The following is a 54,536-nucleotide window of genomic DNA, read 5'->3' as shown; positions in this document are numbered from 1 at the left end:
GGTGGAACCGAACCGTGTAACCAGCGTTAAGTCAGTTGAAGCTGACGGCTACGCTGCAGTGCAGGTGACTACCGGTGCTAAGAAGGCTAACCGCCTGTCTAAGCCGGAAGCTGGTCACTTTGCCAAGGCTGGCGTCGAAGCCGGTCGCGGTTTGTGGGAGTTCCGCGTGAATGGTGATGAGGGAATCAACGTCGGCGACGCGCTGACAGTTGAGCGCTTCGAAGCAGGTCAGAAAGTTGACGTAACAGGTCAGTCTAAAGGTAAAGGCTTCCAGGGCGGCGTTAAGCGCTGGAACTTCCGTACCCAGGATATGACTCACGGTAACTCTCTTTCTCACCGTGCTCCGGGTTCCATTGGTCAGTGCCAGACCCCGGGTCGTGTCTTCAAAGGTAAGAAGATGGCAGGTCACATGGGCGCCGAGCGCTGCACAGTCCAGACTCTGGAAATCGTGCGCGTTGACGCTGAGCGTAATCTGCTGATCGTCAAGGGTGCTGTTCCTGGCGCTCCGGGCGGTGACGTCATCGTTAAACCTGCTGTTAAAGCACGCGGCTGAGGGAGGTTTCCATGAATCTGAATCTGACTGGAGCCAACGGTTCGGTTGAAGTATCCGAACTGGCTTTTGGTAAAGAGTTCAATGAGGCACTGGTACACCAGGTCGTTACTGCTTACATGGCAGCTGGCCGTCAGGGTACCAAAGCCCAGAAAAACCGCGCTGCCGTTTCCGGCGGTGGTGCAAAGCCCTTCCGTCAGAAGGGTACCGGTCGTGCTCGTCAGGGTACTACCCGTTCGCCGATCTGGCGCACCGGTGGTGTCACTTTCGCTGCGCAGCCGCGTGACTTCGCTCAGAAGGTTAACAAGAAGATGTACCGCGCTGCGATGCGCTGCATCCTGTCTGAGCTGGTGCGTCAGGAGCGTCTCGTTGTTGTAGAAGAGTTCGCTGTCGAAGCACCGAAGACCAAGCCGTTTATCGCCAAGCTGAAAGAGCTTGAGCTGGACAACGCGCTGCTGATCACTGAAGACGTAGAACAGAACCTGTACCTGGCTGCACGTAACGTACCGCACGTTGACGTACGCGATGCTGCTGGTATCGACCCGGTTAGCCTGGTTGGTTTTGAAAAGGTTCTGATCACCGTGCCGGCACTCAAGAAGATCGAGGAGGTGTACGCATGAACCCGGAACGCATCTATAAAGTGCTGCTCGGTCCGCACATCTCTGAGAAGGCCACTATCGTCGCTGAGGGTACCCAGCAGGTAGTGTTCCGCGTTTCTTCAGACGCGACCAAGCCGGAAATCAAGAAAGCGGTTGAAGAACTGTTCAACGTAAAAGTTGAAGGCGTCAACGTACTGAACATCAAGGGCAAAACCAAGCGCACTCAGCGTGGCATGGGTAAGCGCTCTGATGTTCGTAAAGCGTACGTTCGACTGGCCGACGGTTCTGAGATCGATTTCCTGGCTGGCGAATAAGAGGGGTTTGAATAATGGCAATCGTTAAAGCAAAGCCGACCTCTGCCGGACGTCGTCACGTCGTTAAGGTAAGCGGTGCTGACCTGTACAAGGGTAAGCCGCACGCAGCTCTGGTCGAGAAAAACGCTAAGACTGGCGGTCGTAACAACAATGGACGGATCACTACCCGTCACATTGGCGGTGGTCACAAGCATCACTACCGCGTCATCGACTTCCGTCGCAACAAGGATGGTATCCCCGCTGTAATCGAGCGTGTTGAATACGATCCTAACCGTTCTGCGCACATCGCGCTGCTGAAATACGCCGATGGCGAGCGTCGCTACATTATCGCTCCTAAAGGTCTGACAGCTGGTGCTGCAGTGCAGTCTGGTGAAATCGCCGACATCAAGCCGGGTAACGCTATGCCGCTGCGCAACGTGCCGCTGGGTAGCACCGTGCATTGTGTCGAACTCAAGCCTGGTAAAGGTGCACAGCTGGCTCGCTCTGCGGGTGCTTCTGCTCAGCTGGTCGCTCGCGATGGTGCTTACGCTACTCTGCGTCTGCGCTCTGGCGAAATGCGCAAGGTTCTGGCCGAGTGCCGCGCGACCCTGGGTGAAGTGAGCAACTCTGAACACAGCCTGCGTCAGCTGGGTAAAGCCGGTGCTAAGCGCTGGCGTGGTGTTCGCCCGACCGTTCGCGGTGTGGCGATGAACCCGGTTGATCACCCGCACGGTGGTGGTGAGGGTCGTACCTCTGGTGGTCGTCACCCGGTTACTCCGTGGGGCGTTCCGACCAAGGGTCACAAAACCCGTAAGAACAAGCGTACCGATAAACTGATCGTACGCCGTCGTCAGGCTAAATAAGAGGAATCAGCTGTGCCACGTTCACTGAAGAAAGGTCCGTTTATCGACCTTCACCTGCTGAAAAAGGTAGAAGCTGCAATCGAAGCTAACGAGCGTCGTCCGATCAAGACCTGGTCACGTCGTTCTACTGTCTTCCCGAACTTTGTCGGGCTGACGATTGCAGTACATAACGGCCGTCAGCATGTCCCGGTGTTCATCACCGAAGACATGGTCGGTCATAAACTAGGTGAGTTCGCTGCTACTCGTACATACCGCGGTCATGCAGCCGACAAGAAGGCCAAGAAGAAGTAAGGGGTAGATGATGGAAGTTATCGCCAAGCATAAAGGCGCCCGCATCTCCGCCCAGAAGGCCCGTCTGGTCGCAGATCAGATCCGTGGTAAGTCTGTGGGCGAAGCTCTGAATATCCTGGCGTTCAGCAACAAGAAAGGTGCTGATCTCGTCAAGAAGGTGCTGGAGTCTGCAATTGCAAACGCAGAGCATAACGAAGGCGCTGATGTCGACGAACTGCGCGTGTCTGCAATCTTCGTTGATGAAGGTATGACTATGAAGCGCATCATGCCGCGTGCCAAAGGCCGCGCTGATCGCATTCTGAAGCGTACCTCACACATCACCGTCAAGGTCGCTGACTAAGCGCTGAAAGCCAGGAGAGTTTGATATGGGTCAGAAAGTAAACCCGACCGGTATTCGGCTTGGTGTCATTAAGGATCACACTTCTGTGTGGTACGCCGACAAAGCCGACTATGCCAACAAACTGCTGAACGATCTTCAGGTACGTAGCTACCTGGAAGGACAGCTGAAGAACGCGTCTGTAAGCCGTATCGAGATCGAGCGTCCGGCTCAGAACGCACGTATCACTATCCATACAGCCCGCCCGGGTATCGTTATCGGTAAGAAGGGTGAGGATGTCGAGAAGCTGCGTAACGCTGTTTCTGAGATGATGGGTGTGCCTGTTCACATCAACATCGAAGAAGTACGCAAGCCGGATCTGGATGCCAAGCTGGTCGCCCAGGGCGTAGCCAGCCAGCTCGAGCGCCGCGTAATGTTCCGTCGTGCCATGAAGCGCGCGGTTCAGAACGCTATGCGTATCGGCGCTAAAGGTATCAAGATTCAGCTGGGTGGCCGTCTCGGTGGCGCTGAAATCGCACGTACCGAATGGTACCGCGAAGGTCGTGTGCCCCTGCACACCCTGCGTGCTGATATCGACTACGCCACCTATGAAGCGCACACCACTTACGGTGTGATCGGCGTGAAAGTATGGATCTTCAAAGGCGAGATCCTCGGCGGCCTGGAACAGGTTCGTGCCGAGAAGAAAGCGCCTGCGAAGAAAGGTAAGTGAGGTAGACGTCAATGCTGCAACCGAAACGTCTCAAATTCCGCAAAATGCACAAAGGCCGCAACCGTGGTCTGGCGCAGCGCGGTAGCAAGGTCAGCTTTGGTGAATTCGCTCTGAAAGCGACTGATCGCGGTCGTATTACAGCGCGTCAGATCGAAGCTGCCCGTCGTACCATGACTCGTCACGTAAAGCGTGGTGGTAAGATCTGGATCCGTATTTTCCCGGACAAGCCGATCACTACCAAGCCGCTTGAAGTTCGTATGGGTAAAGGTAAGGGTAACGTGGAGTACTGGGTCGCTCAGATTCAGCCGGGTAAAGTACTGTTCGAAATGAGCGGTGTTCCGGAAGATCTGGCTCAGGAAGCCTTCGCCCTGGCGGCCGCCAAGCTGCCGGTTCAGACAACCTTTGTTAAGCGGACGGTGATGTGATGAAAGCACAAGAACTGCGTGACAAGTCCGTAGAAGAGCTGCAGCAGTCTCTGCTGGATCTTCTGAAGGACCAGTTCAACCTGCGTATGCAGAAGGCAACTGGCCAGCTGGCACAGACGCACCTGCTGGGTCAGGTTCGTCGCGACATCGCTCGCGTTAAGACAGTACTCACAGAAAAGCAGGTGGCTAAATGAGCGCTGAAAAACGTACTCGTACTGTGACCGGCAAGGTCGTAAGTGACAAGATGGATAAGACCATCACAGTTCTGGTCGAGCGTCGTGAGAAGCACCCGCTTTACGGCAAGTACATCAAACGCTCTACCAAACTGCACGCTCACGATGAGAAGAATGAGTGTCAGATGGGTGACCTGGTGACCATCGCCGAAACTCGCCCGCTGTCCAAGACCAAAACTTGGTCTCTGGTTCGCATTGAAGAGCGCGCAGCTAAGGTGTAATATATTGCGCCTTGCTGCTCCAAGTTGCCGGTTCGCCTGCTGTGAGGCAGGCGACTGGAAATAAGTTTGTGGAGTAGACCATGATTCAGACTGAAACGATGCTTGATGTGGCTGACAACAGCGGCGCCAAGCGTGTGCAGTGTATTAAGGTCCTGGGTGGTTCTCACCGTCGTTACGCTTCTGTTGGTGACATTATCAAAGTCACCGTTAAAGAAGCGATTCCGCGCGGTAAGGTCAAAAAAGGCCAGGTCCTTAAGGCTGTCGTAGTGCGTACCCGTAAAGGTGTTCGTCGTCCTGACGGTTCACTGATCCGCTTTGATACTAACTCTGCGGTTCTGTTGAACAACAACGATGCACCTATCGGTACTCGTATCTTCGGCCCAGTAACGCGTGAACTTCGCTCTGAGAAGTTCATGAAGATCATTTCCCTGGCGCCTGAAGTGCTCTAAGACCCTGATTTAATTCAGGGCTCTTGCGAAAACGCCAATCCCGAGAGGGCTTGGCGTTTTTGAGCATGAGGAAGGTAGTAGGAAACGAAGGTAAATCTAAATGCGTAAGATTCGTCGCGACGATGAAGTCATCGTGATCGCAGGAAAAGACAAGGGCAAGCGTGGCAAAGTCATGCGCGTCCTGGAAAACGATCGTCTGATCGTGTCTGGCATCAACATGATTAAGAAACACCAGAAGCCGAACCCGATGCTGCAGCAGCAGGGTGGCATTGTTGAGAAGGAAGCGGCTATCGCTACCTCCAACGTTGCTATCTTCAACGCTCAGACCGGCAAGGGTGATCGTGTAGGCTTCAAGCTGCTTGAAGACGGCACCAAGGTACGTTTCTTCAAGTCCACCGGCGAGCTCGTCGCCGGAGATAAGTAAGAGAGGTTGGTGCAAATGTCCAGACTGAAAGCGCTTTACGAAAATGAAGTTAAGGGCCAGCTGAAAGAAGAGCTGAGCTCCCCGAACGTGATGGCAGTTCCCCGCATCACCAAAATCACCCTGAACATGGGTGTTGGTGAAGCTCTGGGTGACAAGAAGCAGCTTGAAAACGCTGTTGCTGATATGACCGCCATCGCTGGTCAGAAGCCGATCGTTACCAAAGCACGCAAATCTATCGCGGGCTTCAAGGTACGTGAAGGCTGGCCGATTGGCTGCAAGGTTACTCTGCGTGGCGAGCGCATGTGGGAATTCCTCGACCGTCTGGTCGATATCTCCATCCCGCGTATCCGCGACTTCCGTGGTCTCAGCTCCAAGTCATTCGACGGCCGCGGTAACTACAGCATGGGTGTGAAAGAGCAGATCATCTTCCCGGAAATCGACTACGACAAAGTCGATAAGCTGCGTGGTCTCGATATCACTATTACCACTACGGCGAAGAACAACGACGAAGGTCGTGCTCTTCTGGCTGCGCTGCAGTTCCCGTTCAAGAAATAAGACAGGGATTGAACCATGGCTAAAGTTTCTATGATCAATCGTGAGCTCAAGCGTGAAAAGCTGGTGAACAAATACGCCGCTAAACGCGCTCAGCTCAAAGCAATTGTTGCTAGCCCGAACAGCTCAGAAGATGAGGTTTGGGAAGCACAGATCGCGCTGCAGAAGCTGCCGCGTGATGCTAGCCCGGTACGCAAACAGCGTCGTTGCCAGGTGACCGGTCGTCCGCACGGTGTATACCGTAAGTTCGGACTGTGCCGTAACAAACTGCGCGAAGCTGCGATGCGTGGCGATGTCCCGGGCCTGAAGAAGGCGAGCTGGTAAGTCCACTCGCTTAACGGTAAGCACGGCGGTCTGGGCGAAACCCGTGAGGGCTTCGCTACCGCGCCGCGCTGCACTAAGAGGATGTTAAAAGCATGAGTATGCAAGACACACTCGCGGATATGTTCACCCGTATCCGTAACGGACACATGGCTGAGAAACAGGCTGTGTCCCTGCCGTCCTCCAAGCAGAAGCTGGCTGTTGCCCAGGTTCTGAAAGAGGAAGGTTACATTGCTGACTACGCAGTAGAAGGTGATGTTAAGCCGGTACTGACCATCGAACTGAAATACTTCGAAGGTAAGCCGGTTATCGAAAGCATTAAGCGTGTTAGCCGCCCCAGTCTGCGTGTGTACAAAAACGTAGGTGAGCTGCCGAAAGTCGCTGATGGTCTCGGTGTCGCAATTATCTCAACCAGCAAAGGCGTCATGACCGATCGCGCCGCTCGTGAAGCGGGAATCGGTGGTGAAGTTGTCTGCACGGTCTTCTAAGAGGTATTCCGATGTCACGAATTGCGAAGAAACCCGTAGCAGTACCGTCAGGCGTTGAAATCAAGATCGATGGCCAGGCTGTTACCGCCAAGGGTAAAAATGGCCAGCTCGTTCTGGACGTACATCCGGTTGTCTCCGTTGAGCAGGCTGAAGGCGAACTGACCTTCGCGCCGCGCGACGGCTCCAAGACCTCTATGGCTCTGACCGGCACCGTACGCTCACTGGTTAACAACATGGTGGTCGGCGTAAGCGAAGGCTTTACTAAAACCCTGACGCTGCAGGGCGTGGGTTACCGTGCTGCAGCCAAAGGCAAGGTTCTGAACCTGACCCTGGGCTTCTCTCACCCGATCGATTACGAACTGCCTGAAGGCGTTTCTGCGGAAACTCCTAATCCGACCACAGTGATTATCAGCGGCGCTGATAAGCAGTCTGTTGGTCAGGTGGCTGCAGAAGTTCGCGGTTTCCGTCCGCCTGAGCCTTACAAAGGCAAGGGTGTTCGTTATGCCGACGAATTTGTACGCCGCAAAGAGGCTAAGAAGAAGTAAGGCAGGGTCATGAACGTAAAGAAAGAAGCTCGTATCCGTCGTGCTCGCCGCGCTCGCGCTAACATGCGTGAACAGGGCGCCGTACGTCTGTGCGTCAACCGCACCCCGCGTCACATCTACGCTCAGGTCATCGCTGCCGACGGCAGCCAGGTGCTCGCTAGCGCCTCTACTGTTGAGAAAGATCTGCGCGAAGGTTTTACCGGTAACATCGAAGCGGCCAAGAAGGTCGGCGCTCTGATCGCATCCCGTGCGAAAGAAGCTGGTGTTACTCAGGTTGCGTTTGACCGCTCAGGTTTCAAATACCACGGTCGTGTAGCAGCGCTTGCTGATGCTGCTCGCGAAGGCGGCCTGGAATTCTAAAGGTTTCGAATATGGCAAATCACGAACAGAAAGACGGTGAACTGCAGGAGAAGCTTGTTCAGGTAAACCGTGTCGCCAAAGTGGTCAAAGGCGGTCGTATTTTCGGTTTTACCGCGCTGACTGTAGTTGGTGATGGCAATGGTCGTGTCGGTTTCGGACGTGGCAAGGCGCGTGAAGTGCCTGTCGCTATCCAGAAAGCGATGGAACAGGCTCGTCGCAACATGGTAAGCGTTAACCTGAACGGTCACACGCTGCAGTACCCGGTCAAAGCCAACCACGGCTCTGCCAAGGTTTACATGCAGCCGGCCTCTGAAGGTACCGGTATCATCGCTGGTGGCGCTATGCGTTCAGTTCTCGAACTGGCAGGCGTTCACAACGTACTGGCTAAGTGCTACGGCTCTACCAACCCGGTAAACGTTGTCCGTGCGACCGTTAAAGGCCTGGCTTCCATGAAGTCACCGGAAGATGTTGCTGCTAAGCGTGGCAAATCTGTCGACGAGATCCTGGGGAGCTAAAACATGGCTGACAAGATCAAGGTAACACTGGTACGCAGCCCGATCGGCACCCTGCCCAAGCATAAAGCTTGCGTGAAGGGCCTGGGCCTGCGCCGCATCGGTCACGTTGTGGAAGTGGAAGACACTCCGGCAGTACGTGGCATGATCAACAAAGTTAACTACATGGTTCAGGTAGTTAGCGAGTAAGAGGAGTGACCCAATGCGTTTGAACTCTCTGCGCCCGGGCGCCGGCTCCAAACACGCTCCCAAGCGTGTCGGTCGTGGTATCGGTTCCGGTCTGGGTAAGACTGGTGGCCGCGGCCACAAGGGTTTGAAATCCCGCTCTGGCGGTAGTGTAAACCCGGGTTTTGAAGGCGGTCAGATGCCGATCCAGCGTCGTCTGCCGAAATTTGGCTTCAACTCCCGTAAAGCGCGTTACGTCGCTGAGATCCGCCTCAACGAGCTGGTTGCAGCTGGCGTTGAAGTGGTTGATCTGGACGCGCTGAAACAGGCAGACATCATCAAGCAGGAAATCAAAACTGCGCGCGTGATCCTGTCTGGTGAGATCAATAAGGCAGTCACCGTTAAAGGTCTTAAAGTGACCAAAGGTGCTCAGGCTGCGATCGAAGCTGCTGGCGGTAAAGTCGAGGCGTAAATGGCTAAGAAAGGACAAATACCAGCGGGAAATCAGAGTGGGCTTGGCGAGCTTTGGGCACGCCTCCGCTTCGTTCTGATTGCGGTTATCGTTTACCGGATCGGGGCTCATATCCCGGTTCCCGGTATCAACCCGGACCGTCTCGCTGCGCTGTTTGATCAGAATCAGGGGACGATCCTGAGCCTGTTCAATATGTTCTCCGGTGGTGCGTTGGAGCGTATGTCGATCCTCGCACTGGGCATCATGCCGTACATCTCTGCATCTATTATCATGCAGTTGATGACGATTGTGAGTCCGACGCTGGAACAGTTGAAGAAAGAGGGCGAGGCGGGTCGTCGCAAGATCAACCAGTATACCCGTTATGCAACGGTGGTCTTGGCCACTGTGCAGTCGCTGGGTATGGCGGTCGGTCTGGCGAACCAGGGTGTGGCGTTTAGCGCCAGTATCAGCTTCTACTTCGTAGCGGTTGTGACTTTGGTAGCCGGTGCGGTCTTCCTGATGTGGCTTGGTGAACAGGTCACTGAGAAGGGGATCGGTAACGGTATCTCCATTTTGATCTTCGCAGGTATTGTGGCCGGCTTGCCCAGTGCAATCGGTCAGTCCTTTGAGGCGGCGCGTCAGGGTGATATGAACATCCTCGCGCTGCTGGCTATCGCTGTGATGGCGGTGGCGACTGTTGGGTTTGTCGTATTTATGGAACGCGGCCAGCGCCGTATCACCATTAACTACGCTAAACGTCAGCAGGGTCGCCGCGTATATGCCGCTCAGTCCAGCCACCTGCCGCTGAAAGTGAACATGGCCGGCGTTATCCCGCCGATCTTCGCTTCCAGTATTCTGCTGTTCCCGGCGTCAGTCGGTCAGTGGTTTGGTCAGGGTGAAGGCATGGGCTGGCTGCAGGATGTGGCTCTGGCTCTTGGGCCGGGACAGCCGTTGTACATTCTGCTGTTTGCAATTGCGATCGTGTTCTTCTGCTACTTCTACACTGCGATTGTTTTCAATCCGCGTGACGTGGCAGACAACCTGAAAAAATCAGGTGCCTTTATTCCTGGGATCCGTCCTGGTGAGCAGTCCGCACGCTATATCGACACGGTGTTGAGCCGCCTGACTCTGTTCGGCGCGCTGTATATCACCGCCGTGTCACTGATGCCGCAGTTCCTGGTCGTTGCATGGAACGTACCCTTCTACTTCGGTGGTACGTCTCTGCTGATCGTGGTTGTTGTGGTGATGGACTTTATGGCTCAGGTGCAATCACACCTGATGTCTCATCAGTACGAATCACTGATGAAAAAATCGAATCTTAAAGGCGGCGCAGGTCTCCTGCGCTAAGCCTAATGAGGTGGATCATGAAAGTACGCGCGTCTGTTAAAAAGATTTGCCGTAACTGCAAGATCGTACGTCGCAACGGTTCCGTGCGCGTGATCTGCAAAGTGGAACCCCGACACAAGCAGCGCCAGGGTTAATCCACGAATGGCTGGTTGTTGGGAGGCTGTGCTGCTCGACTTGATTTAAAAATGATCAAGGTGTAGTATTGCGCGCCTTCCACGAACTATTTGATTAAAACGGTTCCCGCAATTAGTCAGTCGGGGACAGAAATATGGAGTACATTGAATGGCCCGTATAGCTGGCGTCAATATTCCTGACAATAAGCATGCGGTAATTTCTCTGACTTACATTTACGGTATTGGCCGCACGACTGCTAAGCAGATCCTTGATGCTACCGGCATCGCCCCGACCACTAAGGTTGGTGATCTGTCTGAAGAGCAGCTCGATAATGTTCGTGGTGAAATTGCCAAGTTGACAGTTGAAGGCGACCTGCGTCGCGAAGTCAACATGAACATTAAGCGTCTTATGGACCTGGGTTGCTTCCGTGGCCTGCGTCACCGTCGCAACCTGCCGGTTCGCGGTCAGCGCAGCAAAACGAATGCTCGCACCCGTAAGGGACCGCGCAAGCCGATCCGTAAGTAAGCGATAGGAATTTCCGAATATGGCAAAGCCAGGTAATCGCACACGTAAAAAGGTTAAAAAGCAGGTAGCGGATGGCCTCGCGCACATCCACGCCTCTTTTAACAACACAATTATCACCATCACCGATCGCCAGGGTAACGCACTGTCTTGGGCGACCTCCGGTGGTTCAGGTTTCCGTGGTTCTCGTAAGAGCACTCCGTTCGCTGCGCAGGTTGCTGCTGAGCGTGCCGGTAATGCTGCACTGGAATACGGTCTGAAAAACCTGGACGTGTTTGTGAAAGGCCCGGGTCCGGGTCGTGAGTCTGCAGTTCGCGCTCTGAACGGCTGCGGCTACAAGATCACAAACATCACCGATGTGACCCCGATTCCGCACAACGGCTGTCGCCCGCCGAAGAAGCGTCGCGTTTAATCTGGAGACAGTAATATGGCTCGTTATCTTGGACCTAAGTGCAAGCTGTCCCGCCGCGAAGGCACCGATCTCTTCCTGAAGAGCGGTGTTCGCGCACTCGACAGCAAGTGCAAAGCAGAAACAGTACCGGGAATGCACGGCGCCCGTCGCGGCCGCCTGTCTGACTACGGTCTGCAGCTGCGTGAAAAACAGAAAGTACGTCGTACCTACGGTGTTCTGGAACGCCAGTTCCGTAGCTACTACAAAGAAGCGGCTCGTCAGAAAGGCTCAACAGGTGAAGTCCTGCTGCAGCTTCTGGAAAGCCGTCTGGACAACGTCGTCTACCGCATGGGTTACGGTTCAACTCGCGCGGAAGCTCGTCAGATCGTCTCTCACCGTCAGATCACCGTTAACGGTCAGTCTGTGAATGTACCCTCTTACCAGGTACAGGAAGGTGACGTGATCGCGGTACGTGAGAAGTCTAAAAACCAGCTGCGCATCAAAGCTGCACTGGAACTGGCTGCTCAGCGTGCACCGGTTGAGTGGGTTGAGGTAGATACTGCGAAAATGGAAGGTGTCTTCAAGGCACGTCCTGAACGTAGCGATCTGTCTGCCGATATCAACGAGCACCTGATCGTTGAGCTCTACTCGAAGTAATTCTTGAACTCTTGACTGGTGGAACTAATGCAGCGTTCAGTAAACGAGTTTCTTAGCCCACGTCACATCGACGTGCAGGAGATCAGTAAGACACGTGCCAAAGTGACTCTCGAGCCGCTTGAGCGTGGATTCGGTCATACTCTGGGCAATGCGCTGCGCCGTATTCTGCTCTCTTCCATGCCTGGCTGTGCCATCACGGAAGCAGAGATTGATGGTGTGCTGCACGAATACAGCAGCATCGAAGGGGTGCAGGAGGATGTCATTGAGATCCTTCTGAATCTCAAGGGTGTTGCCATTCTGCTGCACAATGCAGATGAAGCGGTGCTGACTCTTAGCAAGTCCGAGCCCGGTCCTGTGACAGCTGGTGATATCCAGCTGACTCAGGATGTTGAAGTTGCCAATCCGGATCACGTGATTGCTCATCTCAACAGTGGCGCAAACCTGAATATGCACCTGACGGTTAGTCGCGGTCGCGGCTACGTGCCAGCAGATGCCCGTATCAGCGAGGACGATGAAACTCGTGCTATTGGTCGTCTGCAGCTCGACGCGACGTACAGCCCGGTACTGCGTGTTTCTTACGCAGTAGAGAGCGCGCGTGTCGAGCAGCGTACCGACCTGGATAAACTCGTTATTGATATCGAGTCCAACGGTACTATCGACCCGGAAGAATGCATCCGTCGTGCGGCGACCATTCTGCAGCAGCAGCTCGCAGTGTTCGTTGACCTCGAAGATGCAAGCGAACAGACCAAGTCTGAGCCGGCTGAGCCGGAAATCGACCCGGTTCTGCTGCGCCCGGTTGATGACCTTGAGCTGACCGTTCGTTCCGCTAACTGTCTGAAAGCAGAGCAGATCTATTACATCGGTGATCTGATCCAGCGCACCGAAGTAGAGCTGCTGAAGACTCCTAACTTGGGCAAGAAGTCCCTGACCGAGATCAAGGACGTGCTGGCGTCCAAAGGTCTGTCTCTGGGAATGCGTCTTGAGAACTGGCCGCCAGCCAGCCTCAAGGGCGACGACAAGGCGGCCTCTTAAGGTCTGGCTTCTAACCCTAAGTTGCAAAGGATTTAGAAAATGCGTCATCGTAAATCTGGTCGACACTTTAATCGTACAAGTGCGCACCGCAAGGCGATGTTCAAAAACATGGCAGTGTCTCTGTTCGAACACGAACTGATCAAGACCACTCTGCCTAAAGCTAAAGAACTGCGCCGCTTTGCTGAGCCGCTGATCACTCTGTCAAAGACTGATTCCGTAGCGAATCGTCGTCTGGCATTCTCGCGCACTCGCAGCCCTGAGGCTGTGGGCAAGCTGTTCAACGAACTGGGCCCGCGTTACGCGAACCGCCCGGGTGGTTACATCCGCATTCTGAAATGCGGTTACCGCGCCGGCGACAACGCGCCGATGGCTTACGTTGAGCTGGTTGACCGCGCGGCTGGTGCAGCTGTTGTGGAAGAGTCTGAAGACTAATCCTCACGGCCTGGCCACCAATAAAAAACCCGATCCTTACGGATCGGGTTTTTTTGTGTCTCAAATTCAGCGGTGCCAGATTCTGGGTTTTCACATACAGCATTGCCACTGTCGCTGAAGCTGGCCAGAAAGGCAGGGGGTGCCTCTGGCCAGCGGTTCTTTACAGTGTCGGTTTAGAGCATTGGCTTGAGGAAGCGCCCGGTATGAGAAATAGGGTTCTGCGCTACCTCTTCGGGTGTGCCGGTGGCGATAATCTCGCCGCCGCCGCTGCCACCTTCCGGGCCGAGGTCGATCAACCAGTCGGCGGTTTTGATCACATCCAGGTTGTGTTCAATTACAACGATAGTGTTGCCGTGGTCGCGCAGGCGATCGAGAACGCTGAGCAGCTGGGCGATATCGTAGAAATGCAGACCGGTAGTGGGCTCGTCGAGGATATAAAGCGTCTTGCCGGTATCGCGCTTGGATAGCTCCCGCGCCAGTTTGACGCGCTGCGCCTCACCACCGGATAGGGTAGTGGCTGCCTGGCCCAGGCGGATGTAGCTCAGGCCCACATCGATCAGGGTCTGTAGTCTGCGAGCCAGCGCGGGTATTGCGTCGAAGAACTCGCGTGCGTCCTCCACGGTCAATTCAAGGACTTCATTGATGTTCTTGCCCTTGTATTTAACATCCAGGGTTTCACGGTTGTAGCGCTTGCCCTTACAGACGTCACAGGGAACGTAAATATCTGGCAGGAAGTGCATCTCCACCTTGATCACGCCATCGCCCTGACAGGCCTCACAGCGGCCGCCCTTGACGTTGAAGCTGAATCGTCCCGGTTTGTAGCCGCGGGAGCGTGCTTCCTGGGTGCCGGCAAAGAGCTCGCGCACCTGGGTGAAAATGCCAGTGTAGGTCGCCGGGTTAGAGCGCGGTGTACGACCGATCGGGCTTTGGTCGATATCGATCACCTTGTCGAAATGATCAAGTCCCTCAATCTTTTTGTACGGCGCATGCTCCAGGGTCGTGGCTTTGTTGAGTTCGGTGGCGGCGACCGGGAACAGCGTATTGTTGATCAGCGTGGACTTACCGGACCCGGAAACGCCGGTGATGCAGGTGAACAGTCCGACGGGAAGCTCCAGGGTCACATCCTTCAGGTTGTTGCCACTGGCACCTTCAAGACGCAGTACGCGCTTCGGATCGCGGGGGTTACGCTGCTTGGGTATCTCGATACGGCGTGTACCTGAAAGATACTGGCCAGTCATGGAATCTTCACAGGCCATCACCTCGGCGGGGATGCCATCGGCAATCACTTGGCCGCCATGCACGCCGGCGCCTGGGCCGATATCGATCACCCAGTCGGCCATACGGATCGCGTCCTCATCATGCTCGACAACGATAACGGTATTGCCCAGATCACGCAGGTGCTCAAGGGTCTTCAGTAGACGTTCGTTATCGCGCTGATGCAGACCGATGGAAGGCTCATCAAGAATGTACATGACGCCAACAAGGCCCGCGCCAATCTGGCTTGCTAGCCGGATACGCTGAGCCTCGCCGCCGGACAGGGTCTCTGCACTGCGCTCTAAGGATAGGTAGTCGAGACCTACATTGACGAGGAACGAGAGCCGTTCACGGATCTCTTTCAGAATCTTCTCGGCGATCTCGCCCTGTTTGCCGCTGAGTTTCAGACCTTCGAAATAGTCTGAGGCTGAGCCTATGGGCAGGTGCACCAGCTCGGGCAGGGTACGTTCGTCTATGTATACGTGGCGAGCATCACGGCGCAGACGGGTGCCGTGGCAGCTCGGGCAGGGCTGCATGTTAAGGAACTTGGCCAGATCCTCGCGCACCATTTCAGACTCGGTCTCGCGGTAGCGACGCTCCAAGTTGTTCAGCACGCCTTCGAACACATGAGACTTGGTGACGACCGTACCGCGATCGTTGACGTATTCGAAGGGAACCTCAACCTTGCCGCTGCCTTCGAGAATGATCTTGCGGTGTTTGCTGTCCAGTTCGGCGAAGGGAGTGTCCATATCGAAGCTGAAGTGCTTGGCCACGGCCTTCAACTGCTGATAGTAGTAAAGCGAACGGCGGTCCCAGCCGCGTATGGCCCCCTCGGAAAGAGTCAGGCTGGAGTCCTGCACGACTTTTGCGGGATCGAAGTACTGACGTACACCCAGGCCGTCACAGCTGGGACAGGCACCGTGCGGGTTGTTGAACGAGAACATCCTAGGTTCGAGTTCATGAATGGCGTGGCCGCACTTGGGGCAGGCGAAGCGGGACGAAAAGACCAGTTCCTCGTTATCGTCATCCATCCAGGCGACGGTTGCCATACCATCGGTTAGATTCAACGCGGTCTCGAAGGACTCCGCAAGGCGGGTCTGCAGGTCGTCTCGGACCTTGAAGCGGTCAACGACCACTTCGATGTTGTGCTTTTTGTTCTTATCCAGGCTAGGTGCTTCATCGAGATCAACGACGATGCCGTTAATGCGGGCGCGGACAAAGCCCTGGGCACGCAGGTCTGCCAGTGTATGCAGGTGTTCGCCCTTGCGGCCCTGGACCACCGGAGCCAGTAGCATCAGTTTGCTCCCTTCCGGCAGGCCCAGCACCTGGTCGACCATCTGGCTGATCGTCTGTGCCGACAGCGGCAGATCATGGTCTGGGCAGCGTGGTTCGCCGGCACGGGCGAACAGCAGGCGCAGGTAATCATAGATCTCGGTAATGGTGCCAACGGTGGAGCGCGGGTTGTGCGAGGTGGATTTCTGCTCAATGGAGATCGCGGGTGATAGCCCCTCAATGTGGTCCACATCAGGCTTTTCCATCATCGACAGGAACTGCCGCGCATAGGTGGAAAGTGATTCCACATAGCGTCGCTGGCCCTCGGCGTAAAGCGTGTCGAAGGCAAGCGATGATTTGCCTGATCCGGACAAACCGGTGATGACGATCAGTTTGTCTCGGGGGATATCCAGATCGATGTTCTTCAGGTTGTGGGTACGAGCCCCGCGTACCAGAATCTTGTCCATGAGCGCTCCGGCCAGATTGAGCAAAACCGCTAGTATAAGCGTTCAGAGAGGGCGGCTTAAACCGGCTGGCTGTGTTATTCTGCGCATAGCGCGTTCCGTTCGGGAAACGGAGTTTCCGGCGAACATGAGTTATGAACAAATACCGCAAAATTGGAGATAGAGATGGCGCGTGGCATCAACAAAGTAATTCTGGTCGGTAATCTGGGGGGCGACCCTGAAGTACGCTACATGCCCTCAGGTAACGCGGTGACTAACGTAACCCTGGCGACCAGCGAGTCCTGGAAGGACCGTCAGTCCGGTCAGCAGCAGGAGCGCACCGAGTGGCACCGGGTCGTATTCTTCAACCGCCTGGCCGAGATTGCCGGTGAGTACCTGCGCAAAGGTTCCAAGGTCTACGTGGAAGGTTCACTGCGTACCCGTAAGTGGCAGGGCCAGGACGGTCAGGATCGCTACACCACCGAGATTGTCGCTAGCGAAATGCAGATGCTAGACGGCCGCGGCGGTGACAGCGGTGGTTATTCGCAGCCGGATCCGATGGGTTACGGTCAGCCCCAGGGACAGCCGCAAGGTGGTCAGCCGCGTCAGCAGCAGCGCCCGGCGCCTGCGCCTCAGCAGCAGCCCCAGCAGCCGCCGGCACCGGATATGGACTCCTTCGACGACGATATCCCGTTCTAATCCTTCGGAATTGGCTGCAGGGCTCCGAACTCGGGGCAGCAGCAGTTCCTGTCGAGGAAGAAAGGATAGCGGTAAAAAGCCGGGCTCTGATGCCCGGTTTTTTGTGCCTGAATAACGTGTTGACCAGCTAACGCAGCCTGAATCCGACCCCCGGGTTATGAATCCCGCTAATAGGGGATATGTGTTACCGAGGGCTACAAGCAGAATGTAGTGGCTGTTACATTATTTGTTTAATTCAATATTGAGCAAGTGATGTCCAAGAACAATAGTGTCGAAGTCACGCCGGCAATGACCGGATCCCAGGCCCTGTTGTTTGCCGTGGCTTCAGGGGCGGCCGTTGGCAATCTGTACTGGGCGCAGCCGCTGCTTGATTACATCGCCGACGCTTTTGAGGTGTCGACGGGGTCTGCCGGTTTGCTGGTGACGGCGACCCAGATCGGCTACGCGCTTGGCATTTTTTTCCTCGTACCCCTGGGTGATGTGGTCGACAGGCGTCGGTTTATACCGGCTGTCATGCTTTGCTCCGCCGCTGCGCTTATCTTGAGTGCATTCGCTCCAAGTTTCCCTCTGCTGCTGGCAGCGTTAATGCTGGTGGGCTTCAGCACGGTTTCGGGTCAGCTGCTTATTCCTCTGGCCAGTGATCTGGCAGGCGATAGAGAACGCAGTCGACTTATCGGGATGATTGTTTCGGGCATTCTGATCGGAATCCTGGCGTCGCGAACCATCAGTGGACTGATGGCTGATCTGTTGGGATGGCGGGCTATCTATATTGCAGCGGCGGTGGTTACAGTGCTGTTGGCACTCGTTATGAGAAGAACACTGCCGCAGATAGAGCGCCGGCAAACGCTAGGGTATCTCGGCTTGTTGAAATCCGTGTTTACCATCGTGGCAAAGTATCCCAGTGTGCAGGTGACATTGTTGCTGGGCGCGATGATGTTCGCCGTATTTACGCTGTTCTGGACCGGGCTTACCTTTCTGCTCAGTAGCGCGCCATACGGCTACAGCGCAGGTCAGATAGGGCTGGTAGGCCTGGCCGGCCTTACTGGCGCGGTAGCCGCAAGACGCTGCGGCGGACTGCATGACCGGGGCCTTTCGGTGCCTGCCACCGGTATTTTTCTGCTGCTGTTGCTGGTGTCGCTAATACTGGCTGATTTAGGCGCAGAATCGATACTGCTGATTTTGATCGCGGTTATTCTGCTGGATGTGGCTATCCAGGGGATGAATGTGCTTAACCAGTCGCGTCTGATGACGGTGGACAGTGCTTCTCGAAGCCGGTTGAACACTGCGTTCATCGTCTGTAATTTCGCAGGTGGTGCGATAGGGTCTGCGTTGGCCGGATTGCTCTGGTCGGTGGGTGGCTGGCATGCGATCTCAATGGGTGAGATTCTGCTCACGCTTTGTGCCCTCGTGCTGTGGTTTTTCTGCCGTAATGGGGCGCTAAATCAGCAACAGCAGTAACTGCATAGTCTCTGCTATTGTTCAGTAGCAGAGCGCCGATAACTGCGTCTAATCCGGCGGTAAATTCAATGATCGCCCCAAGGCTTTCTAGTAGTATGAAAGCCGGTGCTGGCAGGTGTCGCTGATCCCGTACCGTCTTTCAGGTTGCAAGGTTTTCAGGAGAGAGCGAACGTTTTGCAGAGCGTGTCTCAATTTTATATGGAACCGACCCGGATCCTTATTACAGGAGCCGAGGGACAGATCGGCCAGGCGTTGGTGCGCCTGACCCGTAACGATGCCCATTTCAGTGTCACTGCGCTCTCCAGACGGCAGATGGATATTACCCGGCGAGAGAAAGTCAGCGAGGTGTTGGCCGCCGAACTGCCCGACTACGTGGTCAATTGCGCCGGATTTAACCGTGTCGATCCTGCGGAGCGTAACCCTCAATGGGCGTATGAAGCCAATCAGCATGGGCCTGCACTGCTGGCGGAGATCTGCGGTGATATGTCGATCCCCCTGTTGCACCTGTCCTCTGATTACGTGTTCGATGGTCACTACGCCAGCGGTTATACCGAAGCGGATGAAGCGGCGCCGTTGGGGATCTACGGTGACAGTAAATGGCAGGGCGAGGAACATATCAGGCAGCGATTGCCGCGCCATATCATTCTGCGGGTCAGCTGGCTGTTCAGCGAAAGCGGCAGTAATTTCCTGCTGAAAACACTGCAGCAGGCGCGCAGCGAAGTGCGGATGGTGGCGGCCGATGATCGTCGCGGCTGTCCCACCTCTGCGGATGATGTAGGGCGGGTGCTAATGGCCATATTGCAGCAGCTGGTGAATGGAGCCGAAGCCTGGGGTACTTACCACTACTGTGGCGCCGAGATAACAACGCGTTACGGTTTCAGCGAAGCGATCCTGGCGGCTGCCCGGCAGTATGAACAGCTGAAGGTCAGCGAGCTGGTGCCGGTCACATCGAAGGATCTGCCAGACGAGGCCGCGGAACGTCCCGCCTCGTCTGTACTCAAATGTTCTAAGCTTTTAAATACCTTCGGTATACGTCAGCGCCCCTGGCGCAGCGAATTGCAGCGCCTGGTGCGTGAACTCTACGAGTCAGGCCGGTTAGAACAGGCCCAGAGTCGCGGAGTGGGTGCGGGCGACGCTGACCAGGTAGCCGAGGCTTAACAGGGCGCCGAGCAGGGCGACATAGCGGATTTTACGCGTACGTCCACGCTTGAGCGCCACCGTACCAAACAGAATATAGAGCAGCAGGCCCACTACTTTTGCGGTCAGCCAGCCGTTGACCAACGGGTACTGCTGGATCAGGAACATCAGCCCGATGCCGCTTAACAGCAGCAGGGTATCGATGACATGAGGGACCACACGCACCCAGCGCCAGTTAAGGCCCTTGGAATACCAGAGCATCAGCGCCGAACGGAACAGGAACAGCAGGATGGTCAGGGCGACCGTCGTGAGATGGAAATGTTTCAGTGCGATGTAGAGAGTGGCCATTGCTGGGATATCTTGCGTAGTTAATTCGTCCAGAACCTTGCTTGAAAGGGTATGGCGAGTCAATTGGAAAACCGGAAGTAATAGGTGTTTCTATGAGTGTTAAAGGTCCTGCTCCGTTAATTGATCGTTTCGGGCGCCAGGTTACCTATCTGCGGATGTCGGTCACAGACCGCTGTGATTTCCGCTGTGTTTACTGCATGTCGGAAGACATGAAGTTTCTGCCCCGTTCGGAAGTGCTCTCCCTGGAGGAGCTTTACGATATCGGCGCGGCCTTCGTGCGTCTTGGCGTCAACAAGATCCGTCTTACCGGTGGCGAGCCGCTGGTGCGGCGTGATGTCCTGAGCCTGATTGAGCGCCTCGGACAGCTGCCGATCGAGCTGGTGATGACCACCAACGGCTCCCAGTTGCCGGGTATGGCCCAGGATCTGGTCAACGCGGGGATGCGGCGCATCAATATCAGCCTCGACTCGCTGCGTGCCGCCCGCTTCTCGGAGCTGACCCGCACCGGCAAGCTGGATAAGGTGCTGAGCGGCATCGAAGCCGCCAAAAGCGCAGGTTTCAAGCGTATCAAGCTCAACGCCGTGGTGCTCAAGGGGCGTAACGACGATGAGGTGCTCGACCTGGTCGATTTCGCCCGTCGTGGCGGCCTGGATATCACCTTTATCGAAGAGATGCCGCTGGGGCAGATCAGTGAGCATGGCCGTGCGGAGTCTTACTGCTCCAGCGATGAGCTGCGAGAACTGATCGGCAGCCGCTATTCGCTGCTCGATAGCACAGAGAATACCGGCGGTCCGTCACGTTACTTCCGCATGGCCGATTCCGCTTCCCGCATCGGCTTTATCTCGCCGCACAGCCATAACTTCTGTGGCGACTGTAACCGTGTCCGTCTCACTGTCGAGGGGATGCTGCTGCTGTGCCTCGGTAACGAGCACTCCCTGGATCTGCGCGAAATTGTTCGCAGCTATCCCGGCGATGCGGATCAGCTCGAAGCGGCTTTGCGTCGCGCGATGGATATCAAGCCGGAGAAGCACGAATTCAATCTTGATGAAGAGCCGCAGATACTGCGGTTCATGAATATGACCGGTGGCTGACAGCTGACTGATTCAGCCAAAAGCGACAAACAGGAGAGTCCATGTCACACGGCGCCGAAAAAGCGTTTATCCCCCTCGATATTGCGGTGCTTACCGTATCCGATACGCGCACAGCTGAAAACGATACCTCCGGCGATCTGCTGGCTGAACGGGTCACCGAGGCCGGGCATCGTCTGGCCGACCGCGCCCTGATTGCTGATGATGTCTATCGTCTGAGGGCGAAAGTCTCCCAGTGGATCGCAGACCCTGAGGTCCAGGTGGTGGTGTTGACCGGCGGTACCGGTTTTTCCCACCGCGACTCGACGCCGGAAGCGATCGCGCCGCTGCTGGATAAAGAGGTCGAAGGCTTTGGTGAGCTGTTCCGCCATATCTCCTGGGAAGAGATCGGCAGCTCCACTGTGCAGTCCCGTGCATTGGCGGGCCTGGCTAATGGCACATTGATCTTCTGTCTGCCGGGTTCCACCGGAGCCTGCCGCACCGGTTGGGACAAGGTGATCAGCGAGCAGCTCGACAGCCGTCATCGCCCCTGTAACTTTGTCGATACCCTGATCCGTGCCCGTGATCAGCGCAGGGCGCTTGCATGACGGATGCTATGAAGCCGGGGCTGATGCCGCTGGAGCAGGCGATCGAGGAGCTGTTGGAACGCACCCGCTGCATCGTCGATGTGGAAACCTGTGCACTGGCCGAGGCGGTAGGGCGAGTGTTGGCTGAGCCGGTAACGGCACAGGTGAATGTTCCGCCTGCGGATAACAGCGCCATGGACGGTTATGCCGTCCGTGCAGCGGACCTGGAACAGACCGATACGCTGAGGGTCAGTCAGCGTATCGCAGCAGGCAAGGCGCCGGATGCGCTGCAGCCGGGTACTGCTGCGCGGATTTTTACCGGCGCGGAGATTCCCGCCGGTGCCGATGCCGTGGTGATGCAGGAACAGATCGAGGCGGAAGGCGACCAGGTACGTTTCACGCGCGAGGTTCAGCCCGGCCAGAATATCCGCCTGGCGGGTCAGGATATCAAACGTGGCAGCGAAGTATTGCCGGCGGGAGCCGCGTTAAGCCCGGTGGCGCTGGGAGTGTTGGCATCGGTGGGATTGGCCGAGGTGTCTGTTTATCGCCGTCTGCGGGTGGCGATTTTATCCACAGGCAGCGAGCTGGTGCAGCCTGGGCAGCCGCTGGCGCCGGGGCAGATCTATAACTCCAACCTCTATCTGCTGAAAGGCCTGATCGCCGAACTGGGCATGGAGTGTGTGGATCTGGGTGCGGTAGCCGATACCCGTTCGGCCACCGAAGCGGCGTTGACCCGTGCGGCTGATGAAGCGGACTTTATCATCACCACCGGCGGTGTCTCGGTGGGTGAAGAGGATCACGTCAAGGCCGCGATAGAGAGCCTGGGGCAGCTGGAGCTGTGGAAGGTGAATATCAAGCCGGGTAAGCCCTTTGCCGCAGGTCGCATCGGCAATACGCCACTTTGCGCCCTGCCGGGAAACCCGGGCTCGGCACTGATCACCTTTGCGCTGCTGGCGCTGCCTTGTTTGCGCAAGTCGCGAGGTGAGCAGCCTCGAGTACCGCTGGCGCTGCCGGTGAAGGCCGGGTTCAGTCGCATCCGCACGCAGAGCCGTGATGAGTACCTGAGGGTAGAGTGTGATCCACAGGGAATTGTTACGCCTTACGCAAACCAGAGTTCCGGAATGCTGTCATCACTTCTCTATACCAACGGCCTGGCGCTGATACCCGCTGGGGAGACGGTGGAGCAGGGGCAGCCACTGAGCTACTACCCGTTTTCATCCTTATTGCGCTGAATTGTCGCCAGCACATGAAAACCGGGCAATTGTTGGCTAAAATGTGCGCCCTTTTGACGCGAAGTTCGAGGTTACCGCTGGCGCATGAGTGAAACAGATCTGGTGAACGATCCCTATCAGGAGATTCGTCCCTACCGTGACGATGAGGTCGGCGAGGTGCTGACCAGCCTGATTTATAACGATGAGTTCGTTCGCGCCATCACGCACTACCAATTTCCCCGCCTGTCCGAGTGGATGGGCTGGGTGTTGCGCCCTATTGTCCGCATAGCTCTGGCAGCACGTATCGGCGATGTGGCCGATGTACACGACTTCCAGAAGCTGGTGGCCGATTACATGGCCAAGATGATCTCGCGTACCACCACACGGATGACCTGTTCCGGTATCGAACAGTTTGATGAAGAGGAGGCTTATCTCTTCGTTTCCAACCATCGTGATATCGCTATGGACCCGGCTTTTGTGAACTGGGTGCGCTACCAGTACGGCATGAGCACGGTGAGGATCGCCATCGGCGACAACCTGCTGCGCAAGCCCTACATCTCCGACCTGATGCGCCTGAACAAGAGCTTTATCGTTAACCGTTCCGCCCGTGGGCGTGAAATGATGACGGCGCTGACCCAGCTCTCCAGCTATATCGACCACAGCATCCAGAACGGCCACTCGATCTGGATCGCCCAGCGCGAAGGGCGCGCCAAGGACGGTAACGACCGCACCGACCCAGCCCTGCTGAAGATGTTCTACATGTCCCAGCGCAAGCAGCGCAGTTTCTCCGAGGCGGTGGAGCGGCTCAATATCGTGCCGGTATCGATCTCCTATGAGTTCGACCCCTGCGATGCCAGCAAGGCCCGTGAGCTGGCCGCAAAGGCGACCTCCGGCGCGTATGAAAAGCAGGAGTTCGAGGATATCGACAGCATCGTCAAGGGGATTACCGGTAACAAGGGCCATGTGCATGTGGCCTTTGGTGAGCCGATCCGTGGTCAGTTCGACACCCCGGAAGCGCTGGCGCTGGAGATCGATCGCCAGATCTACACCAACTACCACTTGCATCCGTCCAACCTGGCGGCTGCCGGTGAAAAGGTCGAGCCGGCTGAGCAGGCCAAGTTCGATGCCCATCTGGCCCAGGTGGCTGATGGTCCGGAGCGGGAAATCATGAAGCAGATGTATGCCAATCCGGTGTTCAATCGTCGTCGTGCGGAGGGCAAGGTGTGAGCAAACTGACCCATCTCGATGCCGACGGCCGGGCCTCCATGGTCGATGTGACCGACAAGGATACGACCTTCCGTGAGGCAGTGGTTCGCGGCCGGGTTCGGATGCAGCCGGAAACCCTGAAGCTGATTATCGAAGGCGGCCATAAAAAGGGTGACGTGCTGACCGTGGCGCGTATCGCAGGGATTCAGGCCGCCAAGCGCACTCATGAGCTGATTCCGCTCTGTCACCCGCTGATGCTCACCGGCATCAAGGTTGAACTGACGCCTAACGAGGCGGACTCCTGTGTCGATATCGAGGCGCGCTGTAAGGTCAGCGGCCAGACCGGTGTAGAGATGGAAGCGCTGACCGCCGCATCGGTAGCGGGGCTGACCATCTATGACATGTGCAAGGCGGTTGATCGCGGCATGACAATCGATGCGATCCACCTGGTGGAAAAGAAAGGCGGTAAAAGCGGCCACTGGCAGTTGGGAGAGGATTGATGAAACTGGTCTATTTCGCCAGCGTACGTGAACAGCTCGGCACCGATGAGGAGCAGCTGGAGCTCCCCGCAGGAGTGGATACCCTGGCTGATCTGATCGCCTGGCTCAGAAGTGAGCGCGGTGAGCCCTGGGAAAGCGTACTGGGTAATCCCCGTCTGCTGTGTGCCGTGAACCAGGAGATGAGCACCCAGGATGCGGCGATTACTCAGAGCGACGAAGTCGCGTTCTTCCCACCGGTGACAGGGGGCTGATCCTGCATGGCTAACCGCTCCACGTTCGTACCTGCAATCCGCTCCGGGCTTTACTATCTGCTGATGTACCCGGTCACTATTCTCTACTCCATCTTCTGCCTGATCGTTGGCCCTCTGCTGCCGTTCCGGGCTCGTTTCTCGGTGCTGAGCAGCATCAACTATTTTTACATCGCCTGGCTGCGTATCAGCTGTGGTGTGAAGGTTGAGGTGCAGGGCCGCGAAAACCTGCCCAAGGGTCAGGCCTTTGTCGTCATTGCCAACCACCAGAGTGAGTGGGAAACCCTCTTTCTGCAGCTGCTGGTGCGGCCACAGGTGGTGGTGCTCAAACGTGAGCTGCTGAAAATCCCGTTTTTTGGCTGGGCGCTGGCGCTGCTGAAGCCGATCGCACTGGATCGTTCCCAGCGCCGCGGCGCGCTCAAGCAACTGTTGGAGCAGGGCGTGGAGCGCCTTAATGAAGGGATCCCGGTCCTTATCTTCCCCCAGGGCACACGTCTGCCTGTGGGTGAGCTTGGCCGCATGAACAAGGGTGGCTCCATGCTAGCCTGTAAGGCAGGCGTGCCGGTTGTTCCCCTGGTTCACAATGCCGGCATTTACTGGCCGGGTAAGTCGTTTATCAAATACCCGGGCACGGTGCAGGTGCGGGTTGGTAAGCCGGTCGATGTTGAAGGTCGCAGTGTCGATGAGGTGCAGAAGGATGCTACCGAATGGATGCATCAGCAGATGCATGAGATCGGCGCACTCTAAGCCGGGCACTCGATATTTGACCAGGCTGATGGAGCTTCGCTAGATCAATTTTAGCGTATATTAACAGTTGTTTATATCATAAAAATATATACGCAGTGCATTTTAAATAAAAGCCAAGTAATTCATCAGTTTGGTGGGCAACCGAGACTTTTTCTTAAACTATCTTTGCTCCACATCAATTTGTTGCGATGCAAAAAATAGCTGTGTAGTATCGCTACACAATGTCGGTGTTTGTTGTACAGGAAGTATACCGCCGACAGTCAGGACGCAAGGATTTTAGCGCCTGATTTCGCATCCCTTTTGCTTTGAATTCCAGCCTCGCTCGGGGCTCTGGTTATGGCTTTCTGGGGTGTATCAAAACTAGATACCAGGGAAGGTTTCTCGATGAAAATCAGTATATTCGGCTTGGGCTATGTCGGTGCCGTGTGCGCCGGTTGTATGTCTCATCGCGGTCATACCGTGATCGGCGTCGATCCATCTGCAGTCAAGATTGAGCTCATTAACAAGGGCAAGTCTCCTATCGTGGAGCCGGGTCTGGAAGAGCTGCTGGCAGCCGGTGTGAACTCGGGTCGCTTGATCGGCAGTGCCGATGTGGCGGAGGCTGTACGCAATACTGAGGTTTCTTTTGTCTGTGTAGGTACGCCGAGTAAGAGCAACGGTGGCCTGGACCTGTCCTATGTCGAACTGGTTTGCAAACAGATCGGTGAGGTAATCCGCGATAAGGCCGAGCGTCATACCGTGGTGATCCGCAGTACCGTACTTCCGGGAACGGTGCACGAGCTGGTCGTTCCGACGCTGGAAGCCGCCTCAGGTAAGCGTGCCGGCGAGGATTTCGGTGTCGCGGTCAATCCTGAGTTTCTGCGTGAAAGCACTGCGATCAAGGATTATGACTTCCCGGCGATGACCGTCATCGGTGAGTATGATAAAGCCTCGGGTGATCTGCTCGAATCACTTTATACAGACCTGGATGCGCCGATCTTCCGTAAAACTGTGGCCGTTGCGGAGATGATTAAATATACCTGCAACGTCTGGCATGCGGCGAAAATTACTTTTGCCAACGAAATCGGCAATATCGCTAAAGGCTGTGGTGTCGATGGTCGTGAGGTTATGGATATTGTCTGCCAGGATCACAAACTGAATATTTCCAGCTATTACATGCGCCCGGGATTTGCCTTCGGTGGCTCCTGCCTTCCCAAGGATGTGCGTGCGCTGACTTATAAAGCTGGTCAGCTCGATATACAGCACCCGATGCTGGCCAGCATCATGAACAGTAACCGTCTGCAGGTTAAGAGGGCGTTCGACATGATCGCCCAGAACAACAGTCGTAATGTTGGCTTGCTGGGGCTCAGCTTCAAGGCGGGTACCGACGATCTGCGTGAAAGTCCCCAGGTTGAACTGGCTGAAACCTTGATCGGCAAGGGCTTTAATCTGCGGATATATGACGAGAACGTGGAATATGCCCGCGTTTTCGGTAGCAACAAGGAATATATCGAAGCCAAGATACCGCATGTCTCCTCCCTGCTTCATTCCAATCTGGATGAGGTGATTGAAAGCTGCGATGTGCTGGTGATCGGTAATGGTGAGCCGAGGTTCGGGGAGCTGTTGGAGCAGCCGCCGGAAGGTAAAAAGATTATCGACCTGAACGGCTTCATGAAAGAAAAATCCCAGGGGATGCTGGAAGGTATCTGCTGGTAAAACGCAGTACCGCCGCCTCCAGGAAGGAAGCGGCTATTTGCGACAGAAGATATGCAGCTTGATGAGCCGCGGTTTTCTGACAATGGATCGAACATAGCTATGGAGAGCTGAGATGATCCCTCTAGTCCTTTCTGGTGGTAATGGTACCCGTCTATGGCCTATCTCGAGGGGCGGGTTTCCCAAGCAGTTTCACGCGCTCACTGGTGAACACACCCTGTTTCAGCAGACCGTGATGAGGCTTGATCTTCCGAACATCGAAGCGCCCATCGTCGTCTGTAACCAGTCCCACCGTTTTATCGTTACCGAGCAGCTCAAGCAGATCGGCCGCGATGCTCAGCAAGTGCTGCTGGAGCCGTTTGGCCGCAATACCGCGCCTGCCGTTGCACTGGCGGCCATGCGGTTGCTTAACGCGGGTCGTGACGAACTGCTGCTGGTGCTGCCAGCGGATCACGTCATCAAGAATCAGCAGGCCTTCGCCGCGGCGCTGGAGCAGGCACAGGCCGCCGCTGAGAAAGGAGATCTGGTGCTGTTCGGCGTGCCTGCGGTGAGCCCGGAAACCGGTTATGGCTATATCCGTACAAGCGTATCCGAGGTTGCCGCTGCAGGTCCGCGCCCCGTTGAGCAGTTTGTGGAAAAACCGGATCTCGACACCGCGCGCCAGTATGTCGAAGAGGGCTGTTACTACTGGAACAGCGGCATGTTCCTGCTTCGCTGCAGCCGCTATCTCGATGAACTCAAACAATACTCCCCGGATATCTACGATACCTGCGCGCTGGCGCTCTCCACGAGCCATGAGGATGGTGAGTTTCTGCGCATTGATGGTGAGGTGTTCGAATACTGCCCTGATGACTCCATCGACTACGCCGTGATGGAAAAAACCGCGACCGCTACCGTAGTGCCGCTGGATGCGGGCTGGAGTGACGTAGGTTCCTGGTCCTCTCTCTGGGAAGAACAGGACAAGGATGAGAGCGGCAACGTCCTGCGTGGTGATGTTCAGCAACTGGGTTGCCATGGCAGCTATGCGCACGCAACCGACAAGCTGCTGACGCTAATCGGACTGGATGATGTGGTTGCGGTTGAAACCAAGGATGCGGTGCTGATCGCGCACAAGGACCGGGTTCAGGATATCAAGGCGGTTGTAAACGGACTGGCGTCTGCAGGACGGGAAGAAGTTAATTCGCACCGCCAGGTTTTCCGGCCCTGGGGTAGCTATGACTCTGTGGATTCCGGCAGCCGTTTCCAGGTGAAGAGAATCACCGTGAAGCCGGGGGCCAGCCTGTCACTGCAGAAGCATCATCACCGCGCCGAACACTGGATCGTGGTCTCCGGCACCGCCCATGTGACCTGTGATGACCAGACCATGATTCTGACCGAAAACCAGTCAACCTATATCCCGGTGGCTGCGGTTCACCGTCTCGCCAATCCGGGCAAGATCATGCTCGAGATTATCGAAGTGCAGTCGGGTAGCTATCTGGGTGAGGACGATATCGAGCGGTACGACGATGTTTATGGCCGGGCAGCGGTGGTAGGAAGTTGATGACAACATCCAAGCAGTCCGAACCTTCTGTTCCGACCTTTGAACACAGTTCGTTCGAGGAGCCCGGCTTTCAGTGGCCGGGCCCAAAGGCAGTGGTCGGCTGGTTGTGTCTGTTTGCACTGATTGCACTGGCAGCGAACCTGATCGACCCCGCCTATCTTGATCCGGCCCACGGCAAGTTTATTTTTCTGATCGGCCTGCTCGGGCTCTGGCGTTACAGCAATGCAGCCACCCACTACCTGCGCGGGATGTATTTCCTGCACTGGCGTTTTCCACGCATACGCAAGCAGGTGGAGCGTATGGGCAAGGCGGCGCTGCCGTCTCATATGTACATGGTGGTAACCAGTTTCAGAATACCGGCGGAAACCACCTACAAGGTATACCGCTCCGTTTTTGAGGAGCTGCAGAAACTTCCTGTGGGCGCCACGGTAATCGCATCGATCGTCGAGAAGGCCGATGAGGAGTTTATCAAGCGCATCATGAAGGAAACCGTGGTTGCGCGTCGTGATATTCAGCTGGTGTTTGTACGTGCCCGTGGAACGGGCAAGCGCGACGGTCTGGCTCATGCGTTTCGCGCTCTGTCACGCCGTATGCCGATGGATGACGCCGTGGTCGGCGTGGTCGACGGTGACACCATAATGCTGCCCGGCTGTATCGAGCGCGCGGTCAAACTGTTTGCCTATCTGCCCAATGTCGGCGGTCTGACCACCAACGAGTACTGCGTGGTGGAAGGGGGCAAGCTGGTCAAACAGTGGCACACCATGCGCTTTGTACAGCGGCATATCAACATGTGCTCTATGGCGTTGTCCCACAGGGTGCTCACGCTGACCGGACGTCTTTCGTTCTTTCGCGCGGCGGTGATGGTTGATCCGCAATTTATCAAGGATGTGGAAGCGGACTTTCTCGATCACTGGCGCCTGGGCCGCTTCCAGTTTCTCACCGGAGATGACAAATCTTCCTGGTTCAGCTTGATGCGTGGCGGCTGGGATACCTTCTACGTGCCTGACAGCCACACGTTGACCGTAGAGCACCCGCCGGACAGCAACTTCTTCCGGGCGACACGGCAGTTGATGTATCGCTGGTACGGCAACTCGCTGCGGCAGAACTTTCGTGCCACGCGTGAGCTTGGGGTGAGACGTCTGGGCGCCTTTGCCAGCTACGTGTTGTATGACCAGAGGATCTCCATGTGGACCTGCCTCATGGGGCTCACCGGCTCAGTGGTGGCCGGGCTGGCGTTCGGCATCCAGTACCTGCTCGTCTACATATTCTGGATTCTGGTTTCCAGAACCATTGTAACCCTGCTGTTTTTCTTTACCCGGCACGCGGTGGATCCGAGTTATCCGTTCGTTCTGTATTACAACCAGATCGTCGGATCGGTGATGAAGGTCTACTCGATGTTCCATATGGACCGGCAGAGCTGGACCCGGCAAAAAACCAAGCTGGATAACAGCGGCAGAATGGATGCTTTGCTGAACCGCTGGAGCTCCAAAGCGGCATTGATGTCGTCGATCGCCATTTTCCTGGGTGTGATTTCCGCCCTGTTAGACATTTCACAACTTTAGAAAAGATAACGGACTATGAGTACTACAGTTCTGAACGATTCGGTCGTCCATGAAGCGATAGACGAGCGCCAACACATCCGTACCCGTATTCCTGCCAGGGCAGTGCTGACCAGCGGCTCATCGAAAGCGATCAGCTGCGATGTTCAGGATATTTCCATTGGCGGTCTGGGGCTGCACTGTGAGGAAACGCTGAAGATCGGTTCTCTCTATGATGCTTCGATAGAGCTGGATATGAAGCGGATTGATCTTAGCCTCAAAGCCAAGGTGAAGATCGTCAAGCAGCATGGCGCCAATGTAGGCGCGCAGTTCGTTGATCTGGAACCTTCCAAGGCGGACATTCTGCGTTACATCATCTCGTCCTACCTCTCTGGCGAGGTAGCCGATATCAACGGCCTGTTCAGCGTCATGCAGCGCGAGAACTACATCAAGGAGCGCAAGCAGAAAGCCAACCTGACACGGGGGGCCTGGCAGCGACTGAAAGCTGTACTGGGCACGCTGTTCATGATGGCGATTGGGGTGCTGGCGCTGACCTATGTTCTCTATCAGATCTATTCCCTGTTTTTCCGTATTCCCGCTGCCCAGGCGGCGGTGAGCGCCGATGCCTACGTGATCAGCATGCCCGAAAACGGCACCGTGACCTATCTGCTGCCGGAGGGGCAGCAGGAGGTATCCGTTGGCCAGCCGGTGGCCAGTATTTCGACGCAGTTGACCACCAGCCTGACCTCTCCCGCTGACCTGGAGATGGTCAGCAACCTTTCCGCGGAGGATACCCGAGCTCTGCTGGGGGGGATTAATGTGGATACCGTGATCTCCAGTCCCTGTGACTGCACCCCGTTTTATCCGGCGGGTCAGCTCGACAGTTATGGCTACAAGGGGGATGCGCTGGTGCACCTGCTGCCCAGGGAGAAACCGCTGTATGTGAACGCAAGCGTGGCGTTCGACAAGCTGGAGAAACTACAGCGTACCCGCGATGTGCAGCTTCAGGTTTATGGCGCAGATGAAAAGATCGCAGGGAAGATTGTGGGCGCGACCGTGAACCGGGAGCAGGATACGGTCGAGCTGAAAATTGAACCGGAGAGTGCTCTGTCTCTGGATGACTATCAGAAACCGGTCTGGGTGGCTTTTGAGCTTGGACTGCCGGGCATTGATCGCGTCGACGGGCTGAACCTTCTCGAAAGGCTACGCCAGTAGTATCAGTAGGGATAGCCGTCATGCGTTTGGCAAAAATCACGACAGTGCTGGCTGCGCTTGCCGCCTTCGGTCTGAGCAGTTCTGCTCAGGCTGCCCTGAGTCTTGAGCAGGTACGCTACGAGCTGTTCAAGAATCCACAGGCGGAGGTGGAAAAGGATCTGCGGCAACTTTCCGACCGGGGTAACCGGGAAGCGATGTATATGCTGGCAAACCTCTTGGCGGACAGGTCCGGCAATATCAGCCTTGATTCACTGCGCCTGTACGATGCTGCTTTCGCCAAAGGGACCGGTGAAGTGAGGGCTCTGGCTGGTGCGGCTGCACTGGTCGTTCGTCGTCCCTTCTATCTGCAGCATTACACCGACTACTTCGCGCAAGCATTACAACAGTATCCCCAGCAGCGGGACCTGGAGACGCTGAATACGACACTGGAGGTTTTCCTGGTCTATCCAGACCTGTTCCAGCCGGATGTCGTACAGCAGTTGCTGGATCTGCATCGCCGTTCCTGTATTGAGCTCTGCTCTTCCTCCCTTTACGCGGCGGTGCTTGCGGAGCGACGTGGTCAGCGCGAGTTGGCTGATCAGCATTATCGTGAGGCGATGCTCACCGACGAGCGTGCCGCTGAACGCTATTACGATTTTCTTGGTGACGAACAGGAAAGGGTTTTTGCCCAGGTCGCAGCGGAGATGGAGCCGCGCATGGAGGCCTTTACGCCGGCTGCGGCGGAACGCATAGGCACCCTGCTTGATCGAATTGGCGATCTGAGGAGTGCCAGCGAAAAACTGGCGCGGCGACAGCAGCTTCAGGAAGCAGAGCAGCAGGGGATTGAACCTCAGCCTGTAGCTGAGGAGGGAGAGTCCGAATCTCAGCAGCTGAGGGAGCAGGCCTTAAGGTGGGTCAACTACGCAGCATCCCGGGACTGGCTTCCCGGTATGACCTCTCTGTTCAACTTCATGACGTCAGACCCCACCAGTTATACCGGCGATGAGGCGATGGCGTTGATCGATCGTATCGGCACTTTCGACCCGGCCCGCGCAGAGCGGCTGCGCATTTTCGCTTATATGGTTTCAGACTGGGACACTTTGGCGCCGCGGAAAGCCTATGAATTGATACAGCGACGTATCGATGCGGGCCAGCCTGATGGCTCGATGCTCCTGGCGGGCTTGTATAGCGAGGGTGTGCTTGATGAGGCCGATCAACCCAGGGCGCTCAGTATGTATGAGGAGCTGGCATCCCAGGGATCGGGAGCTGCCTATTTTCGCCTGGCGTCCCTGCACAACTCCGGCCTTTCCATGTGTCATGACCGCCCACTGGCCTACGCCTACGCCCAGGTTGCTGCGAGCCTGGGGGTAGCGCGCGCGCAGAACCTGGAGCGTGAGCTCGCACCGATGCTGACAGAAGACGAAATGGATAGAGCCACAAGGATTCGTAACGAGGCTATGGAAAGGCTACCGCTATGAGAAAAACAAGATTGTGCGTTGTGGTGGCAGGGCTCATGGGGCTGAGTGCCCACCAGCTTTCCCTTGCGGAGGAAGGTGTGGAGAGTTCTGCAGGGCAATTTGCCGCGGAAGAGATCGAAACCTTCGAGGTGAATCACAAATTCACCATGGAAACGGCCTCAGGGCCGGAGGATGCGCGCCTTGGGGCCGATCGCGACCAGTCCTACAGCCTGCGCTATGAACCCACGCTCATCTGGTACTCGCCGGAAAAGCGATGGCCGAAATGGCGCACCCTGGTGCGCGGCTGGATCGCCTATGACTCTGGTTCTGCCGTCAGCTCCCTGCAGGATGAGCGGCGCGAGCAGGCGGAGGGCTGGAATGCTGAGCTCAGGGAGTTCTACGTTACCCGTAACCTTATCGGTGATGATCCCCGCTTCTCGCTGAGCTTCGGTCGTCAACGCTATTCCGACTATCTGGGGCTCTGGTGGGACGATACCTTCGAATCGGTACGCTTCAGTTATCAGGACGATACTGCCAGGGGGTTCGTGGCCGCCGGGCAGAAGTTCTACAACTACAACAGTGACGTTAACCGCCTGGATCCATCTGAGGAGGATATAGCGCTGTTAATGGGTGAGTACGGGCGCAGTTGGCGTATCGGTCACTGGGCGGGTATCCGGCTGATGTACGAGGATGATCACTCTGGAGCGGATCTGGATGATCCCGATGACTTTACCGGTTTTCGTTACGGTGTTTTTGCCCAGGGCGAATATGCCAGCGGCTCGCGACTGAATGACTACCATCTTGAGCTCGCTGCTGTGACCGGGGATCGTGACGAGGTGGCCCAGGCCGGCAGCCGTACAGTCGATATCAACGGCTGGGCGGCGATCGGTGAGGTTGGTACCCAGATGATCGACTGGCGCTGGTCGCCCCGGTTTTCGTTCCGTGCGGGTATCACCGACAAGCCCGATGAGGATCAGGATGGCTTCTACCTGAACAGCATTCAGTCTGACCGGCAGGTGACGGATGACAATTTCAGCACACGCCTGGTCAGCTCTTTCATGGGGCTGCAGGTCAGTAACCTGGCCTACTACGGAGTAGGGGTGGAGTTTTCTCCCACCGAGCGCTCCGGGGTCAACATGCGCCTCAGCGATCTATACCTGCGTAATCCGGATGCCGACATGCCGATCCGTAGCGTTGTGCCTCAGGATCCAGATAGCCGGTCGCTGGGGCAGGTTTTTGATGTCAGCTATTCCTGGCAGCGCTTTCCAGAGGCCTACAAGGGACGTCTACTCAGCGTCGATACTCTGCTCAGCGCAGGTTACTTTTTCGCAGGCCCGGCAACGGGCGACCTGGATGATGAATACCAGCTGACCCTGGGTGTCGTGGTGCGTTATCGATAAGGATATTGAAACGCTATGGTCTTTAGTTCGAATATCTTTCTATTCCTGTTTTTACCGCTTTTCCTGGCGCTCTACTACCTGGTGGGGGAGCGCTGGCGCTCGGCCGTGATCGTATTGGGCAGCTACCTGTTCTACGCTTGGTGGCGGCCTGACTTTCTGTTCCTGTTTGTGGCGGTCACTTACTGGAACTACTGGTTCGGGATGCGAATAAAGCATGAGCTGGACAGAAAACGGAAGAAAGTCGCCTTTCGATGGCTAACCCTGGGCGTTGTCGGCAATCTGTTGACCCTTGGTTATTTTAAATACGCTAATTTTGGCGCCGATGTTCTTGCGGATTTGCTGAATAGCGTCGGGGTCGATTCATTTACCCTGGAGACGATAATCCTTCCCCTGGGGATATCTTTCTATATATTCCAGGCGATTAGCTATATTGTCGATATTTATAGGAAGCAGGCTGAACCTACCAGAAACTTCATCGACTTCGCCGCCTATATAGCGCTATTTCCACAGCTTATTGCTGGGCCGATCGTACGTTACAAATTAATCGATCTTCAGTTAAAGAAACGTGAGCACTCCATGGAGCTTTTTTCCTTGGGTGCAAGTCGTTTTATGTTGGGCTTTATAAAGAAGGTACTGATCGCTGACTCGCTGGCGCCCATGAATATTCTTTTTGTTACTGAGTCTGATCCACAGATGGTTGACGCCTGGTTTGGACTGATTGCTTCGGTAATACAGCTTTATTTTGATTTCTCAGGATACAGCGACATGGCGATCGGCCTGGGTCTTATGATGGGGTTTCGTTTTCCGGAGAACTTCAATCAGCCTTATATATCCAAGAGTATTACTGAGTTCTGGCAACGCTGGCATATGACGCTGGCCGAGTTCCTGCGTGACTATGTGTACTTTCCCCTGGTGCGTCGACGCATCGCCGGGCCCATTGTGGCGCTGGGCGTCACCATGGTGCTATCAGGCTTCTGGCATGGCGCCAGTTCTGCCTACATATTGTGGGGGGCGTTCTTCGGCGTCGCAATAATGATAGAGCGTGCGCTCCGCATAGCGACGAAGGTGACGACACCTTTTAACCTGTGGAGAGTGATTATTACCTGCTTTCTTCTGACTCTGAATATGCCTCTTTTTCTTACCGGTGATCTTGATCAGAGTTTGAAAATATATGGCGGTCTGTTTGGTTTCAACGGGGTAGGTAACATGGATAGTTATATCTATGGTACCTCGATTATGACGATAAGCTTTGTTGGCGTTTCTCTCATATGGTTAGGTATAGCTGAGCGTATTAATGTGAAGTTTTACGCGAATGGACAGAACACCTACTTTATGCAGCATGTAGGTGGATTCAGCACCCTGCTGCTTTGGGTTGGATTCTCTTTGGCGCTAACCAGATTGGCCGCGAATTCGTTTTCGCCTTTTCTTTACTTCCAATTTTAGGTCGGTCTGATGAGCAATTTACCGGTAATGCGTTCGGCGAGTAAAGTAAATGGAATTCTCTTCATCCTGATGTTGGTGGGGATGGTGATTTATTCGCTGCCATCAATCTATAAATTTTCCAAAACCCAGACTCAGGCGCAGAGTTGGGAGCTGTTTACGGATGGGGAGCTATTGCGCCAGTTTGAAGTGTTTTACGACAAACGTCTGTTCCTGCGTGATTTCTCTGTGCGTCAGTGGGCTAACCTCAGTTTTCTGCTGTTTGGAGAGGGCACCAGTGGTGTGTTGCTGGGTAAAGAGGGATGGCTGTTCTCCAGTCAGGAAGCGATAGTGCCAAACAGCCTGGCGTCGAACATTGATCGGCAGATGGAGAAGATCGCGCAGGTGAAGGCGCAGCTGGAAGCCTCGGGCAAGCGGCTGATCATGCTACCGGTACCGATGAAAATGGATATCTACCGCGAGTATACGCAGACCGGCCTGCGCCCCCAGGTTGATGATCTTTATCAGGCGTTTGTGACGCGGTTAGAGCAGCAGCAGATCGCTGTCTGCAACCTCAGGGCGGCGTTTGTCGCTGCCCGGGATAATCAGAACCTCTACGTGCGTACAGATACCCACTGGAGCCCAGCAGGAGCGCGTCTTGCGGCGCAGACTCTGGCTGGCCAGTACCCCGAGCTGATGGGTGACAGTGCCTTTGAAAGCGATCTGGTTGAAGAAAAAGAGCTCAAGGGCGACCTGCTTAACTTTGTGAATTTCGCGCCAGAGTTGCAGCCGCAGTACTTCGCGTCGGTCACGATTCCTCTCTATGAAACTGTGGATAAGGGCCAGTCTGACGATGCGATGGGGTTGTTTGAGGAAACCTCGCAGTCGTTGATGTTGATCGGCACCAGTTACAGCCGTGTGGATGACTGGAACTTCCCCGGCTTTCTCAAGGAAGCGCTTCACAAAGATTTGATGATGATGGCACAGCAGGCCCAGGGGCCCTTTGCTCCTATGGAGGAGTTTATTGAGAGCAGCAGCTTCTCGAGTCCGGATGTTGAAACCGTGATCTGGGAATTCCCGGTCCGAACGCTGCTTGCCCTCGGCCCCAGTCTGGAAAGTGGCAACTGACGCCCAGGTAAAACGCAAAAGCAAACTGCCTAAGTAAAACTGCCCAAGTTAAACCAAGGAAAGGTAAAAAAGATGGTCCGTAAACTCGTCTCTATAAGCTGTATGGCGCTACTTTGGGTCGCGGCAAGCATGAATGCCGCCGTTGCTCAGGATGATCAGGCGCAGCTCTACGATGCGGTAGCCCCCGAAGGATCGGCATTTGTGCGTGTATTGAACGTTACCGGAAACAGCGTGGAGGTAACGCTCACCAGCAAAATCAATCCGCAGCGTGTACCCGCACATCAGTTTGGTGGCTACCGCTTCCTGCCCCCCGGGCCCAGCAACATCACTGTCGCAGGGATCTCTCTGGACATGGAGCTGGCGCCCGACAGCGCCACCACGGTTGTTTACGACGGTCAGCTGCTGCTGTTGAAAGACGATATTGTTGAGGAACCACAGAAAGCTCAGATCTCCTTCTACAACTTCACAGATACCGGAGTGGCCCTGAAAACCCTGGATGGAAAACACGCGGTAGTCGATACCCTTGACCCGAGTAACAACGGCACAAGGATGGTCAATGAGGTAAAAGTCGGTTTTTCCGCTTATACCGGTGAAAACTCGCTCGCCAGCTATGAAGCCCAGCTGCTGCGTAAAGGACGCTCGTACAGCTATGCGATCTTTGGCGAGGCTGGTGACTACAGATCGATTATGTGGGCGAACAGCATCGATGCGACCGAGTAGTTTTTTGGATAAGGGCATGGCTATGTTGGGCGTCCAATCCCTGGGGATAGTGGCGGTCGTTGCGAGCCTGTTGCTGCAGCCCCGTCTGGTTCTGGCCTGCGAGGATGGCAAAGACTGCATGTCCTGTCAGGCCATGGATGACCCCGCCAGTTACCTTGAAGGCAGCATGAAAATGGCCGCCAAACTCACCGCGGGCCGAGATCACTGGCTGTTTCGGTCCGAGGTGGATTTCAGTGACCAGTTCGGTATGGATAGCGCCATGGAGGGAGAGTTTGCCCGTCTGGTGGATGCATTCGCTGGCCAGGGAACCCAACTGGTCATGGTGCTCCAGCCTACCCGGGGACTGATGCATCACGACAAGGTGCGCGAGGATAAGACGCAGGGGTTCAATTACCCGCTGGCGCAGGCCAACCTGGAGCGGTTTCTGGCACAGTTGAGAGCTGCTGGCGCGATTGTGCCCGATGTGATGACACTGGTTGAAACTCCCCCGCAGGATGATTATTTCTTCCGCCGGGATCACCACTGGACTCCTGCCGGCGCTCGCGTGACAGCCCGTGTTGTTGCGGATGAGCTGCTGAAAAGCGGCGTGGTATCGCAGCTTGATAAGACGGAGTACCGGACGGAGGAGGGAAGAGTTATCCCCAAGGATGGGGTACTGAACCTGGCGCTGCAGAGTCTGTGTGGTAATCGCTACAGCATGCAGTATGTGCAGGGCTTTCGCACAGTGCCTGTGGCCACCGATGCCGATGCGCTGTTCGGGGAGTCAGCGACTCCTGATCTGGCGCTAGTGGGTACCAGTAACTCCGCCGTGCGTGATGATGAGGTTAAAGAGTACAACTTTGATGGCTTTCTCAAAGAGTACCTGAGCCTGGATATTTTGAACTTCGCGTTGCCCGGCAGTGGAGAATATGGATCTCTGCTGCAGTATCTCTACTCGGATAATTACTCTCCGGAGAGTGCGCCCAAGCTTTTACTCTGGGAGTTGCCGGCGAACTACACGCTAAGCGATGAGTTGATGTACCGGCAGTTGATTCCGGCAATTAAGTCCAAGGGGAGTGACAGGCCGCCGTTAATCGAGCGCAGGCTGGAAGGGCGGGCCGTAGAGGTTGGACAACGGATTGAACTGCTGAGTAACAGTGGCAACAGCCGTATCGGTTTGCCACCCAAAGGAAGCTATCTCGATATCCAGATAGCAGATCCAGCACTGAAGGAGTTTTACATCATCGTTTATTACGATGACGGTAGCCGGGACAAGGTATGGATACGCCGGGAAATGATCGTCAGTGGCGGGCAGTATTTCCTCGAATTGAGTCGTGCTCCCGAGTTTCGTAAAGCCAATCTCCTGTCGGTGTTTTTGGAACCCACGCAAGGGTTGGCGGAGCCAACCGACATTGAAGTGAGGTTATACCCATGAGCAAAAGGATTTGTGCAGTTGCCCTCCCCATGCTGGGTTGGCTGATCGCAGGCGTGCCGGTACAGGCCGCCGAAAGTATCTGGCCGGAGCGGGAAACTGCGCAGTCCGTATTGGTCGCGGAGTACCAGGATCTAAGTTGCCCCCGCTCGCCTCCCGAGCCCTACACCGGGCATCTGCAGCTTGATAGCAAGTACGACCAGAGTGATGCCAGTAAAAGTAAGGTCGTCGGCTTGCCTGAAGAGACCGCCGAGATCAAAGAGTGGATCACCGAATACTTCAAGGGCGTCGCCAAGATTGTCGGCTACTTTGAAAAAGCAGACTCCGCGCAGGAGGCTAATGTCAGTCTGGCCTGCCTGGACCTCTGGCTGGACAGCTGGGCCGAAGGCGGTGCGCTGCTTTCCAGGGATAGCAGCAGCAACGGCAAGGCCGCGAGAAAATGGGCGTTGGCTGCGATCAGCTCGACGCTGATGAAGGTCGATGCGATCAGCGATGGCAAGTATCGGCGCTCAGCGTCGCTGGACCGCTGGTTGCGGGATCTGGCTGAAGCGGTGATCGATGACTATACCCCCCGCCAGACGCTTGAATACCGGTGGTTTAACAACCACGACTACTGGGCCGCCTGGGCTGTCAGTAGTACCGGTCAGTTGCTCAACCGTGATGCCTATCTGGAGTGGGCCGATGTGACGCTTCATCTTGCCCTTGAGCAGATGGTGCCTACCAAAGACGGTAAATACAGGCATCTGCCGATGGAAACCGCCAGGGGCAACCGGGCGGTCGACTATACCCATTACGCGCTGGTTCCGCTTGTACTGCTGGTTGAGGCCGCCGAGGTGAACGACCTGGCGTTCAGCGCCGACGATCAGAACCGTATGGCCGGCTTGGCCGGTTTTGCGATTCAAGGGGTGCTTGACCCTTCCAGCCTGGATGAGTTGACGGTAAAGCAGAAGAAAGTGGGCAGCCATAAAATGGTCTGGTTACTGCCATTTCTCCAGCAGCAGCCGCGCCATGTGCTTGCGCGTGAGCTTTATCGCGAGCAAGGCGAAGAGGTGGGTTCATACAGCCAGATAGGCGGGAATATTCGGGTGTTCTACCCGGATCTATAAACATGAGGATCAAAGGAATGACTCTCTATCGTGCCAGGCTGTCGCTTGGGATGACATTTTTGATACTGTCGCTGGTCGGTGGATGGGGACACGCGGCGACAGCGGATGAACTCAGTCGACTTGATGCGGCAGAGCAGGCGCAGGGTCTGTCTGATCTGCGCGAAGAGATTGACCGTGCTACTGAGTTGCCGGAGCTGGCTGCAGCGCTTCCTGCGGGGCGTGCCAACGTAAGTATCCAGACGCTGTTTTCATCCCAACAGGGGAGCTGGCCGTTTGAGCCTTTTGTCCATAACGGGTTGTTCAGGGCGATAGCAGGCTATCAGAATCAACATCCCAAAACTGTTGTCGTCAGCGGCGGCAGTATCGATATTGAACAGCTTTATCGCCGCATCAACAATAAGCGTGTTCTGAGTCGGCGGGATGACGGATATCTGCTCAGCTATCCGCTGATTATCGCACCAGGTGCTGCGTTGAATATCGCAGATACATCGTTGTTTCTTTACGAGTTCTCCGGCACTGCGATCATTAACAGAGGGGCGTTGAATATTGAGCGTGCCCGGGTTGAAAGCTTCAATGATGATCGACCCCAGGTGACGGAACGACCCTTCAGGCCCTTCATCATGAGCTGGGCCGGCAGTCGGTTGAATATCGATTCGTCCACGCTGGTGCGTCTTGGCTACAACGAGAACCTTTCGCGCGGTATTACCACGGCGCGCAGCTCATCTCAGGGTAGAGATGTGGCGCCTGCACAGGTCCGTGTACGAAATAGCCAGCTTGAGAATTTATCCAGTGGCCTAGAGCTTGGTGACGCCCTGGCGGATATTTCCGGCAATCGTTTCAGTGCCATGCAGCAGTATGCGATCGATCTGTACGCTACCCGGGCCCAGGTTGTGGATAACGATATCAATGGGGTACGTAATGTCAGTGGTATCCGGCTGTCGGGCGCCGGTAGCGCGCTGGTCAGTGGTAACCGGGTGTTGAATGCGACCAAGAGCGCTCTAGAGGTGGAAGGCTATTCCGGTGTAATGAAAGTGAGCGCTAACACCCTGGGTGGATCTGAAGGCTACGGTATACTGCTGCGTAACAGTACACCCGATAGCCTGCAGCTGATCGAGGGGAACCTGATTGCGGGTACCCGCAGCACCGCGCTGGACGGCAGTGGTGTCGAGCGTCTGGTGATCCATGGCAACCGCTTTATCAACACCCCTGAGTATGCCATCAGTATACGCAACACCCGCGAGGCGGAAGGGCCGGTGAGTATTACCGATAACCTGATCGGTGGCGTCGGCAAGGCGCCGGTACGGATCCAGGGTGTGCATCGTATGGTGCTGGGTGGCAATGAGTTTCGGGCTAATCCGCTGCAACAGAATCTGCTGGTCGGTGATCTTGTACCTTACCAGTCGTCGCTGTTGCAGATGATGTTACGCAGTGATGAGGTGGCAGGCCTCGAACTGGATACGGTCAGTCTGCTGGCCGATACCGAAGGCTAGTGGCTGCCTGATGTAAAAACGAAAAACCCCGGCCAGGTGCCGGGGTTTTTGTATGTCAGCAACAGCAACCTGATATTGGTGTGTCGCTCAATTTCGTCTTAGCCGTGGTATTTCTGGAATACCAGGGTGGAGTTGGTGCCACCGAAGCCGAAGCTGTTGGACATGACACGCTCCAGGTTCACACCATCCTTGCGCTCGGTGACCACCGGCAGGCCTTCCGCTTCCGGATCGAGCTGCTCGATGTTGGCAGAGGCGCAGATAAAGTCATTCTGCTGCATCAGCAGGCAGTAAATCGCTTCCTGTACGCCGGTTGCACCCAGAGAGTGGCCGGTCAGAGACTTGGTGGAGCTTACCGCAGGCATATCGTCACCGAAGGTGGTTTTCATCGCCTTCAGCTCCTGGATGTCACCCGCCGGAGTGGAGGTGCCGTGGGAGTTGATGTAGTCGATGCTGCCCTCAACGGTGGACATCGCCTGCTGCATGCAGCGCACCGCGCCTTCGCCAGACGGAGCGACCATGTCGTAACCGTCGGAAGTAGCGCCGTAGCCGACCAGCTCGCCATAGATCTTGGCGCCGCGGGCCTTGGCGTGTTCGAGCTCTTCAAGTACCAGCATGCCGGCACCGCCAGCGATGACGAAACCGTCACGGTTGGCGTCGTACGCGCGGGAGGCTTTCTCCGGCGTATCGTTGTACTTGCTGGACAGGGCGCCCATGGCGTCGAACATGCAGGTCAGTGACCAGTGCAGCTCTTCACCGCCGCCGGCGAAGACCACGTCCTGTTTACCCAGCTGGATCTGTTCCATCGCGTTACCGATGCAGTGCGCGCTGGTGGCGCAGGCAGAGGTGATGGAGTAGTTCACGCCCTTGATCTTGAACGGCGTGGCCAGACAGGCTGAAACGGTGGAGCCCATGGTGCGGGTTACGCGGTAGGGACCAACACGGCGAACGCCTTTGTCGCGCAGGACATCGGCGGATTCAACGATATCCGCAGAAGATGCACCGCCGGAACCGGCAATCAGACCGGTACGGACGTTGGATACCTGATCTTCGCTCAGACCTGAGTCCTTGACCGCCTGATCCATCGCAATGTAAGCGTAGGCTGCAGCCTTACCCATGAAGCGGCGCAGTTTACGATCGATCATCTCGTCCAGATCGATGTCTACGCTGCCTGCTACATGGCTGCGGAAACCGAGCTCGGCATATTCCGGTTGGTAGCTGATGCCTGAACGACCCTGTTTCAGGGATTCAAGAACGCTTTCCTTGTCGTTACCAAGGCAGGATACGATCCCCATACCGGTCACTACGACACGTCGCATGTGTGGCCTCTCTAAGTTTGTCGAGTTCTGTTAGTTGGACCTGCAGCACGCTGACTGGTTGCATCAAAGCGATGCTCCCCGGGTCTGTGCGTGCGGTGCATAAGTGGCTTAGAAGCTGTCTGTGCTCTTGAACAGACCCACCCGCAGATCTTTTGCAGTGTAGATCTCTCTGCCGTCTACGGACAGTGAGCCGTCAGCGATACCCATCACCAGCTTGCGCTCGATAACACGCTTCAGGTTGATGTGGTAGGTCACTTTGCTGGCGCTGGGCAGTACCTGACCGGTAAATTTGACCTCGCCTGAGCCCAGAGCTCGGCCACGGCCTTCGTTACCACGCCAGCCGAGGAAAAAGCCCACCAGCTGCCACATGGCATCAAGACCGAGACAGCCCGGCATCACCGGATCACCCGGGAAATGGCAGTCAAAGAACCAGAGATCAGGACGGATATCCAGCTCGGCAATGATCTCACCCTTGCCGTATTCACCGCCCTCGGCACTAATCCGAGTGATGCGGTCCATCATCAGCATGTTGTCGACTGGCAGCTGGGCGTTGCCCGGGCCAAACATCTCGCCGTGACCGCACTTGAGCAGGTCTTCGCGTTCAAAGGAAGAAGGTTTTGTCATGAGAAAACTGTTTATCCACATACAAAATTGTTCAGAATAGCGGCACATTATACCGGTTAGCAGCTTGTGAGGCACGGGCTGTGTCAGCTAATTTCCAGAAGGTGCGCTTTGACATATGTGAATGGCGCTCTATTTAAAGTGTGGGTCCAGCTGGGATAAATAAAAAATGGAACATGATTTCTGGCATCAGCGCTGGCAGGAAAACCGCATCGGCTTCCATCAGGAAGCGATAAATCCCTGGCTGCAGCAGTACTGGTCTAAGCTGCGATTTGAAACTGGGGCACGTGTTCTGGTGCCGCTGTGCGGTAAATCCAAAGATATGCTCTGGCTGCGGGAGCAGGGGCATGAAGTGTTGGGCGTAGAGCTTAGCGATATTGCCTGCCGAGACTTTTTTCACGAGCAGGGTGTCGATGTCGCGGCGGTTACCGTGGATACCTATCACCGCCGTGAACGCGATGGCATCGTGCTGTTAACGGCGGACCTCTTTGAACTGCCCTGGGAGGCGTTTCGCGGTGTGGGGGCTGTCTATGACCGCGCCGCTCTGATCGCACTTCCTCCGGCTATGCGCAGGCGCTATGCCGAACGCATGGCGCAGCGGCTGGCGCCGGGCGTTGAGATGCTGTTGGTTTCACTGGAGTTCGGTGGCGACGCTGGACCACCTTTTTCCGTGCCTGAAAACGAGGTGCGTGAACTGTTTGAACCGGCATTCACCGTGATTCGCCTGGCGGATGCAGAAACGACAAAAAGCCAAAGTGATGTGGCGGTGCGTGAAGTGGTTTATCTGCTGCATCGGCAGTAGGCGGTCCGCCTCGGGCCGATTTAACCGCGCTCGGCGGTAATTTCAAACGGCAGAGGTTGATCGCGGCGAGGCGCCGCTCCTACGAGCGAATCTGTAAGGAGGAGCCCCGGGCCGGTAGAGAGACCCGAGAGGGTCTCAGCTGGTGCGCTGCACAGCCATGCCGGCGATCTGCGCCAGAGTGTCGCGGAAGCTGGTTTCCGGCAGGGTTTCGAGAGCCGCCAGAGCGAGATCGACCTGTTCCTTAGCTTTTTCGCGGGTGTATTCGATAGCACCAGTGTTGCGCACAATCTCCAGGATCGGCGTCAGGTCATCGAGGCCGCCCTTGCGGATCGCTTCGCGCACCTGTTTGCGCTCTTCTTCGTTACCGGTACGCATGGCGTGGATCAGCGGCAGAGTGGCTTTCCCCTCGGCCAGATCGTCGCCGACGTTCTTGCCCATCTCTTCGCTGCTGGAGAGGTAATCCATCACGTCATCGACCAACTGGAAGGCGATGCCGAGGTGGCGTCCGTAAAGACGCAGTGCCTCGCGTGATTCATCGTCGCTGCCTGCCAGAATAGCGCCGCACTCGGTGGCCGCTTCGAACAGCATGGCGGTCTTACCGAGAATCACATTCATGTAGGATTCTTCGGTGGTGTCCGGGTTGCGCTGGTTCAGCAGCTGCAGTACCTCGCCCTCGGCGATCACGGTGGTGGCGTTGGAGATCACCTTCATGATCGCCATTTCACCAATCTCCACCATCACCTGGAAGGAGCGGGAATAGAGGAAGTCGCCGACCAGAACGCTGGGAGCGTTGCCCCATTTTGCATTGGCGGTGGCGTTGCCGCGGCGCAGATCCGAATTGTCGACCACATCGTCATGCAGCAGCGTGGCGGTGTGGATAAACTCGATGACTGCGGCCAGCGGAATGTGCTGCTTGCCTTCGTAACCACAGGCGTTGGCGGCCAGCAGCACCAGCAGAGGGCGCAGGCGTTTACCGCCGCTCTCCACGATATAGTGGCCGATACTTTCAACCAGGGGGACGTTGGAGCCCAGATGGTTAAGAATGTACTCGGTGACCGCATCAAACTGCGGTTCTATCAACGGGTTAAGCTGGTGTGGCTGCATGGGCGAGAGAGGTAACTTGTCGACAGAATAGTTGGCCGAATGCTAGGGAGAAGCATTCGAGGTGTCAAGAAATGCACAGGCTGGTGGTTTTTTGTCCGGGTTATCTATTGAGCGACACCTAGGGTTTGTGTAAAATTGCGCGCCCTAAGCCTGTCCATCTTTGCTCCCTACCATAGGGTGTCGTGGTTCAGCGGATCAGTAATGATCCTGAGCTGCTCCCTTAGAAGTAGGTTTGTGTCCTAGTAGCCGGGCAGGCAAAACACTGGAGAAATACATGTTTGCAGTTATTGTTAGCGGTGGTAAGCAGTACCGCGTACAGGAAGGCCAGACGCTGAAGCTGGAAAAGCTGACCGCTGAAGCTGGTTCCAACGTTGAATTCGATCGTGTGCTGCTGGTCGGCAACGGCGACGACATCAAAGTCGGCGCGCCGGTTGTTGAAGGTGCCAAGGTTGCGGCTGAAGTCGTTTCCCACGGCCGCGGCGAGAAAGTGAACATCATCAAGTTCCGTCGTCGTAAGCACCACATGAAGCGTCAGGGCCACCGTCAGTGGTTCACTGAGGTTAAAATCACTGGTATCAGTGGCTAATCAGACAGGAGATTTATAATGGCTCATAAGAAGGCTGGTGGTTCTACGCGTAACGGACGCGACTCACAGTCCAAGCGCCTTGGTGTTAAGCGCTTCGGTGGTGAAAACGTTATCGCTGGAAACATCCTGATTCGTCAGCGCGGTACTAAGTTCCACGCTGGTACAAACGTTGGTGTTGGTAAAGACTTCACCCTGTTCGCCAAGGCGGACGGTGTTGTTAAGTTCGAGGTTAAAGGCCCGAACAGCCGTAAATACGTCAGCGTGGTTCCTGCCTAAGCGGCACGCTGAAGTTGAAAAAAGCTCCGCTAAGGCGGGGCTTTTTTTGTTTTTAAGCCGGTCGTCTGCCGGCGTCAGCTCTTTCGGGAGGTAACAGATGAAATTTGTCGATGAGGCGATCATCACGGTTGAGGCCGGTAAAGGCGGCAACGGTTGCATGAGCTTCCGGCGCGAAAAGTTTATCCCGAAAGGGGGGCCGGACGGTGGTGACGGTGGTGATGGAGGTTCGATCTACGTTGAGGCTGATGAAGGCCTGAACACGCTGATCGATTACCGCTACACCCGTCAGTACAAAGCGCAAAACGGTGAGCAGGGCAGCGGTCGTAACTGTACCGGCGCCAAGGGCGAGGACATGGTGCTGAAGCTGCCGGTGGGTACCACGGTGGTGGATGTGGACACCGATGAGGTGCTGGCCGATCTGACCCAGATCGGTCAGAGCGAAAAGATCTGTCAGGGTGGTTTTCATGGTCTCGGTAACACTCGCTACAAAAGCAGTGTGAACCGTGCGCCGCGCCAGACCACCAATGGCACGCCGGGTGAGCTGAGAAATGTGCGCCTTGAGCTCAAGGTGATCGCTGATGTGGGGCTGCTCGGTCTGCCGAATGCGGGTAAATCCACGTTGATCCGTTCTGTCTCAGCGGCCAAGCCCAAGGTGGCGGATTATCCGTTCACTACCCTGGTTCCGAACCTGGGTGTGGTGCGCACCGAGGCTCATCGCAGCTTCGTTGTGGCCGATATCCCAGGGATTATCGAAGGTGCGGCGGAAGGTGCCGGTCTTGGTATCCGCTTCCTCAAGCACCTGGCGCGTAACCGTGTGCTGCTGCACCTCGTGGATATGGCGCCCTGGGGTGAGACTACGCCTGCCGAAGCGGCGGTGACAGCCGTTGCTGAGCTGCAGAAATTCAGCCCGACTCTGGCCGAGCAGCCGCGCTGGCTGGTGCTGAACAAACTGGATCTGCTGCCGGAAGATGAGCGTGAGGCTGCCTGTCAGGCGGTGCTGGAAGCGCTGGAGTGGCAGGGGCCGGTTTACCGTATATCCGCGCTCAATAAGCAAGGTCTCAAGGAGCTTGTGCATAACTTGCAGGACTTCCTTGATCAGCGCGCGGCAGCAGTAGCTGAGAATCCGGAACTGCTGGATGAGGAGCGCGAAATTCGCGCCACCATCGATCAGGAAGCGCGTGAAAACCTTGAACGTCTCAAGGCCGAGGCGCGTGCACGTCGTCAGGCTGCAAAAGATGGTCTGGATGACGATGATGACTTCGACGAAGACGATTATGATGTCGATGTTGAGTGGGTGCGCTAGTTAGGTCGCGCCCGTTTTTGTAGGGAGAAGCAGGTGGTAACCGGTCGTAAGGGGTTGGCCCGCAAAGGTCGCTGGGTGGTAAAAATCGGCAGTGCGCTGCTGACCAATGACGGTCAGGGTCTGGATCTGGAGGCTATCGGCCGCTGGGTTGCCCAGGTCGCCGAATTGCGCGCGCGCGGTGTTGAGGTTGTGATGGTTTCCTCCGGCTCCATTGCTGAAGGGATGAAGCGTTTGGGCTGGACGTCGCGACCGCGTGAGATCTATCGCCAGCAGGCCGCCGCCGCGGTAGGTCAGATGGGACTGGTTCGGGCTTACGAGACCGCCTTCGAGCGTCATAGCCTGCGTACAGCTCAGGTACTGCTGACCCATGATGACCTGTCCAACCGCAAGCGTTACCTGAACGCCCGCTCCACTCTCTGCACGCTGATTGAGCTGGGTGTTATCGCCGTTGTAAACGAAAACGATACGGTGGTGACCAGCGAAATCCGTTTTGGTGATAACGATACCCTCGGCGCTTTGGTGGCTAATGCCATTGAGGCGGACGCGCTGATTCTGCTGACCGATCAGCAGGGGCTTTACGAGGCTGATCCGCGCTCCAACCCCGATGCGGCCTTCGTGCACGAGGCGCGGGCCGATGATAAGAGCCTGATCGCCATGGCGGGCGGTGGCGGCAAGCTGGGGCGTGGTGGTATGGCCACCAAGGTGCGTGCGGCACGTCTGGCGGCCCGTTCGGGAGCGCAGACGGTTATCGCCAGCGGTCGCGAGGATGATGTCCTGCTGCGCCTGTTTGCTGGCGAGGCTCTGGGTACCTTGCTGGTGCCGGAGAAAGAGCCGGTCGCAGCGCGCAAGCAGTGGATTGCCGGTCATCTGCAGGCACGCGGCACGCTTACCCTGGATGCTGGAGCGGTTAAGGCTCTGGTAACCGGTGGTAAGAGTTTGCTGCCTGCCGGTGTTAAAGCGGTGCACGGCGATTTTTCTCGTGGGGAGATGGTGCTGATGCAGGATGAGGCGGGAGCAATTATCGCTCGTGGCCTGGTCAATTACGGCACCGGCGCTGCGCGTCAGATTATCGGGCATCCGAGCAGTGATATTGTGGATATCCTGGGCTTCCTGGGTGAGCCGGAGCTTGTCCACAGGGATAACCTGGTTCTGGCCTGAGTGAGGAAGTTTCGCGCCGGCTCCGATCGGCGCGAGGCGCACCTCCTACCCTGGGTGTGGCACGGTTTTCGTAGGAGCGACGCCCCCGTCGCGATCACCCGCCAGAGGTTTTGAATCACCACCGTGTCGGGTTCAATCGGCGCGGGGCGCGCCTCCTACAATGGGTATTGCGGCGGTCGATTTGCGTAGGAACGATGCCCTCGCCGCGATAATCCACCAGAATCCTAACTTCCAGGCACAAAAAAACCGGCGATTGCCGGTTTTTTTGGAGCTTCGATCAGCAGCAGGCGTTACGCCATTGCTTTGATCTTTGCGTTCAGACGGCTCTTGGTGCGAGCGACTTTGTTCTTCGAGAAGATGCCCTTGTTAACAGCGCTGTCGAGCAGCGGCTGGGCAGTCTTGAAAGCTTCCTGTGCAGCAGCTTTGTCACCGCTGGAGATGGCTTTCAGAACTTTCTTGAAGTAAGTGCGCACCATGGAGCGCAGGCTAGCGTTGTGCTTACGACGCTTCTCCGCCTGGCGAGCACGTTTACGGGATCCTGCGGAATTCGCCACGATCTGGCTCCTTAAAATTTAAGTTAATCAGGATACGGCGGTACGTAATGCCGAAAAATTAGACGCGAGATTATTCATGTTTGACGATTGAGTGTCAAGTGACCGATCTGCTTTTTGCGCCGTTTCCCCTGTTGCTCTGTCGCTGTATGATCAGCCGACGAAAAACCGTACCTGACCCAGAATTTAGTTGAACGGAAGCCTTCCCTTGTCTAGTCCCCCAAGCCAGTCTGAAAAATCCTCACCGGGCCTGCTTAGATCCAGCGCCGTGGTTGGAGTGATGACCATGCTGTCGCGTGTGCTGGGACTGGTGCGCGACGTGGTGATCGCCGGCTATTTCGGGGCCAGCGGCAGCGCGGATGCCTTTTTTGTGGCGTTCAAGATTCCCAATTTCCTGCGTCGGCTGTTTGCCGAGGGCGCGTTTTCCCAGGCCTTTGTGCCTGTGCTGTCGGAATACCGTTCACAGCGGGATCTGCAGGCGGTTCAACAGCTGGTCTATCGCGTATCCGGAACGCTGGGCTCCATATTACTGGCAGTGACGCTCTTGGGTGTGTTGGGCGCGCCGCTGCTGGCGGCTCTGTTTGCGCCGGGCTTTTACATGGATGCCGGGGAAAAGTTTGATCTGGCAGCAGAGATGCTGAGGATCACCTTTCCCTATCTGGCATTGATATCGCTGACGGCGTTCTGCGGTGCGATTCTCAACGCCTATGGGCGCTTTGCGATTCCAGCGTTTACCCCGGTGCTGCTGAACCTGACGCTGATTTTTGCGGCGGTGGTGCTCAGTCCACAGTTTGAAACACCGATCATGGCGTTGGCCTGGGGCGTGTTTATGGCCGGTGCGTTGCAGTTGCTGTTTCAACTGCCGTTTCTGGCGCGTCTTCAGCTGGTACCTGTGCCGCAGCGCGGCTGGAAGGATGAGGGCGTGCAGCGGATTATGAAACTGATGCTGCCGGCGCTGTTTGGGGTGTCTGTGGCGCAGATCAATCTGTTGCTGGATACGGTATTGGCGTCCTTCCTGCAGACCGGTAGCGTGTCCTGGCTGTATTACTCTGACCGTCTCTCGGAGCTGCCGCTGGGTGTATTCGGTATCGCCATCGCCACCGTTATCCTGCCCAGTCTTTCGCGCAAGCATGCCGAGCAGTCACCGGAGCATTTCCGCAAAACCCTGGACTGGGCAGTGCGCATGGTGCTGCTGATCGGCGTGCCCGCCGCCGTCGCGCTGGTGGTGTTGGCTGAAGAGCTGCTGACCACGCTGTTCCACTACGGCTCCATGACCGACCTGGATATCGAGATGTCGGCCCGCAGTTTGCGTGCCTATGCTGTGGGTTTGGTGGCTTTCATGCTGATCAAGGTGCTCGCGACTGGCTTCTTTGCCCGTCAGAACACCAAAACGCCGGTCAAGGTCGCGGTGCAGGCGATGGCGACCAATATGCTGTTTAACCTGATTTTGATCTGGCCGTTGGCCCACGCGGGACTTGCGCTGGCTACAGCGCTGTCGGCCTTTATGAATGCTGGGCTGCTGTTGCGTGGCTTGATCAAGGAAGGCGTGTTTCACTGGCAGAAGGGCTGGGGCGTATTTGTGGTCAGGCTTCTGTTGGCCAATGGTGCCCTCGGCGCGCTGTTATTCTGGCTGTCTCGGCCATCAGCGGACTGGTTGCTGGCGGACGTCTGGCAGCGCGGAGTCTGGATGGCGACGCTGGTATTTGGCGGTCTCGCGGTCTACGTCAGCGTGCTGTTGGCAACCGGCTTGCGTATGCGTCACCTGAGAGGTTGATCAGGGCTTAATCAAACCCCGCTTTTCAGGCTATAATCCGGCGTTTTCTTAAGAACCGTCGCTGCGCCTTTGGCGCTGCTCATCTCGCTTTTATGGAGTCTCGTTTAGTCGCGTATGGAATTGATTCGCGGTTTACACAATCTGCGTGAGCGCCATCTCGGGTGTGTCGCGACCATTGGTAACTTCGATGGCGTACATCTGGGGCATCAAGCGGTATTGAATCAGTTGCATGCGAAGGCGGCGGAACTCGGCTTGCCCAGCGTGGTAATCATCTTTGAGCCCCAGCCACGAGAGTTCTTCTCTCCCGAGGGCGCGCCACCTCGGCTGACCCGGTTTGGCGAGAAGGTGCGGTTTCTGGAGTTTGCCGGGGTCGAGCGTGTGCTCTGCCTGATGTTCAATACCCGTCTGCGCAGCATGTCGGCGGATGAGTTTGTCACCCAACTGCTGATCGACCGGTTGAATATCCGTCACCTGGTGGTGGGGGATGACTTCCGTTTTGGCTGCGACCGGCGCGGTGATTTTGAACTGCTGAAGAACGCCGGCGACAAATACGGCTTCTCGGTTGAGGAAACCGCCACCTGTGAGGTGGATGGCGAGCGCATCAGCAGCTCCCGCATTCGCACCACGTTGCAGGCGCATGATTTTGAGTTGGCCGCCAGACTGTTGGGGCGTCCTTACCGCGTAGCCGGGCGTGTGATGCACGGGCAGAAGCTGGGCCGGCAGCTGGGCTCGCCCACCGCTAATGTGCGTATGCACCGCTTTGCCTGCCCTTTGCGTGGCGTTTATGTGGTGGACGCACTGGCCAACGGCAAGCGCTATTCCGGCGTCTGCAACGTGGGTATGCGGCCTACGGTAAGCGGCAGACAGCCGGTGCTGGAAGTTCACCTGCTGAACTTCAGCGGCAACCTGTATGGCGAGTTGATGCAGGTGGAATTCAGACATTTCCTGCGTGACGAGCGCCGCTTTGACGGCCTCGACGCGCTGAAGACACAGATTCAGGACGATATCGAGGCCGCACGTCGCTGGCTCGAATCGCAATGCTGAAAAAGATAATCCTGGGACGTAATTTGTTATGACCGACTACAAACCGACGCTGAACCTGCCGGAAACGGCCTTCCCAATGAGAGGCAATCTGCCCAACCGTGAGCCCCAGTGGCTTGAGCGCTGGGCGCAGATCGACCTCTACGCGAAACTGCGCGAAGAGGGTAAAGGACGTCCGCAGTTCATCCTGCACGATGGCCCTCCCTACGCCAACGGCAATATTCATATCGGTCATGCGGTTAACAAGGTGATCAAGGACATGATCATCAAGTCGAAAACCCTGAGCGGTTTCGACGCGCCTTACGTGCCGGGCTGGGACTGCCACGGTCTGCCGATCGAACACAAGGTCGAGACCATGATCGGCAAGGCCGGCGACAAGGTTCCGTACCGCGAGTTTCGTCAGAAGTGCCGCGAATACGCCGCCGAGCAGGTAGAAGGCCAGAAGGCCGACTTCATCCGTCTGGGCGTGCTCGGTGACTGGGACAACCCCTACCTGACCATGAACTTCGATACCGAAGCCAACATCGTCCGTGCCCTCGGCAAGATCATCGAGAACGGTCACCTGGTGAAGGGCTACAAGCCGGTTTACTGGAGCGTGGTCGGTCAGTCCGCCCTGGCGGAAGCCGAGGTGGAATATCAGGACAAGACCTCCACTTCTATCGACGTGCGCTTCACCTTCGCCGATCAGGCTAAGGTTCTGGCTCTGTTCGGCCAGGAAGCGACCGAGACACCAGTATCCCTGGTTATCTGGACCACCACTCCCTGGACCATTCCGGCCAACCAGGCGGTGTCGCTGAACGGCGAGCTGGACTACGCGCTGGTTGAAGCCCACACCGAGCAGGGGCTGGACCGCCAGGTGCTGGCCGCATCCATGGTTGACGATGTAATGGCGCGCTGGGGTGTGGATAAGTACGAAGTGCTGGCGACCGTAAACGGCGCCGCACTGGAGCTGCTGCAGCTGAAACATCCGATCTATGCCAAGCAGGTGCCGGTGATCCTCGGTGATCACGTGACTACCGATGCGGGTACCGGTGCGGTTCACACCGCGCCTGATCATGGTATGGAAGACTTTGTCGTCGGCCAGAAATACGGCCTGAGCACGCTGAACCTGGTACAGGCTAACGGCACTTACACCGACGAGGCGGGCGAGTTCGCCGGCGTACACGTCTACAAGGCCGACGAGCCGGTCTGTGAAGCGCTGGAGCGCGAAGGCAAGCTGGTACACAAGAAACGCTTCCAGCACAGCTACCCGCACTGCTGGCGTACCAAGACCCCGCTGATCTACCGTGCGACCCCGCAGTGGTTCGTGTCCATGGAAGAGAAGGGCCTGAAAAAACACGCGCTGGAAGCGATCAAGGGTGTGCAGTGGTTCCCGGACTGGGGCCAGAACCGCATCGAAGCGATGGTCGAGCAGAGCCCGGACTGGTGTGTCTCCCGTCAGCGTACCTGGGGCGTGCCGATCACCCTGTTTACCCACAAGCAGAACGGCGATCTGCATCCGCGCACCAAAGAGCTGATCGAGCAGGTGGCGCAGAAGATCGAAGTGGGCGGCATCGACGCCTGGTTCGAGCTGGATGCCAAAGAGCTGCTGGGTAACGAAGCCGACGACTACGACAAGGTCACCGATACCCTGGATGTCTGGTTCGACTCCGGCGTGACGCATTACTCGGTGCTTGAGCAACGCGACGGCCTGCGCTTCCCGGCGGATATGTACCTGGAAGGTTCCGACCAGCACCGTGGCTGGTTCCAGTCATCGCTGAAGACCTCTATCGCGATCAACGACTGTGCGCCTTACAAGCAGGTGCTGACTCACGGCTTCACCGTCGACGAGAAGGGCTACAAAATGTCCAAGTCGCTCGGTAACGTGATCGCACCGCAGGAAGTCACCGACTCTTTGGGCGCCGATATCCTGCGTCTGTGGGTGGCCTCCACCGATTACTCCGGTGAGATGGCTGTGTCCAAGCAGATCCTGCAGCGTACCGCCGACTCTTACCGCCGTATCCGTAACACCTCGCGCTTCCTGCTGGCTAACCTGAGCGGCTTCGATCCCGAGAAGGATATGGTTGAGCCGGAACAGATGCTGGCGTTGGATCGCTGGGCAGTCGATGCCGCAGCGAAACTGCAAAAGAAAGTGATCGACGCCTATGACGGTTACCGCTTCCTGGATGTGTACCAGCAGGTGCATAACTTCTGTGTGCGTGAGCTGGGTGGCTTCTACCTGGATATCATCAAGGATCGCCAGTACACCACCAAGCCGGACAGCCTGGCGCGTCGCTCCTGCCAGAGCGCGCTGTTCCATATCGCTGAAGCGCTGACCCGCTGGATCGCGCCGATCCTCAGCTTTACCGCTGAAGAGATCTACGAGGTGCTGCCGGGCGAGCGTCGCGAAAGTGTCCTGCTGACCACCTGGTATGAAGGTCTGACCACCGTCGCCTTCGACGACGAGTTC

63 protein-coding genes (2 of these 63 only partly in view) are annotated in these 54,536 nt (G+C 56.4%); 57 read left to right on the top strand and 6 right to left on the bottom strand.

The features are described from left to right. From rplC to rplQ, 27 genes are all read left to right on the top strand, one after another. Positions 1 to 553: the 3' portion of a 50S ribosomal protein L3 gene (gene rplC / locus C4S72_RS18420; RefSeq protein ID WP_104004649.1), read on the top strand. Its footprint begins 86 nt before the window's first position; 553 of the gene's 639 nt are visible here — the last part of the coding sequence; its start codon lies beyond the left edge, outside the window; the stop codon is at positions 551 to 553. Between the two features lie 11 nt (positions 554 to 564). Further along, positions 565 to 1,170, top strand: a complete 606-nt coding sequence (gene rplD, locus C4S72_RS18415) for a 50S ribosomal protein L4 (protein ID WP_104004648.1) — start codon at positions 565 to 567, stop codon at positions 1,168 to 1,170. Then, on the top strand, positions 1,167 to 1,463 hold the full coding sequence (gene rplW, locus C4S72_RS18410) for a 50S ribosomal protein L23 (RefSeq protein WP_104004647.1): 297 nt from the start codon (positions 1,167 to 1,169) through the stop codon (positions 1,461 to 1,463). Before rplD ends, rplW begins: the two co-directional genes overlap by 4 nt. A 14-nt stretch (positions 1,464 to 1,477) precedes the next feature. Further along, on the top strand, positions 1,478 to 2,305 hold the full coding sequence (gene rplB / locus C4S72_RS18405; RefSeq protein WP_104004646.1) for a 50S ribosomal protein L2: 828 nt from the start codon (positions 1,478 to 1,480) through the stop codon (positions 2,303 to 2,305). 12 nt (positions 2,306 to 2,317) lie between these two features. Then, positions 2,318 to 2,596, top strand: a complete 279-nt coding sequence (rpsS, locus tag C4S72_RS18400; protein ID WP_104004645.1) for a 30S ribosomal protein S19 — start codon at positions 2,318 to 2,320, stop codon at positions 2,594 to 2,596. A gap of 7 nt (positions 2,597 to 2,603) precedes the next feature. After that, positions 2,604 to 2,936, top strand: coding sequence for a large ribosomal subunit protein uL22 (gene rplV / locus C4S72_RS18395; RefSeq protein ID WP_456085546.1), 333 nt, complete (start codon positions 2,604 to 2,606; stop codon positions 2,934 to 2,936). Between the two features lie 25 nt (positions 2,937 to 2,961). After that, positions 2,962 to 3,642, top strand: a complete 681-nt coding sequence (rpsC, locus tag C4S72_RS18390) for a 30S ribosomal protein S3 (RefSeq protein ID WP_104004643.1) — start codon at positions 2,962 to 2,964, stop codon at positions 3,640 to 3,642. An 11-nt stretch (positions 3,643 to 3,653) separates the two neighbouring features. Continuing rightward, positions 3,654 to 4,067 (top strand): 50S ribosomal protein L16, encoded by a 414-nt coding sequence (gene rplP / locus C4S72_RS18385; RefSeq protein ID WP_104004642.1) that lies wholly within the window; start codon positions 3,654 to 3,656, stop codon positions 4,065 to 4,067. After that, on the top strand, positions 4,067 to 4,261 hold the full coding sequence (gene rpmC, locus C4S72_RS18380; protein WP_104004641.1) for a 50S ribosomal protein L29: 195 nt from the start codon (positions 4,067 to 4,069) through the stop codon (positions 4,259 to 4,261). The genes rplP and rpmC overlap by 1 nt, the downstream gene beginning before the upstream one ends. Further along, a complete protein-coding gene (rpsQ, locus tag C4S72_RS18375) occupies positions 4,258 to 4,521 on the top strand; it encodes a 30S ribosomal protein S17 (protein ID WP_104004640.1) in 264 nt (87 codons plus the stop codon). The genes rpmC and rpsQ overlap by 4 nt, the downstream gene beginning before the upstream one ends. 80 nt (positions 4,522 to 4,601) lie before the next feature. Continuing rightward, entirely contained in the window at positions 4,602 to 4,970 is a 369-nt protein-coding gene (gene rplN, locus C4S72_RS18370) for a 50S ribosomal protein L14 (RefSeq protein WP_027853970.1), read from the top strand. Between the two features lie 100 nt (positions 4,971 to 5,070). After that, complete coding sequence (gene rplX, locus C4S72_RS18365; RefSeq protein WP_104004639.1) at positions 5,071 to 5,394, top strand: 50S ribosomal protein L24; 324 nt, start codon at positions 5,071 to 5,073, stop codon at positions 5,392 to 5,394. A gap of 15 nt (positions 5,395 to 5,409) precedes the next feature. Then, entirely contained in the window at positions 5,410 to 5,949 is a 540-nt protein-coding gene (gene rplE / locus C4S72_RS18360; protein ID WP_104004638.1) for a 50S ribosomal protein L5, read from the top strand. 15 nt (positions 5,950 to 5,964) lie between these two features. Beyond that, complete coding sequence (rpsN, locus tag C4S72_RS18355) at positions 5,965 to 6,270, top strand: 30S ribosomal protein S14 (protein ID WP_104004637.1); 306 nt, start codon at positions 5,965 to 5,967, stop codon at positions 6,268 to 6,270. A 92-nt stretch (positions 6,271 to 6,362) separates the two neighbouring features. After that, entirely contained in the window at positions 6,363 to 6,755 is a 393-nt protein-coding gene (gene rpsH / locus C4S72_RS18350; protein WP_104004636.1) for a 30S ribosomal protein S8, read from the top strand. Positions 6,756 to 6,766: 11 nt separating this feature from the next. Next, a complete protein-coding gene (rplF, locus tag C4S72_RS18345) occupies positions 6,767 to 7,300 on the top strand; it encodes a 50S ribosomal protein L6 (RefSeq protein WP_104004635.1) in 534 nt (177 codons plus the stop codon). Positions 7,301 to 7,309: 9 nt separating this feature from the next. Next, positions 7,310 to 7,660: a 50S ribosomal protein L18 gene (gene rplR / locus C4S72_RS18340; protein WP_104004634.1), complete on the top strand. Its 351-nt coding sequence runs from the start codon at positions 7,310 to 7,312 to the stop codon at positions 7,658 to 7,660. A gap of 11 nt (positions 7,661 to 7,671) precedes the next feature. Further along, positions 7,672 to 8,175, top strand: coding sequence for a 30S ribosomal protein S5 (rpsE, locus tag C4S72_RS18335; RefSeq protein WP_104004633.1), 504 nt, complete (start codon positions 7,672 to 7,674; stop codon positions 8,173 to 8,175). Between the two features lie 3 nt (positions 8,176 to 8,178). Then, entirely contained in the window at positions 8,179 to 8,361 is a 183-nt protein-coding gene (gene rpmD, locus C4S72_RS18330) for a 50S ribosomal protein L30 (protein WP_104004632.1), read from the top strand. A 13-nt stretch (positions 8,362 to 8,374) separates the two neighbouring features. Continuing rightward, positions 8,375 to 8,809, top strand: a complete 435-nt coding sequence (rplO, locus tag C4S72_RS18325) for a 50S ribosomal protein L15 (protein ID WP_104004631.1) — start codon at positions 8,375 to 8,377, stop codon at positions 8,807 to 8,809. Further along, a complete protein-coding gene (gene secY, locus C4S72_RS18320) occupies positions 8,810 to 10,135 on the top strand; it encodes a preprotein translocase subunit SecY (RefSeq protein ID WP_104004630.1) in 1,326 nt (441 codons plus the stop codon). A 17-nt stretch (positions 10,136 to 10,152) separates the two neighbouring features. Beyond that, positions 10,153 to 10,269, top strand: coding sequence for a 50S ribosomal protein L36 (rpmJ, locus tag C4S72_RS18315; protein ID WP_007021200.1), 117 nt, complete (start codon positions 10,153 to 10,155; stop codon positions 10,267 to 10,269). 148 nt (positions 10,270 to 10,417) lie between these two features. Beyond that, positions 10,418 to 10,774 (top strand): 30S ribosomal protein S13, encoded by a 357-nt coding sequence (gene rpsM, locus C4S72_RS18310; RefSeq protein WP_104004629.1) that lies wholly within the window; start codon positions 10,418 to 10,420, stop codon positions 10,772 to 10,774. A gap of 19 nt (positions 10,775 to 10,793) precedes the next feature. Beyond that, positions 10,794 to 11,183, top strand: a complete 390-nt coding sequence (gene rpsK, locus C4S72_RS18305; RefSeq protein WP_027853983.1) for a 30S ribosomal protein S11 — start codon at positions 10,794 to 10,796, stop codon at positions 11,181 to 11,183. Between the two features lie 15 nt (positions 11,184 to 11,198). Next, on the top strand, positions 11,199 to 11,819 hold the full coding sequence (rpsD, locus tag C4S72_RS18300) for a 30S ribosomal protein S4 (RefSeq protein WP_104004628.1): 621 nt from the start codon (positions 11,199 to 11,201) through the stop codon (positions 11,817 to 11,819). 27 nt (positions 11,820 to 11,846) lie between these two features. After that, on the top strand, positions 11,847 to 12,851 hold the full coding sequence (locus tag C4S72_RS18295; RefSeq protein WP_104004627.1) for a DNA-directed RNA polymerase subunit alpha: 1,005 nt from the start codon (positions 11,847 to 11,849) through the stop codon (positions 12,849 to 12,851). 39 nt (positions 12,852 to 12,890) lie between these two features. Beyond that, complete coding sequence (rplQ, locus tag C4S72_RS18290) at positions 12,891 to 13,283, top strand: 50S ribosomal protein L17 (protein ID WP_104004626.1); 393 nt, start codon at positions 12,891 to 12,893, stop codon at positions 13,281 to 13,283. Between the two features lie 173 nt (positions 13,284 to 13,456). On the opposite strand, the gene uvrA is transcribed toward rplQ, so the two are convergent. After that, entirely contained in the window at positions 13,457 to 16,276 is a 2,820-nt protein-coding gene (gene uvrA / locus C4S72_RS18285) for an excinuclease ABC subunit UvrA (protein WP_104004625.1), read from the bottom strand. Between the two features lie 162 nt (positions 16,277 to 16,438). On the opposite strand from uvrA, the gene ssb reads away from it, so the two are divergent. From ssb to rfbD, 3 genes are all read left to right on the top strand, one after another. After that, positions 16,439 to 16,951, top strand: a complete 513-nt coding sequence (gene ssb, locus C4S72_RS18280) for a single-stranded DNA-binding protein (protein WP_104004624.1) — start codon at positions 16,439 to 16,441, stop codon at positions 16,949 to 16,951. Between the two features lie 252 nt (positions 16,952 to 17,203). Next, on the top strand, positions 17,204 to 18,409 hold the full coding sequence (locus tag C4S72_RS18275) for an MFS transporter (protein ID WP_104004623.1): 1,206 nt from the start codon (positions 17,204 to 17,206) through the stop codon (positions 18,407 to 18,409). Between the two features lie 183 nt (positions 18,410 to 18,592). Then, complete coding sequence (gene rfbD / locus C4S72_RS18270; protein ID WP_235009188.1) at positions 18,593 to 19,567, top strand: dTDP-4-dehydrorhamnose reductase; 975 nt, start codon at positions 18,593 to 18,595, stop codon at positions 19,565 to 19,567. On the opposite strand, the gene C4S72_RS18265 is transcribed toward rfbD, so the two are convergent. Beyond that, on the bottom strand, positions 19,505 to 19,894 hold the full coding sequence (locus C4S72_RS18265) for a SirB2 family protein (RefSeq protein ID WP_104004621.1): 390 nt from the start codon (positions 19,892 to 19,894) through the stop codon (positions 19,505 to 19,507). The genes rfbD and C4S72_RS18265 overlap by 63 nt on opposite strands. Positions 19,895 to 19,986: 92 nt before the next feature. Here C4S72_RS18265 and moaA point away from each other — a divergent pair, with 92 nt between their 5' ends. The 19 genes from moaA to C4S72_RS18170 all read left to right on the top strand — a co-directional run bounded on the left by moaA (position 19,987) and on the right by C4S72_RS18170 (position 41,555). After that, the gene (gene moaA / locus C4S72_RS18260; RefSeq protein ID WP_104004620.1) at positions 19,987 to 20,985 is read left to right on the top strand and encodes a GTP 3',8-cyclase MoaA; all 999 of its coding nucleotides are present in this window, start codon (positions 19,987 to 19,989) and stop codon (positions 20,983 to 20,985) included. A 41-nt stretch (positions 20,986 to 21,026) separates the two neighbouring features. Beyond that, positions 21,027 to 21,569 (top strand): molybdenum cofactor biosynthesis protein B, encoded by a 543-nt coding sequence (gene moaB / locus C4S72_RS18255; RefSeq protein WP_104004619.1) that lies wholly within the window; start codon positions 21,027 to 21,029, stop codon positions 21,567 to 21,569. After that, on the top strand, positions 21,566 to 22,780 hold the full coding sequence (locus tag C4S72_RS18250) for a molybdopterin molybdotransferase MoeA (RefSeq protein WP_200826833.1): 1,215 nt from the start codon (positions 21,566 to 21,568) through the stop codon (positions 22,778 to 22,780). The genes moaB and C4S72_RS18250 overlap by 4 nt, the downstream gene beginning before the upstream one ends. Positions 22,781 to 22,864: 84 nt before the next feature. Beyond that, positions 22,865 to 23,986, top strand: coding sequence for a 1-acyl-sn-glycerol-3-phosphate acyltransferase (locus C4S72_RS18245; protein WP_104004618.1), 1,122 nt, complete (start codon positions 22,865 to 22,867; stop codon positions 23,984 to 23,986). Beyond that, positions 23,983 to 24,465, top strand: a complete 483-nt coding sequence (gene moaC, locus C4S72_RS18240) for a cyclic pyranopterin monophosphate synthase MoaC (protein ID WP_104004617.1) — start codon at positions 23,983 to 23,985, stop codon at positions 24,463 to 24,465. Before C4S72_RS18245 ends, moaC begins: the two co-directional genes overlap by 4 nt. Continuing rightward, positions 24,465 to 24,716 (top strand): molybdopterin converting factor subunit 1, encoded by a 252-nt coding sequence (gene moaD / locus C4S72_RS18235; protein ID WP_104004616.1) that lies wholly within the window; start codon positions 24,465 to 24,467, stop codon positions 24,714 to 24,716. The genes moaC and moaD overlap by 1 nt, the downstream gene beginning before the upstream one ends. 6 nt (positions 24,717 to 24,722) lie before the next feature. Beyond that, complete coding sequence (locus tag C4S72_RS18230; RefSeq protein WP_104004615.1) at positions 24,723 to 25,460, top strand: lysophospholipid acyltransferase family protein; 738 nt, start codon at positions 24,723 to 24,725, stop codon at positions 25,458 to 25,460. 384 nt (positions 25,461 to 25,844) lie between these two features. Next, a complete protein-coding gene (locus tag C4S72_RS18225; RefSeq protein WP_104004614.1) occupies positions 25,845 to 27,155 on the top strand; it encodes a nucleotide sugar dehydrogenase in 1,311 nt (436 codons plus the stop codon). 112 nt (positions 27,156 to 27,267) lie between these two features. Further along, positions 27,268 to 28,692 carry a mannose-1-phosphate guanylyltransferase/mannose-6-phosphate isomerase gene (locus C4S72_RS18220; protein ID WP_104004613.1) on the top strand — a complete coding sequence of 475 codons (1,425 nt, stop codon included), beginning with the start codon at positions 27,268 to 27,270 and terminating at the stop codon, positions 28,690 to 28,692. Further along, the gene (locus C4S72_RS18215; RefSeq protein WP_104004612.1) at positions 28,692 to 30,254 is read left to right on the top strand and encodes a glycosyltransferase; all 1,563 of its coding nucleotides are present in this window, start codon (positions 28,692 to 28,694) and stop codon (positions 30,252 to 30,254) included. Before C4S72_RS18220 ends, C4S72_RS18215 begins: the two co-directional genes overlap by 1 nt. Positions 30,255 to 30,269: 15 nt before the next feature. Further along, the gene (locus C4S72_RS18210; protein WP_104004611.1) at positions 30,270 to 31,445 is read left to right on the top strand and encodes a PilZ domain-containing protein; all 1,176 of its coding nucleotides are present in this window, start codon (positions 30,270 to 30,272) and stop codon (positions 31,443 to 31,445) included. 20 nt (positions 31,446 to 31,465) lie between these two features. After that, a complete protein-coding gene (locus tag C4S72_RS18205) occupies positions 31,466 to 32,902 on the top strand; it encodes a tetratricopeptide repeat protein (protein WP_104004610.1) in 1,437 nt (478 codons plus the stop codon). Beyond that, positions 32,899 to 34,281: an alginate export family protein gene (locus C4S72_RS18200; protein ID WP_146071925.1), complete on the top strand. Its 1,383-nt coding sequence runs from the start codon at positions 32,899 to 32,901 to the stop codon at positions 34,279 to 34,281. Before C4S72_RS18205 ends, C4S72_RS18200 begins: the two co-directional genes overlap by 4 nt. Before the next feature lie 15 nt (positions 34,282 to 34,296). Beyond that, positions 34,297 to 35,724, top strand: coding sequence for an MBOAT family O-acyltransferase (locus tag C4S72_RS18195; RefSeq protein ID WP_104004608.1), 1,428 nt, complete (start codon positions 34,297 to 34,299; stop codon positions 35,722 to 35,724). 9 nt (positions 35,725 to 35,733) lie between these two features. Next, positions 35,734 to 36,828: an alginate O-acetyltransferase AlgX-related protein gene (locus C4S72_RS18190; RefSeq protein WP_104004607.1), complete on the top strand. Its 1,095-nt coding sequence runs from the start codon at positions 35,734 to 35,736 to the stop codon at positions 36,826 to 36,828. 72 nt (positions 36,829 to 36,900) lie between these two features. Further along, positions 36,901 to 37,548, top strand: a complete 648-nt coding sequence (locus C4S72_RS18185; protein ID WP_104004606.1) for an alginate O-acetyltransferase AlgF — start codon at positions 36,901 to 36,903, stop codon at positions 37,546 to 37,548. A gap of 16 nt (positions 37,549 to 37,564) precedes the next feature. Next, entirely contained in the window at positions 37,565 to 38,962 is a 1,398-nt protein-coding gene (locus tag C4S72_RS18180; RefSeq protein ID WP_104004605.1) for an alginate O-acetyltransferase AlgX-related protein, read from the top strand. Further along, positions 38,959 to 40,065, top strand: a complete 1,107-nt coding sequence (locus C4S72_RS18175; protein ID WP_104004604.1) for an alginate lyase family protein — start codon at positions 38,959 to 38,961, stop codon at positions 40,063 to 40,065. The genes C4S72_RS18180 and C4S72_RS18175 overlap by 4 nt, the downstream gene beginning before the upstream one ends. Positions 40,066 to 40,082: 17 nt before the next feature. Further along, the gene (locus tag C4S72_RS18170) at positions 40,083 to 41,555 is read left to right on the top strand and encodes a right-handed parallel beta-helix repeat-containing protein (protein ID WP_160115547.1); all 1,473 of its coding nucleotides are present in this window, start codon (positions 40,083 to 40,085) and stop codon (positions 41,553 to 41,555) included. A 98-nt stretch (positions 41,556 to 41,653) separates the two neighbouring features. On the opposite strand, the gene fabB is transcribed toward C4S72_RS18170, so the two are convergent. Beyond that, on the bottom strand, positions 41,654 to 42,871 hold the full coding sequence (fabB, locus tag C4S72_RS18165) for a beta-ketoacyl-ACP synthase I (protein ID WP_104004602.1): 1,218 nt from the start codon (positions 42,869 to 42,871) through the stop codon (positions 41,654 to 41,656). A gap of 108 nt (positions 42,872 to 42,979) precedes the next feature. After that, a complete protein-coding gene (gene fabA / locus C4S72_RS18160) occupies positions 42,980 to 43,495 on the bottom strand; it encodes a 3-hydroxyacyl-[acyl-carrier-protein] dehydratase FabA (protein WP_104004601.1) in 516 nt (171 codons plus the stop codon). Positions 43,496 to 43,661: 166 nt separating this feature from the next. Between fabA and C4S72_RS18155 the strand changes: the two genes are divergently transcribed. Then, positions 43,662 to 44,294 (top strand): thiopurine S-methyltransferase, encoded by a 633-nt coding sequence (locus tag C4S72_RS18155; protein ID WP_104004600.1) that lies wholly within the window; start codon positions 43,662 to 43,664, stop codon positions 44,292 to 44,294. A gap of 135 nt (positions 44,295 to 44,429) precedes the next feature. On the opposite strand, the gene ispB is transcribed toward C4S72_RS18155, so the two are convergent. Beyond that, a complete protein-coding gene (gene ispB, locus C4S72_RS18150) occupies positions 44,430 to 45,398 on the bottom strand; it encodes an octaprenyl diphosphate synthase (RefSeq protein ID WP_104004599.1) in 969 nt (322 codons plus the stop codon). 274 nt (positions 45,399 to 45,672) lie between these two features. Between ispB and rplU the strand changes: the two genes are divergently transcribed. The 4 genes from rplU (at position 45,673) to proB (ending at position 48,721) form a co-directional block, all read left to right on the top strand. Beyond that, the gene (gene rplU / locus C4S72_RS18145; protein WP_104004598.1) at positions 45,673 to 45,984 is read left to right on the top strand and encodes a 50S ribosomal protein L21; all 312 of its coding nucleotides are present in this window, start codon (positions 45,673 to 45,675) and stop codon (positions 45,982 to 45,984) included. A gap of 18 nt (positions 45,985 to 46,002) precedes the next feature. Next, positions 46,003 to 46,260: a 50S ribosomal protein L27 gene (rpmA, locus tag C4S72_RS18140; RefSeq protein ID WP_104004597.1), complete on the top strand. Its 258-nt coding sequence runs from the start codon at positions 46,003 to 46,005 to the stop codon at positions 46,258 to 46,260. A gap of 97 nt (positions 46,261 to 46,357) precedes the next feature. Beyond that, positions 46,358 to 47,563, top strand: a complete 1,206-nt coding sequence (gene cgtA, locus C4S72_RS18135; RefSeq protein WP_104004596.1) for an Obg family GTPase CgtA — start codon at positions 46,358 to 46,360, stop codon at positions 47,561 to 47,563. A gap of 33 nt (positions 47,564 to 47,596) precedes the next feature. Then, positions 47,597 to 48,721, top strand: a complete 1,125-nt coding sequence (gene proB, locus C4S72_RS18130; protein ID WP_104004595.1) for a glutamate 5-kinase — start codon at positions 47,597 to 47,599, stop codon at positions 48,719 to 48,721. Positions 48,722 to 49,011: 290 nt separating this feature from the next. On the opposite strand, the gene rpsT is transcribed toward proB, so the two are convergent. Beyond that, positions 49,012 to 49,275, bottom strand: a complete 264-nt coding sequence (rpsT, locus tag C4S72_RS18125; protein WP_104004594.1) for a 30S ribosomal protein S20 — start codon at positions 49,273 to 49,275, stop codon at positions 49,012 to 49,014. Between the two features lie 277 nt (positions 49,276 to 49,552). Between rpsT and murJ the strand changes: the two genes are divergently transcribed. From murJ to ileS, 3 genes are all read left to right on the top strand, one after another. Further along, entirely contained in the window at positions 49,553 to 51,046 is a 1,494-nt protein-coding gene (gene murJ / locus C4S72_RS18120; protein ID WP_104004593.1) for a murein biosynthesis integral membrane protein MurJ, read from the top strand. 114 nt (positions 51,047 to 51,160) lie between these two features. Further along, positions 51,161 to 52,090, top strand: a complete 930-nt coding sequence (ribF, locus tag C4S72_RS18115; RefSeq protein WP_104004592.1) for a bifunctional riboflavin kinase/FAD synthetase — start codon at positions 51,161 to 51,163, stop codon at positions 52,088 to 52,090. A 28-nt stretch (positions 52,091 to 52,118) separates the two neighbouring features. Next, a protein-coding gene (gene ileS, locus C4S72_RS18110) for an isoleucine--tRNA ligase (protein WP_104004591.1) crosses the window boundary here: on the top strand, positions 52,119 to 54,536 show its 5' portion. It continues 399 nt past the right edge of the window; only the first 2,418 of its 2,817 coding nucleotides appear in the window; its start codon is at positions 52,119 to 52,121; its stop codon lies off the right edge, out of view.

Origin of the sequence: Marinobacterium lutimaris (genome assembly GCF_900108065.1) — a bacterium.
In the GTDB taxonomy this organism is placed as follows: domain Bacteria; phylum Pseudomonadota; class Gammaproteobacteria; order Pseudomonadales; family Balneatricaceae; genus Marinobacterium_D; species Marinobacterium_D lutimaris.
The sequence above is the reverse complement of the archived record's forward strand: the minus strand, read 5'-3'. Positions and strand labels throughout refer to the sequence as shown.

What these genes read in the sequence shown, in the direction of transcription:
- rplD (WP_104004648.1), top strand. Translation starts at nt 565, where the DNA reads ATGAATCTGAATCTGACTGGAGCCAACGGTTCGGTTGAAGTATCCGAA.
- rplW (WP_104004647.1), top strand. Translation starts at nt 1,167, where the DNA reads ATGAACCCGGAACGCATCTATAAAGTGCTGCTCGGTCCGCACATCTCT.
- rplB (WP_104004646.1), top strand. Translation starts at nt 1,478, where the DNA reads ATGGCAATCGTTAAAGCAAAGCCGACCTCTGCCGGACGTCGTCACGTC.
- rplV (WP_456085546.1), top strand. Translation starts at nt 2,604, where the DNA reads ATGATGGAAGTTATCGCCAAGCATAAAGGCGCCCGCATCTCCGCCCAG.
- rpsC (WP_104004643.1), top strand. Translation starts at nt 2,962, where the DNA reads ATGGGTCAGAAAGTAAACCCGACCGGTATTCGGCTTGGTGTCATTAAG.
- rplP (WP_104004642.1), top strand. Translation starts at nt 3,654, where the DNA reads ATGCTGCAACCGAAACGTCTCAAATTCCGCAAAATGCACAAAGGCCGC.
- rpmC (WP_104004641.1), top strand. Translation starts at nt 4,067, where the DNA reads ATGAAAGCACAAGAACTGCGTGACAAGTCCGTAGAAGAGCTGCAGCAG.
- rpsQ (WP_104004640.1), top strand. Translation starts at nt 4,258, where the DNA reads ATGAGCGCTGAAAAACGTACTCGTACTGTGACCGGCAAGGTCGTAAGT.
- rplN (WP_027853970.1), top strand. Translation starts at nt 4,602, where the DNA reads ATGATTCAGACTGAAACGATGCTTGATGTGGCTGACAACAGCGGCGCC.
- rplX (WP_104004639.1), top strand. Translation starts at nt 5,071, where the DNA reads ATGCGTAAGATTCGTCGCGACGATGAAGTCATCGTGATCGCAGGAAAA.
- rplE (WP_104004638.1), top strand. Translation starts at nt 5,410, where the DNA reads ATGTCCAGACTGAAAGCGCTTTACGAAAATGAAGTTAAGGGCCAGCTG.
- rpsN (WP_104004637.1), top strand. Translation starts at nt 5,965, where the DNA reads ATGGCTAAAGTTTCTATGATCAATCGTGAGCTCAAGCGTGAAAAGCTG.
- rpsH (WP_104004636.1), top strand. Translation starts at nt 6,363, where the DNA reads ATGAGTATGCAAGACACACTCGCGGATATGTTCACCCGTATCCGTAAC.
- rplF (WP_104004635.1), top strand. Translation starts at nt 6,767, where the DNA reads ATGTCACGAATTGCGAAGAAACCCGTAGCAGTACCGTCAGGCGTTGAA.
- rplR (WP_104004634.1), top strand. Translation starts at nt 7,310, where the DNA reads ATGAACGTAAAGAAAGAAGCTCGTATCCGTCGTGCTCGCCGCGCTCGC.
- rpsE (WP_104004633.1), top strand. Translation starts at nt 7,672, where the DNA reads ATGGCAAATCACGAACAGAAAGACGGTGAACTGCAGGAGAAGCTTGTT.
- rpmD (WP_104004632.1), top strand. Translation starts at nt 8,179, where the DNA reads ATGGCTGACAAGATCAAGGTAACACTGGTACGCAGCCCGATCGGCACC.
- rplO (WP_104004631.1), top strand. Translation starts at nt 8,375, where the DNA reads ATGCGTTTGAACTCTCTGCGCCCGGGCGCCGGCTCCAAACACGCTCCC.
- secY (WP_104004630.1), top strand. Translation starts at nt 8,810, where the DNA reads ATGGCTAAGAAAGGACAAATACCAGCGGGAAATCAGAGTGGGCTTGGC.
- rpmJ (WP_007021200.1), top strand. Translation starts at nt 10,153, where the DNA reads ATGAAAGTACGCGCGTCTGTTAAAAAGATTTGCCGTAACTGCAAGATC.
- rpsM (WP_104004629.1), top strand. Translation starts at nt 10,418, where the DNA reads ATGGCCCGTATAGCTGGCGTCAATATTCCTGACAATAAGCATGCGGTA.
- rpsK (WP_027853983.1), top strand. Translation starts at nt 10,794, where the DNA reads ATGGCAAAGCCAGGTAATCGCACACGTAAAAAGGTTAAAAAGCAGGTA.
- rpsD (WP_104004628.1), top strand. Translation starts at nt 11,199, where the DNA reads ATGGCTCGTTATCTTGGACCTAAGTGCAAGCTGTCCCGCCGCGAAGGC.
- C4S72_RS18295 (WP_104004627.1), top strand. Translation starts at nt 11,847, where the DNA reads ATGCAGCGTTCAGTAAACGAGTTTCTTAGCCCACGTCACATCGACGTG.
- rplQ (WP_104004626.1), top strand. Translation starts at nt 12,891, where the DNA reads ATGCGTCATCGTAAATCTGGTCGACACTTTAATCGTACAAGTGCGCAC.
- uvrA (WP_104004625.1), bottom strand. Translation starts at nt 16,276, where the DNA reads ATGGACAAGATTCTGGTACGCGGGGCTCGTACCCACAACCTGAAGAAC.
- ssb (WP_104004624.1), top strand. Translation starts at nt 16,439, where the DNA reads ATGGCGCGTGGCATCAACAAAGTAATTCTGGTCGGTAATCTGGGGGGC.
- C4S72_RS18275 (WP_104004623.1), top strand. Translation starts at nt 17,204, where the DNA reads ATGTCCAAGAACAATAGTGTCGAAGTCACGCCGGCAATGACCGGATCC.
- C4S72_RS18265 (WP_104004621.1), bottom strand. Translation starts at nt 19,894, where the DNA reads ATGGCCACTCTCTACATCGCACTGAAACATTTCCATCTCACGACGGTC.
- moaA (WP_104004620.1), top strand. Translation starts at nt 19,987, where the DNA reads ATGAGTGTTAAAGGTCCTGCTCCGTTAATTGATCGTTTCGGGCGCCAG.
- moaB (WP_104004619.1), top strand. Translation starts at nt 21,027, where the DNA reads ATGTCACACGGCGCCGAAAAAGCGTTTATCCCCCTCGATATTGCGGTG.
- C4S72_RS18250 (WP_200826833.1), top strand. Translation starts at nt 21,566, where the DNA reads ATGACGGATGCTATGAAGCCGGGGCTGATGCCGCTGGAGCAGGCGATC.
- C4S72_RS18245 (WP_104004618.1), top strand. Translation starts at nt 22,865, where the DNA reads ATGAGTGAAACAGATCTGGTGAACGATCCCTATCAGGAGATTCGTCCC.
- moaD (WP_104004616.1), top strand. Translation starts at nt 24,465, where the DNA reads ATGAAACTGGTCTATTTCGCCAGCGTACGTGAACAGCTCGGCACCGAT.
- C4S72_RS18230 (WP_104004615.1), top strand. Translation starts at nt 24,723, where the DNA reads ATGGCTAACCGCTCCACGTTCGTACCTGCAATCCGCTCCGGGCTTTAC.
- C4S72_RS18225 (WP_104004614.1), top strand. Translation starts at nt 25,845, where the DNA reads ATGAAAATCAGTATATTCGGCTTGGGCTATGTCGGTGCCGTGTGCGCC.
- C4S72_RS18220 (WP_104004613.1), top strand. Translation starts at nt 27,268, where the DNA reads ATGATCCCTCTAGTCCTTTCTGGTGGTAATGGTACCCGTCTATGGCCT.
- C4S72_RS18215 (WP_104004612.1), top strand. Translation starts at nt 28,692, where the DNA reads ATGACAACATCCAAGCAGTCCGAACCTTCTGTTCCGACCTTTGAACAC.
- C4S72_RS18210 (WP_104004611.1), top strand. Translation starts at nt 30,270, where the DNA reads ATGAGTACTACAGTTCTGAACGATTCGGTCGTCCATGAAGCGATAGAC.
- C4S72_RS18205 (WP_104004610.1), top strand. Translation starts at nt 31,466, where the DNA reads ATGCGTTTGGCAAAAATCACGACAGTGCTGGCTGCGCTTGCCGCCTTC.
- C4S72_RS18200 (WP_146071925.1), top strand. Translation starts at nt 32,899, where the DNA reads ATGAGAAAAACAAGATTGTGCGTTGTGGTGGCAGGGCTCATGGGGCTG.
- C4S72_RS18195 (WP_104004608.1), top strand. Translation starts at nt 34,297, where the DNA reads ATGGTCTTTAGTTCGAATATCTTTCTATTCCTGTTTTTACCGCTTTTC.
- C4S72_RS18190 (WP_104004607.1), top strand. Translation starts at nt 35,734, where the DNA reads ATGAGCAATTTACCGGTAATGCGTTCGGCGAGTAAAGTAAATGGAATT.
- C4S72_RS18185 (WP_104004606.1), top strand. Translation starts at nt 36,901, where the DNA reads ATGGTCCGTAAACTCGTCTCTATAAGCTGTATGGCGCTACTTTGGGTC.
- C4S72_RS18180 (WP_104004605.1), top strand. Translation starts at nt 37,565, where the DNA reads ATGGCTATGTTGGGCGTCCAATCCCTGGGGATAGTGGCGGTCGTTGCG.
- C4S72_RS18175 (WP_104004604.1), top strand. Translation starts at nt 38,959, where the DNA reads ATGAGCAAAAGGATTTGTGCAGTTGCCCTCCCCATGCTGGGTTGGCTG.
- C4S72_RS18170 (WP_160115547.1), top strand. Translation starts at nt 40,083, where the DNA reads ATGACTCTCTATCGTGCCAGGCTGTCGCTTGGGATGACATTTTTGATA.
- fabB (WP_104004602.1), bottom strand. Translation starts at nt 42,871, where the DNA reads ATGCGACGTGTCGTAGTGACCGGTATGGGGATCGTATCCTGCCTTGGT.
- fabA (WP_104004601.1), bottom strand. Translation starts at nt 43,495, where the DNA reads ATGACAAAACCTTCTTCCTTTGAACGCGAAGACCTGCTCAAGTGCGGT.
- C4S72_RS18155 (WP_104004600.1), top strand. Translation starts at nt 43,662, where the DNA reads ATGGAACATGATTTCTGGCATCAGCGCTGGCAGGAAAACCGCATCGGC.
- ispB (WP_104004599.1), bottom strand. Translation starts at nt 45,398, where the DNA reads ATGCAGCCACACCAGCTTAACCCGTTGATAGAACCGCAGTTTGATGCG.
- rplU (WP_104004598.1), top strand. Translation starts at nt 45,673, where the DNA reads ATGTTTGCAGTTATTGTTAGCGGTGGTAAGCAGTACCGCGTACAGGAA.
- rpmA (WP_104004597.1), top strand. Translation starts at nt 46,003, where the DNA reads ATGGCTCATAAGAAGGCTGGTGGTTCTACGCGTAACGGACGCGACTCA.
- cgtA (WP_104004596.1), top strand. Translation starts at nt 46,358, where the DNA reads ATGAAATTTGTCGATGAGGCGATCATCACGGTTGAGGCCGGTAAAGGC.
- murJ (WP_104004593.1), top strand. Translation starts at nt 49,553, where the DNA reads ATGACCATGCTGTCGCGTGTGCTGGGACTGGTGCGCGACGTGGTGATC.
- ribF (WP_104004592.1), top strand. Translation starts at nt 51,161, where the DNA reads ATGGAATTGATTCGCGGTTTACACAATCTGCGTGAGCGCCATCTCGGG.